The sequence below is a fragment of the Streptomyces sp. NPDC059851 genome (assembly GCF_042732005.1).
In the GTDB taxonomy this organism is placed as follows: domain Bacteria; phylum Actinomycetota; class Actinomycetes; order Streptomycetales; family Streptomycetaceae; genus Streptomyces.
In genome coordinates, this window is sequence record NZ_JBHWJJ010000034.1 from 10,830 (window position 1) to 68,294 (window position 57,465).

At 72.8% G+C, this 57,465-nt stretch carries 52 protein-coding genes (1 of these 52 cut by a window edge); 41 read left to right on the plus strand and 11 right to left on the minus strand.

Going from position 1 to position 57,465, the window contains the following annotated elements:
• Positions 1-274 precede the first annotated feature (274 nt).
• The 9 genes from ACFV7Q_RS14705 (at position 275) to ACFV7Q_RS14745 (ending at position 11,283) form a co-directional block, all read left to right on the plus strand.
• Complete coding sequence (locus ACFV7Q_RS14705) at positions 275-1,012, plus strand: thioesterase II family protein (protein ID WP_385428338.1); 738 nt, start codon at positions 275-277, stop codon at positions 1,010-1,012.
• Between the two features lie 253 nt (positions 1,013-1,265).
• Complete coding sequence (locus tag ACFV7Q_RS14710; protein ID WP_385428340.1) at positions 1,266-3,281, plus strand: AMP-binding protein; 2,016 nt, start codon at positions 1,266-1,268, stop codon at positions 3,279-3,281.
• Complete coding sequence (locus ACFV7Q_RS14715) at positions 3,274-4,914, plus strand: FAD-dependent oxidoreductase (protein WP_385428342.1); 1,641 nt, start codon at positions 3,274-3,276, stop codon at positions 4,912-4,914. Before ACFV7Q_RS14710 ends, ACFV7Q_RS14715 begins: the two co-directional genes overlap by 8 nt.
• Positions 4,915-5,117: 203 nt before the next feature.
• The gene (locus ACFV7Q_RS14720; RefSeq protein ID WP_385428343.1) at positions 5,118-6,071 is read left to right on the plus strand and encodes an SRPBCC family protein; all 954 of its coding nucleotides are present in this window, start codon (positions 5,118-5,120) and stop codon (positions 6,069-6,071) included.
• Positions 6,068-7,855 carry an acyl-CoA dehydrogenase gene (locus ACFV7Q_RS14725; protein WP_385428345.1) on the plus strand — a complete coding sequence of 596 codons (1,788 nt, stop codon included), beginning with the start codon at positions 6,068-6,070 and terminating at the stop codon, positions 7,853-7,855. The genes ACFV7Q_RS14720 and ACFV7Q_RS14725 overlap by 4 nt, the downstream gene beginning before the upstream one ends.
• Before the next feature lie 15 nt (positions 7,856-7,870).
• The gene (locus tag ACFV7Q_RS14730; protein ID WP_385428347.1) at positions 7,871-8,716 is read left to right on the plus strand and encodes a 4'-phosphopantetheinyl transferase family protein; all 846 of its coding nucleotides are present in this window, start codon (positions 7,871-7,873) and stop codon (positions 8,714-8,716) included.
• A 154-nt stretch (positions 8,717-8,870) separates the two neighbouring features.
• Positions 8,871-9,719, plus strand: a complete 849-nt coding sequence (locus ACFV7Q_RS14735) for an NAD(P)H-binding protein (RefSeq protein WP_385428349.1) — start codon at positions 8,871-8,873, stop codon at positions 9,717-9,719.
• On the plus strand, positions 9,716-10,789 hold the full coding sequence (locus ACFV7Q_RS14740; RefSeq protein ID WP_385428350.1) for an alcohol dehydrogenase catalytic domain-containing protein: 1,074 nt from the start codon (positions 9,716-9,718) through the stop codon (positions 10,787-10,789). The genes ACFV7Q_RS14735 and ACFV7Q_RS14740 overlap by 4 nt, the downstream gene beginning before the upstream one ends.
• A 38-nt stretch (positions 10,790-10,827) precedes the next feature.
• A complete protein-coding gene (locus tag ACFV7Q_RS14745; RefSeq protein WP_385428352.1) occupies positions 10,828-11,283 on the plus strand; it encodes an ester cyclase in 456 nt (151 codons plus the stop codon).
• 72 nt (positions 11,284-11,355) lie between these two features.
• On the opposite strand, the gene ACFV7Q_RS14750 is transcribed toward ACFV7Q_RS14745, so the two are convergent.
• Complete coding sequence (locus ACFV7Q_RS14750; RefSeq protein ID WP_385428354.1) at positions 11,356-11,811, minus strand: nuclear transport factor 2 family protein; 456 nt, start codon at positions 11,809-11,811, stop codon at positions 11,356-11,358.
• Between the two features lie 208 nt (positions 11,812-12,019).
• Here ACFV7Q_RS14750 and ACFV7Q_RS14755 point away from each other — a divergent pair, with 208 nt between their 5' ends.
• The 14 genes from ACFV7Q_RS14755 to ACFV7Q_RS14820 all read left to right on the plus strand — a co-directional run bounded on the left by ACFV7Q_RS14755 (position 12,020) and on the right by ACFV7Q_RS14820 (position 24,834).
• Positions 12,020-12,982, plus strand: coding sequence for an aromatase/cyclase (locus tag ACFV7Q_RS14755; protein WP_385428355.1), 963 nt, complete (start codon positions 12,020-12,022; stop codon positions 12,980-12,982).
• Between the two features lie 322 nt (positions 12,983-13,304).
• A complete protein-coding gene (locus ACFV7Q_RS14760) occupies positions 13,305-14,570 on the plus strand; it encodes a beta-ketoacyl-[acyl-carrier-protein] synthase family protein (RefSeq protein ID WP_385428357.1) in 1,266 nt (421 codons plus the stop codon).
• Positions 14,567-15,832 (plus strand): ketosynthase chain-length factor, encoded by a 1,266-nt coding sequence (locus ACFV7Q_RS14765; RefSeq protein WP_385428359.1) that lies wholly within the window; start codon positions 14,567-14,569, stop codon positions 15,830-15,832. The genes ACFV7Q_RS14760 and ACFV7Q_RS14765 overlap by 4 nt, the downstream gene beginning before the upstream one ends.
• 86 nt (positions 15,833-15,918) lie before the next feature.
• A complete protein-coding gene (locus tag ACFV7Q_RS14770; RefSeq protein WP_385428360.1) occupies positions 15,919-16,182 on the plus strand; it encodes an acyl carrier protein in 264 nt (87 codons plus the stop codon).
• A gap of 242 nt (positions 16,183-16,424) precedes the next feature.
• Positions 16,425-18,044, plus strand: coding sequence for an AMP-binding protein (locus tag ACFV7Q_RS14775; protein ID WP_385428362.1), 1,620 nt, complete (start codon positions 16,425-16,427; stop codon positions 18,042-18,044).
• Position 18,045: 1 nt separating this feature from the next.
• The gene (locus tag ACFV7Q_RS14780) at positions 18,046-18,309 is read left to right on the plus strand and encodes an acyl carrier protein (RefSeq protein ID WP_385428364.1); all 264 of its coding nucleotides are present in this window, start codon (positions 18,046-18,048) and stop codon (positions 18,307-18,309) included.
• 2 nt (positions 18,310-18,311) lie between these two features.
• A complete protein-coding gene (locus ACFV7Q_RS14785; protein ID WP_385428366.1) occupies positions 18,312-19,355 on the plus strand; it encodes an anthranilate phosphoribosyltransferase in 1,044 nt (347 codons plus the stop codon).
• On the plus strand, positions 19,348-20,238 hold the full coding sequence (gene trpA / locus ACFV7Q_RS14790; protein WP_385428368.1) for a tryptophan synthase subunit alpha: 891 nt from the start codon (positions 19,348-19,350) through the stop codon (positions 20,236-20,238). The genes ACFV7Q_RS14785 and trpA overlap by 8 nt, the downstream gene beginning before the upstream one ends.
• The gene (locus tag ACFV7Q_RS14795) at positions 20,235-20,609 is read left to right on the plus strand and encodes an ectoine synthase (RefSeq protein WP_385428370.1); all 375 of its coding nucleotides are present in this window, start codon (positions 20,235-20,237) and stop codon (positions 20,607-20,609) included. Before trpA ends, ACFV7Q_RS14795 begins: the two co-directional genes overlap by 4 nt.
• Positions 20,609-21,748, plus strand: coding sequence for an acyl-CoA dehydrogenase family protein (locus ACFV7Q_RS14800; RefSeq protein ID WP_385428371.1), 1,140 nt, complete (start codon positions 20,609-20,611; stop codon positions 21,746-21,748). Before ACFV7Q_RS14795 ends, ACFV7Q_RS14800 begins: the two co-directional genes overlap by 1 nt.
• 33 nt (positions 21,749-21,781) lie before the next feature.
• Positions 21,782-22,489, plus strand: coding sequence for a transglutaminase family protein (locus tag ACFV7Q_RS14805; RefSeq protein WP_385428373.1), 708 nt, complete (start codon positions 21,782-21,784; stop codon positions 22,487-22,489).
• Positions 22,489-23,157, plus strand: a complete 669-nt coding sequence (locus tag ACFV7Q_RS14810; protein ID WP_385428375.1) for an N-(5'-phosphoribosyl)anthranilate isomerase — start codon at positions 22,489-22,491, stop codon at positions 23,155-23,157. Before ACFV7Q_RS14805 ends, ACFV7Q_RS14810 begins: the two co-directional genes overlap by 1 nt.
• Positions 23,154-23,843 carry an indole-3-glycerol-phosphate synthase gene (locus ACFV7Q_RS14815; protein WP_385428377.1) on the plus strand — a complete coding sequence of 230 codons (690 nt, stop codon included), beginning with the start codon at positions 23,154-23,156 and terminating at the stop codon, positions 23,841-23,843. The genes ACFV7Q_RS14810 and ACFV7Q_RS14815 overlap by 4 nt, the downstream gene beginning before the upstream one ends.
• Positions 23,844-23,973: 130 nt before the next feature.
• Positions 23,974-24,834, plus strand: a complete 861-nt coding sequence (locus tag ACFV7Q_RS14820; RefSeq protein WP_385428378.1) for a class I SAM-dependent methyltransferase — start codon at positions 23,974-23,976, stop codon at positions 24,832-24,834.
• Positions 24,835-25,950: 1,116 nt separating this feature from the next.
• Here the strand turns inward: ACFV7Q_RS14820 and ACFV7Q_RS14825 are convergent.
• Together ACFV7Q_RS14825 and ACFV7Q_RS14830 are read right to left on the minus strand one after the other, a co-directional pair.
• Positions 25,951-26,718: an SDR family NAD(P)-dependent oxidoreductase gene (locus ACFV7Q_RS14825; RefSeq protein ID WP_385428424.1), complete on the minus strand. Its 768-nt coding sequence runs from the start codon at positions 26,716-26,718 to the stop codon at positions 25,951-25,953.
• Positions 26,719-26,723: 5 nt separating this feature from the next.
• Positions 26,724-27,749 carry a serine hydrolase domain-containing protein gene (locus tag ACFV7Q_RS14830; RefSeq protein ID WP_385428380.1) on the minus strand — a complete coding sequence of 342 codons (1,026 nt, stop codon included), beginning with the start codon at positions 27,747-27,749 and terminating at the stop codon, positions 26,724-26,726.
• 238 nt (positions 27,750-27,987) lie between these two features.
• Between ACFV7Q_RS14830 and ACFV7Q_RS14835 the strand changes: the two genes are divergently transcribed.
• Both ACFV7Q_RS14835 and ACFV7Q_RS14840 read left to right on the plus strand, forming a co-directional pair.
• Entirely contained in the window at positions 27,988-28,407 is a 420-nt protein-coding gene (locus tag ACFV7Q_RS14835) for a nuclear transport factor 2 family protein (protein ID WP_385428381.1), read from the plus strand.
• A gap of 103 nt (positions 28,408-28,510) precedes the next feature.
• Positions 28,511-29,461 carry an MBL fold metallo-hydrolase gene (locus ACFV7Q_RS14840; RefSeq protein ID WP_385428382.1) on the plus strand — a complete coding sequence of 317 codons (951 nt, stop codon included), beginning with the start codon at positions 28,511-28,513 and terminating at the stop codon, positions 29,459-29,461.
• Between the two features lie 105 nt (positions 29,462-29,566).
• On the opposite strand, the gene ACFV7Q_RS14845 is transcribed toward ACFV7Q_RS14840, so the two are convergent.
• Entirely contained in the window at positions 29,567-30,625 is a 1,059-nt protein-coding gene (locus ACFV7Q_RS14845; protein ID WP_385428384.1) for a Gfo/Idh/MocA family protein, read from the minus strand.
• A 193-nt stretch (positions 30,626-30,818) separates the two neighbouring features.
• Here ACFV7Q_RS14845 and ACFV7Q_RS14850 point away from each other — a divergent pair, with 193 nt between their 5' ends.
• The gene (locus tag ACFV7Q_RS14850) at positions 30,819-32,288 is read left to right on the plus strand and encodes an NDP-hexose 2,3-dehydratase family protein (protein WP_385428386.1); all 1,470 of its coding nucleotides are present in this window, start codon (positions 30,819-30,821) and stop codon (positions 32,286-32,288) included.
• On the opposite strand, the gene ACFV7Q_RS14855 is transcribed toward ACFV7Q_RS14850, so the two are convergent.
• The gene (locus tag ACFV7Q_RS14855; RefSeq protein WP_385428388.1) at positions 32,279-32,962 is read right to left on the minus strand and encodes a dTDP-4-dehydrorhamnose 3,5-epimerase family protein; all 684 of its coding nucleotides are present in this window, start codon (positions 32,960-32,962) and stop codon (positions 32,279-32,281) included. The genes ACFV7Q_RS14850 and ACFV7Q_RS14855 overlap by 10 nt on opposite strands.
• Positions 32,963-33,164: 202 nt before the next feature.
• On the opposite strand from ACFV7Q_RS14855, the gene ACFV7Q_RS14860 reads away from it, so the two are divergent.
• Positions 33,165-34,823, plus strand: coding sequence for an FAD-binding protein (locus ACFV7Q_RS14860; protein ID WP_385428389.1), 1,659 nt, complete (start codon positions 33,165-33,167; stop codon positions 34,821-34,823).
• On the plus strand, positions 34,820-36,142 hold the full coding sequence (locus ACFV7Q_RS14865) for an activator-dependent family glycosyltransferase (RefSeq protein WP_385428391.1): 1,323 nt from the start codon (positions 34,820-34,822) through the stop codon (positions 36,140-36,142). The genes ACFV7Q_RS14860 and ACFV7Q_RS14865 overlap by 4 nt, the downstream gene beginning before the upstream one ends.
• On the opposite strand, the gene ACFV7Q_RS14870 is transcribed toward ACFV7Q_RS14865, so the two are convergent.
• A complete protein-coding gene (locus tag ACFV7Q_RS14870) occupies positions 36,091-36,861 on the minus strand; it encodes an SDR family NAD(P)-dependent oxidoreductase (protein WP_385428393.1) in 771 nt (256 codons plus the stop codon). The genes ACFV7Q_RS14865 and ACFV7Q_RS14870 overlap by 52 nt on opposite strands.
• Positions 36,862-37,048: 187 nt before the next feature.
• Here ACFV7Q_RS14870 and ACFV7Q_RS14875 point away from each other — a divergent pair, with 187 nt between their 5' ends.
• The 3 genes from ACFV7Q_RS14875 to ACFV7Q_RS14885 are packed head-to-tail and all read left to right on the plus strand — an operon-like array spanning position 37,049 to position 39,863.
• A complete protein-coding gene (locus ACFV7Q_RS14875) occupies positions 37,049-38,536 on the plus strand; it encodes an MFS transporter (protein ID WP_385428395.1) in 1,488 nt (495 codons plus the stop codon).
• Positions 38,537-38,554: 18 nt separating this feature from the next.
• Positions 38,555-39,532, plus strand: coding sequence for a DMT family transporter (locus tag ACFV7Q_RS14880; protein WP_385428397.1), 978 nt, complete (start codon positions 38,555-38,557; stop codon positions 39,530-39,532).
• Positions 39,533-39,572: 40 nt separating this feature from the next.
• Entirely contained in the window at positions 39,573-39,863 is a 291-nt protein-coding gene (locus ACFV7Q_RS14885; protein ID WP_385428398.1) for an antibiotic biosynthesis monooxygenase family protein, read from the plus strand.
• Positions 39,864-40,018: 155 nt separating this feature from the next.
• Here the strand turns inward: ACFV7Q_RS14885 and ACFV7Q_RS14890 are convergent, their stop codons facing one another.
• Entirely contained in the window at positions 40,019-41,140 is a 1,122-nt protein-coding gene (locus ACFV7Q_RS14890) for a P450-derived glycosyltransferase activator (protein ID WP_385428400.1), read from the minus strand.
• Positions 41,141-41,328: 188 nt separating this feature from the next.
• Here ACFV7Q_RS14890 and ACFV7Q_RS14895 point away from each other — a divergent pair, with 188 nt between their 5' ends.
• Genes ACFV7Q_RS14895 through ACFV7Q_RS14925 form a run of 7 tightly spaced genes read left to right on the plus strand, consistent with a single transcriptional unit; the run spans position 41,329 to position 50,686 of the window.
• Complete coding sequence (locus ACFV7Q_RS14895; protein WP_385428401.1) at positions 41,329-42,345, plus strand: thiamine pyrophosphate-dependent dehydrogenase E1 component subunit alpha; 1,017 nt, start codon at positions 41,329-41,331, stop codon at positions 42,343-42,345.
• A 12-nt stretch (positions 42,346-42,357) separates the two neighbouring features.
• Positions 42,358-43,395 (plus strand): alpha-ketoacid dehydrogenase subunit beta, encoded by a 1,038-nt coding sequence (locus tag ACFV7Q_RS14900; protein ID WP_385428403.1) that lies wholly within the window; start codon positions 42,358-42,360, stop codon positions 43,393-43,395.
• Positions 43,396-43,426: 31 nt separating this feature from the next.
• The gene (locus ACFV7Q_RS14905; RefSeq protein ID WP_385428404.1) at positions 43,427-44,443 is read left to right on the plus strand and encodes an ATP-binding cassette domain-containing protein; all 1,017 of its coding nucleotides are present in this window, start codon (positions 43,427-43,429) and stop codon (positions 44,441-44,443) included.
• The gene (locus ACFV7Q_RS14910) at positions 44,440-45,267 is read left to right on the plus strand and encodes an ABC transporter permease (RefSeq protein ID WP_385428406.1); all 828 of its coding nucleotides are present in this window, start codon (positions 44,440-44,442) and stop codon (positions 45,265-45,267) included. Before ACFV7Q_RS14905 ends, ACFV7Q_RS14910 begins: the two co-directional genes overlap by 4 nt.
• Positions 45,268-45,307: 40 nt before the next feature.
• Complete coding sequence (locus tag ACFV7Q_RS14915) at positions 45,308-46,402, plus strand: alpha/beta hydrolase (protein ID WP_385428407.1); 1,095 nt, start codon at positions 45,308-45,310, stop codon at positions 46,400-46,402.
• 31 nt (positions 46,403-46,433) lie between these two features.
• Positions 46,434-49,406, plus strand: a complete 2,973-nt coding sequence (locus ACFV7Q_RS14920) for a DEAD/DEAH box helicase (protein WP_385428408.1) — start codon at positions 46,434-46,436, stop codon at positions 49,404-49,406.
• Complete coding sequence (locus ACFV7Q_RS14925) at positions 49,403-50,686, plus strand: SWIM zinc finger family protein (RefSeq protein ID WP_385428409.1); 1,284 nt, start codon at positions 49,403-49,405, stop codon at positions 50,684-50,686. The genes ACFV7Q_RS14920 and ACFV7Q_RS14925 overlap by 4 nt, the downstream gene beginning before the upstream one ends.
• A gap of 64 nt (positions 50,687-50,750) precedes the next feature.
• Here ACFV7Q_RS14925 and ACFV7Q_RS14930 read toward each other — a convergent pair whose 3' ends face one another.
• From ACFV7Q_RS14930 to ACFV7Q_RS14945, 4 genes are all read right to left on the minus strand, one after another.
• Positions 50,751-52,424 (minus strand): PDR/VanB family oxidoreductase, encoded by a 1,674-nt coding sequence (locus ACFV7Q_RS14930; protein ID WP_385428410.1) that lies wholly within the window; start codon positions 52,422-52,424, stop codon positions 50,751-50,753.
• A gap of 180 nt (positions 52,425-52,604) precedes the next feature.
• The gene (locus ACFV7Q_RS14935) at positions 52,605-53,474 is read right to left on the minus strand and encodes an NmrA/HSCARG family protein (RefSeq protein WP_385428412.1); all 870 of its coding nucleotides are present in this window, start codon (positions 53,472-53,474) and stop codon (positions 52,605-52,607) included.
• Positions 53,475-53,508: 34 nt separating this feature from the next.
• Positions 53,509-54,348, minus strand: coding sequence for an NAD(P)H-binding protein (locus ACFV7Q_RS14940; protein WP_385428414.1), 840 nt, complete (start codon positions 54,346-54,348; stop codon positions 53,509-53,511).
• A gap of 2 nt (positions 54,349-54,350) precedes the next feature.
• Positions 54,351-54,785, minus strand: a complete 435-nt coding sequence (locus ACFV7Q_RS14945; RefSeq protein WP_385428416.1) for a SnoaL/DnrD family polyketide biosynthesis methyl ester cyclase — start codon at positions 54,783-54,785, stop codon at positions 54,351-54,353.
• 255 nt (positions 54,786-55,040) lie between these two features.
• Here ACFV7Q_RS14945 and fabG point away from each other — a divergent pair, with 255 nt between their 5' ends.
• The 3 genes from fabG to ACFV7Q_RS14960 form a co-directional block, all read left to right on the plus strand.
• Positions 55,041-55,826: a 3-oxoacyl-ACP reductase FabG gene (fabG, locus tag ACFV7Q_RS14950; RefSeq protein WP_385428418.1), complete on the plus strand. Its 786-nt coding sequence runs from the start codon at positions 55,041-55,043 to the stop codon at positions 55,824-55,826.
• Between the two features lie 20 nt (positions 55,827-55,846).
• The gene (locus ACFV7Q_RS14955) at positions 55,847-56,800 is read left to right on the plus strand and encodes an aromatase/cyclase (RefSeq protein ID WP_385428420.1); all 954 of its coding nucleotides are present in this window, start codon (positions 55,847-55,849) and stop codon (positions 56,798-56,800) included.
• 320 nt (positions 56,801-57,120) lie between these two features.
• Positions 57,121-57,465, plus strand: the 5' portion of a protein-coding gene (locus ACFV7Q_RS14960; protein ID WP_385428422.1) for a hypothetical protein. The gene runs 12 nt beyond the window's last position; 345 of the gene's 357 nt are visible here — the first part of the coding sequence; it begins with the start codon at positions 57,121-57,123; its stop codon lies off the right edge, out of view.

The window sequence follows — 57,465 nt, forward strand, 5'->3', positions numbered from 1 at the left end:
ACTCTTCTTGGTGGTTTGGGCCCGGGGGGTTGGTGGGGGGCGCGGCCCCCGGTGGGTTAACCTTGTCCTACGTGCCGGCGCAAACCCCCCCCCGGGGGGGGGGCGGGCCCCGCGCCCCCCCGCCCCCCGCCACCGCACCACCGCACCCACCGCACCCAACGGAACAACCACACCCACCGCACCACCGCAATGACCCGGCCCCACCGCACCGTCGAACACCTCACGAACACCAACGGCCAGGCCGGGAAAAACAATGCAGCAGGAAGGACCAACCATGGCACGGGAGAACGGCGTGCGGCTGCTGTGCTTCGCCCACGCAGGAGCCGGGACCTCGGCGTTCCACCGCTGGAACACCCTGCTGGGCTCCGCCGCCACCCCCGAGCCCCAGCTGCTCCCCGGCCGGGACGCACGACGCCGCGAACCCCGGGTGACCACCCGACACGCCCTCCTCGCCGACTTCCACCACCTCTTCGCACAGCAGCCACCCGCACCGTACGTCCTGTACGGGCACAGCCTCGGCGGCCTGATCGCCTACACCCTCACCCGCGCCCTGCACACGGCCGGCCTGCCGCTGCCCGCACTACTGGCGGTCGGCGCCTGCCCACCACCCGGCGAATCCGGCCACCTCATCTCCAGCGCCGAAGCCCCCGACCACGAACTGGTGCGGGTGCTGGAGAAATTCCAGGCGGCACCCGACGACACCGAGCCCGGCGACCTGTGGCACCGCCTCGTCCTCCCGGTGCTCCGCGACGACCTGCGACTTGCCGCCGACCTGCGCACCGCCGCCCAGGACCCGGCCACCGGCGGGCCGGTTCCAGTACCCCTGCTCGCCGTCGGCGGCAGTCAGGACGCACTGGTGCCCACCGAGACGCTGCGCGGCTGGAGCACCTGGACCGACAGCCGCTTCATCCACCGCACCCTGCCCGGCGGCCACTTCTTCGTACGCGACGGCGAACTCCCCCGACTCCTCGGCCGGGCCTGCCGGATCGTGGCACGCGCCGGCGGCCGGTGAAGCGACCCGCCAGCTGACCGGGCCGCCCGCGGTGGGGGCCCCGGACCGCGTACGCGAGACGTCCCGCTGCCCGGACCGGCAGGCGGGCAGCAGCCAGAACGCTGCGCCCGGTCTGCGGCGCTGTTCGAGCCCCCTTCGAAGTCGCTTCGAGCACGGGTGCGCAGGGTGGTGGACGACCCAGCCGCCGTCGACGCCAGGACACCCCGGGGAAACCGCCTGCCCGCCCGGCAGCACCCCGACAGTGAGGACAGCCGTGCCCGACTTCACCTACCCCGAACTGCCGCTGGACGCCCTGCTGCGCCGGGCAGCCGTCCGAGACCCCGGCGGCTGCGCCGTCCGCGCACCCGGCGGGGCGGTCACCTTTGCCGAGCTCGACGACCGGGCCGACCGCATCGCGACCTACCTGGAGCACCGGCTCGGCCGCCGGGGCGCCCGGGTCGGCATCGCCAACGTCCTCGACGCCGGCTTCGCCGCCGCCTACTACGGCACCGTCCGCAGCGGCAACACCGTCGTTCTCCTCAACCCCCTGATCACGGTGCAGGGCCTGGTCCACGTCTGCTGCGCGGCCCGCGTCGAGGTGGCGCTGGTGCCGAGGACGACGGCCGGGCTACTGGGAGCGGCCCGCGAACAACTGCCCGCACTCACCGAGATCGTCGTGACCGACGCCCCTGACGAGGTGGTCCCTGCGGACACCGTGCCGCTGGCCGCCGCCCTGCACCGCACGCCCGCCGCCACCCGCCGCCCGGCCGGCCCGGCCGGCGACCGCGTCAACCTGGACGCCGACGCCTGCATCCAATTCACGACGGGCACCACCGGCCGCCCCCGGGGCGTCCGGCTCAGCCACCGCAACCTGGTCGCCAACGCAGCCCAGACCGCCCACGCCCACGGCCTGGGCAGCGACAGCACCACCCTCAACCACCTGCCGCTCTACCACGTCATGCACCTCAACTCGGCCGTCTACGCGGGCGCCCACCAGGTGCTGTGCCCCGACCCGGACCCCCTGGCCGCCCTCCGCCTGGCCGCCCGCACCGGCACCACCCACTTCTACGGACTGCCGGCCCGACTGCACCAGCTCGCCGCCACCGTACGACCCCCGGACACCAACCCGCCGGCCCCGGCGAACCCGCCCGACCGGCCGCACGGCCTGCGCTTGACCGCCGTACTGTCCGGCGGCAGCGCGCTCTCCCCGGCCGCCACCCGGGACCTACACAACTGGCTCGGCGTCCCCGTCGTCCAGGGCTACGGCATGGCCGAACTCTCCCCCCTGACCCACAGCCAGGACTTCCGCCACCCGGTGCCCGGCTCGGTCGGCACACCGGTCGCCGGCACCGACTGCCGGATCGTCGACCTCACCACCCGGGCCCCCACCAGCGCCCACACCACCGGCGAGGTCCAGGTGCGCGGCCCCCAACTGATGACCGGCTACCTGGACGAGGACGACACCGCCCCGGTCGACCCGCAGGGCTGGTTCTCCACCGGTGACATCGGCTACCTCAACCAGGACGGGGTGCTGTTCCTGGTGGACCGGATCGGCGACGTCTTCAAACACGACAACGAACTGGTCTCCCCGACCGCCATCGAGCGGATCTTGACCCAAGACCCCCGAGTCGCCGAATGCGTGGTCGTGGACTGGCCCGACCCCGTCCACGGATCCGTCACCTGGGCCGGCATCGTACCCGCTGGAGCCACCCCGACGGCCCCGCCCGGCCCCTGCACATCCGACCTGCCCGCACTGCTCGACTCGATCGTCACCCACGCCAACCAGCGGCTCGCACCCTTCGAGCAGATCCGCCGGGTCGAAGCCCTCGACGCCGTTCCCCGCACCCCCGTCGGCAAGCCCGCACGCCAGGCCCTGCGCCGCACCCTGCACGCCCGGGCGGCGGCCGAGTCCGCCACCGCCCCCTCCACCCACCCGAACCAGCCCACCCCCACCACCCGAGGAGCGACCACCATGGTGACCTTCGTCAACAAGCTGACCGTGCACGGCGACATCAACGCGTTCCTGGCCGCCAAGGACCGGATCACCACCTACATGAGCGCCCAGCCCGGCCACGTCGCCCACCGCACCCTGCACTCGCTCACCGAACCCCACGTGTTCCTCGAAGTCGCCGACTGGGAAAACCCCGACGCCCACCAGGCCGCCGTCCGCAGCGACGGCTTCCGCGCCCTGGTCGGTGCACTGGCCGCGCACGCCACGCCCGAACCCGGCCTGTACGAGACCCTCCCCGAGGGTGCCCGGCTGGAGTCGGCCACCACCGCCGATGCCTGAGCAGGCCCGGGTCCTGGTCGTCGGCGCCGGCCCGGTGGGCCTGACCACCGCCCACGAACTGGCCCGACGGGGCCTGACGGTACGGCTGGTCGACGCCGCCACCGGCCCCGCCCGCACCAGCCGCGCCGTGGCCGTCCACCCACGCACCCTGGAAACCTTCGACCAGATGGGCATCGCCGCGCCCATGGTCCGAGCCGGCCGACGCAACCAGGCGTTCACCATGTTCGCAGCAGGACGCAGACGACTCCGGCTGGAAGCCGACTACCACACGATGCCCACCCGCTACCCGTACACGGTCGTCATCGAACAGACCCGCACCGAAGAACTGCTGCGCCAAGCAGTGGCCCGGCTCGGCGTCACCATCGAATGGGGGATCCGGCTCACCGGCCTGGAACAGGACCAGCACGGCGTACGGGCCCGGCTGGAACACGCCGACGGCAGCCCCGAGGAGTACGACGTCCCCTGGCTGGTCGGCTGCGACGGCGGGCACAGCACGGTCCGCAAGCAGCTGCGGCTGCCACTGATCGGCGAGTCCAGCGACACCTGGGAGCTGGCCGACGCGCCCGTCACCACCGACCTGGCACCGGACAGCATCTACTGGATGCACACCGGCCGGCAGGCGCTGATGATGGTGCCCTACGCCCGGACGGGCCACTGGCGGCTGCTGGACACCGCGCCCACCGACGATGCTGCCGGCCACGATGTGGCGAGCCGGTTCGCAGCGAAACTCGGCGCCGGCCTGGGCCAGCCGGTGGAAGTGGGCGCACCACAGTGGACGTCCCGCTTCACCTTCCAACAGCGGATGGTCCCGCGGATGCAACAGGGCCGCTGTTTCGTGGCCGGTGACGCCGCACACGTGCACAGCCCGGCCTCCGGGCAGGGCATGAACACCGGTATCCAGGAGGCCTACAACCTGGCCTGGAAACTCGCCCAGGTCGACCGGGGCTGGGCCGGGCCCGAACTCCTGGCCACCTACAGCCTCGAACGCGTCCCCATCGGAAAGGCGCTCCTGGCCAGCACCCGTACCGCCACGTTCCTCGTGCAGTTCAAGAACACGATGGCCGGGGTGATGCTGCCGACGGTCCTGGACGTGGTGCGCAAGGTACCGCCGCTGCGGCGGGCCGTCCAACGCAAGGTGCTGGGCGGAATGTCCGGGCTGCACGTGGCCTACCCGGACAGCCCACTGACCAGCCCGGACCCGACGGCGGGCCGACGCCCGGGCACGGCAACCCGGACACCGCCCGGGAGCCGGGCCGCGGCGGCGGCCGCCCGGCACGCCGGAGATCCGGGAGCGGACGGGCTGAGGGCCGAACTCCGCGACCCGCGCTGGTCCCTGCTGCACGCATCCGGCGGACCGGACCCGGCCCGGGCCGTGGAGGCTGCGGCCGCGGCAGCCACCGCACACGGCGGCTGGTTGTCCGTCCGCACCGTCGGCGGGGCGACGGGCGATCCGGGCCCGCTCGCCGATCCGCACGGGCGGCTGCGCCAGGAGCTCGGGCTCGTGCCGGGCGGCTGGGTACTGATCCGGCCGGACGGGTACGTCGCCGCGCGGGGCCCCGCCTTCGGCTCCGCCGCCCTGCGGCGGGCGCTGGCCCCGCTGGGCACGCCCCACCAGGCTCCAACGCACGCATAGCCCCCTGCGCCCCCGCCCCCACCCGCCCCCGCCCCCACCCGGCCCCCACCCGGCCCCGGCCCCACTCGCCCGCGCGGACCCGACCCGCCCGCCACGGCCCCGCACCGGGCCCGCCGGGCTCCGGCCGCAGTCGAGGACCGTTCGAGAGGTTCTCCGGCTGCTGCGGTGAACCTCGGAGCAAGCGTCGAGGGAGGGCGGAGCCGATGGTGGGTGAACGAGTGCACCGCAGGACGTACTCGGTGGACGTGGCCGCGCCGGCCGGCGTGGTCTACGGACTGATCGCGGACACCACCCAGTGGCCGCTGTTCCTGACGTCGACCATCCACGTCGAACGGCTGGACTTCGACGGGGTCCGGGACCGGTTCCACACCTGGGCCGAAGTCAACGGCAGCGTGAAGTCCTGGCTGTCCCACCGCACCCTGGACGCCGGGGCCCGCCGCATCGACTTCCACCAGGAGGCGCCCGCCGGCCCAGCCCCGTCCCTCGGCGGACGCTGGACCGTCGAGGCGACCGCACCCGACCGCTCCCGGCTCGTCCTGGACCACGAACTCACCGTCGCCGACACCCGCCCCGAGGACACCGCCCGCATGCTGCAGGCCACCGACACCACCAGCACGACCGAGCTGGACCGGCTCAAGGCCACCGCCGAACGCTGGGACCGACTGGACGCCCTCCTGCTGTCCTTCGAAGAGTCCGTACACGTCAAGGGCCCGGCCGAACTCGTCTACGACTTCCTGTGCGGCATCGCCGACTGGCCCGGCCGCGTCCCGCACGTGCTACGCGCCGAGGTCACCGAGGAACAGCCCGGCGTGCAGGTCGTCCGCACCGAGACCCGGTCCGCCGGCGGCCCCGTACGGACCGCCGAAACGGTCCGGATCTGCTTCCCCCACGCCTTCCGGATCGTCTCCAAGGAGACCACGCCCGGCGAGCCGCTCCAAGCACACACCACCGAGTGGTCGGTACTTCCCGACGAGAACGACGTCACCGTCTGCGCCCAGCACCAAGTCCTGCTCCACGAAGACCCCCGCACCCGCACCGGCACTGCCGCGGCCCGCGCCCACGTACGCGACCTGCTCGGCGGGCAGAGCAACACCGTCTTGAACCTCGCCAAGCGCCACGCGGAAACCGCCATCCGCACCCTACGGACCGGGAGTTGACCACCACCGCCACGGCCCTCACCGAGCGTTCCGACAACAACGGTGCCCCCACCGCCACCCCCACCGGCGACGCAACGACCCCCGCGGCCGCACGGCACCGCGCAGCCCGGCTCGAGGCACTCCTCGGCGACCCCCAGGACCCCACCAACCCGCACGGGATCGCCGCCCTGTGCGCCGCCGACGCCCGCGGCGAACCCCCGGAACCGACCGAGGCCCTACTCACCGAGACCGGCCTCGCCGCCGAATTCGTGCCGGCCGAGTCCGGCGGCCGCCTCACCCGCGCCGACCTCCTCGCCACCGCGCTGCGCCCCCTGTTCCGCCGCGACCTCGCCCTCGGCTTCGGCTTCGGCATCACCTCGCTGTTCGCCACCGCCCCCGTCTGGGCCGCGGGCAGCGCACGGCAACGCGAGCAGGCCGCCGCCCTGCTGCTGGGCGGCGGCCGGGCGGCCATCGTGCACCACGAACTCGCCCACGCCAACGCCATCCTGCGCGGCGAACTGGTCGCCACCCCCCACCCCGCCGGCTGGACCCTCAACGGCCGCAAGGACGTCATCATGAACGCCTCCCGAGCCGGCGCCTGGGTCGTCTACGCACGCACCGCACCCGAACGCGGCCCGCGCAGCCACTCCGTCCTCCTCCTGCAGCCCGACGAGCTGCCCCCCACCACAGTCCACAAGCTGCCCCGGGTGCCCACCCCCGGCATGCGCGGCGGACTCTTCTCCGGCCTGGAATTCACGCACTGCCCCGTCCCACCCGACGCCCTCGTCGGCCGCCCCGGCGAAGGCGTCACCCTCGCCCTGCGCACCTTCCAGGTCAACCGCTGCCTCATCCCCGGCATGGCCGTCGCAGCCGCCGACACCGTGCTGCGCTCAGCCGTGCACGCCGTGTCCACCGGCCGGACCGGACCGGTGGCCCGCCGCTGGCACAAGCCGCTCGCCGGAGTCTTCGCCGACCTGCTCGCCTGCGACAGCATGGCCACCGTCGCGCTCCGCGCGCTCAGCCTGCTGCCCGAACGCGCCCACGTCCTCGCCGCGGCCGTCAAATACGTGGTCCCCGACCTGCTGCGGGAGAACCTCGAAGAACTCGCCACCGTCCTCGGCGCACACGGCTACGAACACGGCAGCCCCCAGTACGGGTCCTTGGACAAGCTGGTGCGCGACCTACCCGTCGCCGGCCTCGGCCACGCCGGCACGGCCGCCTGCCACGCCGTCATCGTCCCCCAACTGCGACCCCTCGCCGAACACTCCTGGTTCACGGCCGAGGAACCGCCACCCCAGCTGTTCCGCACCACCACCGACCTCCCCACCCTCGACTACCGGCTGCTCGGCATCGCCGGCGGCGAAGACTTCCTGTCCGCCTCCCTCATCGGATCGGCCGCACGACTGGCCGCCACCCGCAGCGCCGCCCACCACCAGATCACCGTCCTCGCCGACCTCGCCGCAGCGTTCACCGACGAACTGCGGGCACTGCGCTCCAGGTGCGCGGCCCTGCCCCCCGACCGGGCCGCCACCCTCGACCCGACCGCCGTGATCCTCAGCGACCGGTACGCCCTGCTCCAGGCCGCGGCCGCGGTCCTCGGCACCTGGGAGGGCCAGGACGGCACGGACGCCTTCCTCACCGATCCCGCCTGGGCGGTCCTGGCACTGTCACGACTGGCCGCGAGGCTGGGCATCACCCCACCCGAACTACCCCGCACCTGCGTGACGCAGGTACTGGACGAACTCGTCCGCCGCTACCACACCGGCCGCAGCTGCGACCTCGACGGCAGCACACTGACCCCCTGAGGAGGACACCCGATCGTGCCGCACCCGCCCGCAGCCGACCGGAAGACGCTCCCACCGCCCGTGCACGTCCCCGGACCCGGCCCCGGCCGGCCCTGGCAGACGGTACGCACCCACCTCGAACGGGACGGCAGCGCCACCGTCGTCGCCACCTGGGGCGAATGGCTGACCGCGGCGCTCGCCGACGCCGGGCTGCGCCCGCTGCTCGGCCGCGACTGGCAACGCTACCGCCGCACCGGGGACGCGGCGGCCCGCTACCGCTTCATCACCTCCCGCATGATCGTCAAATACACGGCCGCCGCGGTCCTCAGAACGGATCCGACCGTCCTCGACCTCGCCTACAAGATCGGCGGAAGACCGTTCATCCGCGGCTTCGACCAGATCGACGTCAGCCTGAGCCACACCGACGACCTGATCGCGGTCGGCGTCAGCCGCACCGGCCGGATCGGCGTCGACGCCGAACCCACCGGCCGCACCATGTCCTTCGAACTGCTCCAAGGACACATGTGCACCCCCGCCGAGCGAGCCGAACTGGAACGCATGCCCCGAAACCGGCAGGACTCGGAACTGCTGCGGCTGTGGACCCTGAAAGAGGCCTACACCAAAGCCCTCGGACAGGGAATGCGGCTCGGCTTCACCGAGTTCGGCTTCGGCCTGGAAAGCGGCGCCCTGACCGCTCCCGACGGCTCCCCGGCCTCCCGCGGCGAATGGGCCTTCGCCACCCACCCGGTGCTCGGCGGCCGCTACCTGGTGAGCACCGCCCGCCACGACACCGGCCTGGACACCGCCCGGGACACCACCGTCCACACCATGCTCGACCAGGGGTTCACCGACGCGGTCGAGGAGGGCCTGGCAGCCAGTTGAGCCGACCCACCCGGGCCGCGCCCCGGTGCAAGGCGCCCTCGAAGCGCCCTCTAAGGCCCCTCCACCGGCGCGCCCGAGGCTGGGCAGCACTACCGAGCGAGAGCCCCCGGGACAACCGGGCCGAACAGGGCGGAGCTGGCACGTGACAATCTTGGTGACTGGAGCGACGGGGGCCGTGGGCCGGCCTGTGGTCGCTCAGCTCGTCGCGGCGGGCGAGTCGGTGCGCGCGGTGACCCGGAACCCGGCCACCGCGGGCCTGCCGGAGCCCGTCGAGGTCTTCCAGGGCGACATGGAAAAACCCGAGAGCCTGCGCGCGGCCTTCGCCGGAGTGGACCGCCTCTACCTCTTCCCGCTGCCCGAGACCGCCCCCCAAGTCGTCGCCCTGGCCAAGGAAGCCGGCGTCCGCCGGATCGTGGTCCTCTCCTCCGCCTCGGTCCTCGACACCTCCGGCGACAACCACAGCGGTGACCACCACCGGGCCGTCGAACGCGCCGTGGAGGACTCCGGCATCGAGTGGACCTTCATCCGCCCCGACGAGTTCGCCACGAACGTGCTGTGGAAGTGGGGCCACTCCATCCGCACCGAGGGCGTCGCACGCGCCCCCTACGGCAACGCGCCGCGGGTGCTGATCCACGAGTGCGACGTCGCGGCCGTGGCCGTGACCGCCCTCCTCGAAGACGGGCACGCCGGCCGGGCCTACACCCTCACCGGCCCGCAGGCCATCACCCAGGCCGAGCAGGTCCGGCAGATCGCCCGGGCCGTCGGCCGCCCGGTCACCTTCGAGGAGATCACCCCCGACCAAGCCCGCAAGGACATGGGCCGGGCCATGCCCGCGCCGGTGGTCGAAATGGTCCTGCGCTACCTCGCCGACGCGGTCACCAACCCGCCCGTCCCGGTCGACACCGTCGAGGAAGTCACCGGCCGGCCCGCGCTGACCTTCGCCCGCTGGGCCGCCGACCACGCCGCCGACTTCGCCCCCCAGCCGACGGAGAGCGCAGCATGAGCCTGGACTCCGTCGAGCACCCCGCATCCGGCACCGCTGACGGCACGCCCCGCGCCGGCGCCAACACGCTGGTGCGGATGACCGGCAGCGGCGAACCCGAGGCCCGGATCCACACCGCCGAAGGCCCCCGGCCCACCCCGGGCAAGGGCAAGGTCCTGATCGAGGTGGAGGCGGCCGGCGTGTCCTACGCCGAGGTGCAAATGCTCCAACACCTCCATCCGTTCCCGCCCAAGTTCCCCTTCGTCCCCGGCTACGACCTGGTCGGGCGGATCGTCGAGGTCGGCCCCGGCGTCACCGGCTGGAAGAGCGGCGACCGGGTCGCCGCCATGCCCCGCCAAGGCGCCTGGCAGCGCTTCGTCGAACTGCCCACCACGACCCTGGCCGCCGCCCCCGACGAGCTGGACGCGGCCGTGGCCGTGGCCCTGATCACCAACGGGGTCACCGCCTACCAAATGCTGCACCGCTCCACCCACCTGCGGCCGGGCCAGACCGTCCTGGTCCACGGGGCCAGCGGCGGCGTCGGCGCCCTCCTCACCCAGCTCGCCGTCCACCACGGCCTGCGGGTCATCGGCACCGCCTCGCCCGCCAAACACGACACCGTGCGCGACCTCGGCGCGGAGCCGCTCGACTACCGCACCCCCGACATCGTCGCAGCCGTACGCGCACTCGCCCCGCAGGGCGTCCAGGCCGTCTTCGACCACATCGGCGGCCGCGGCCTCGACGCCGCCTGGACGATGCTCGCCCCCGCCGGCACCCTGGTCTCCTTCGACTCCTCCGTGGCGGGCTACCGCCCCGGACAATGGTTCCGGCCGCACGTCCCAGCCCTGCGCCGCACCGTGGCCCGCTACTTCGCCCGGCTCCTCGGCCTCACCGGGGGCCGCCGGATGAGCATGTACTACGTCAAGCCCGGCCCCAACTTCACCACCGACTACGCCGAGCTGTGCAGGCTCGCCGCGGCCGGTGTCCTGACCCCCCGCATCGCCGGCCGCCACCGGCTGGCCGGGGCCGCCACCGCCGTGCGCGCCCTGCTGGACGGCAGCAGCGTCGGCAAGCACGTCCTGCTCCCCTGAGCCATCCCACTCCCCACCAGACGAGGGAAATTCCCACCATGACCGCAACGGCGAACGAGCGTCCCACCGGCCAGAGCGTGCAGGAACGCAACAAGGAGATCGCACTCGCCTGTGCCGCCGCCTGGAACCGCTGGGAGCTGGACGGCATCCTCAAGCACTGGGCCCCCGACATCAAACACTTCTCCGAGGACCGCCCGGTCGACACCCAGCAGATGATCGGCGCCATGCAAGGAGGCCTCGCCGCCTTCCCCGACCTCCACCTGGACGTCAAGAGCATCGTCGCCGAGGGCGACCGCGTCATCCTGCGCATCACGGTGACCGCCACCCACCTCGGCCAGTTCCTCGGCAAGGCCCCCACCGGCAAGAAGGTCAGCTGGTTCATGCTCGAAGAACTCCGCTTCAACGACGCCGGCCAGATCATCGAGCACTACGACGTCTTCAACTACCTGCCGATGCTGAAGGAACTGGAGTTCGTCCCCGCCGACGTCCTGTGAGCACGACCGGGCCCCCGCGGGAACCCTTCGATTCCCGCGGGGGCCCGTCGTCGGCCGACGCCGCCCGCCCCGTTAGGCCAGGTCGTCCCGGGTGACCGTACGGGCCGACACCAGCAGCCCGCCGCCCTCACCCCGCACCAGCACGTCCTCGCAGACGCACACCCGGTGCACCCGGGACCCGCCGCCGATCTCGGAGGCGTAGACGACGGCGTACGAGCGGACGGCCACGGCGCCGTCCGGGCGGGGCCGGACGTCCAACATGCCCATGAAGTGCCGGTGCCGCTGCCCGGCCGCGGCGAGCTCCGCACGGCTGCGGGTCGTCGCCGCGACCAGGCCGGCCCGGCCCCGCACCGGCTCCGGCAGCGTCGGCACGGCGAACGTCGCGTCCCCGGTGAAGGTCTCAGCCCAGCGCTCCGCCTCACCGAGGTCGAGGAGCTGCATCTGGTGCGCGTAGAACTGTTGCACCTCGGCGTGGAGCCCGGCGTTCCAGGCGGTGGTCCCGGGCGCGAGGTCGGGCACGGTCGTCATAGAGGTCTCCCTTTCGTTCCTTGGTCGCCCCCATGCTGTGCGCCGCAGGTCGCACCCCCTTCGAGGATCCCTCGACCGCCGGCCCCCGCCCCGACGACCAAAAAAAAAGGGGTGAGGGGGCTCGCGACCCTCCAGCCGCCTTCCGCCCGCCCTCCAGCGGGCCGGGACACCGTCGGACCACCGCAGAGCCGAGCAGTGAAGGGTGGGAATGGTGTTCGCTGAACAGGTGCACCGTACGTCGCACGAGGTGGAGATCGCCGCACCCGCGGGGGTCGTCTACGGGATCATCGCGGACACGCAGAAGTGGCCGCTGTACTTCCCGCCGAACGTTCACGTCGAGCGCCTCGAAGGCGACGGGCAGCACGAACGCCTGCGCATGTGGGCGACCGCCAACAACACGGTGAAGACCTGGACCTCGCGCCGCGAACTCGACCCCGGCCGCCGCCGCATCGAATTCCGCCAGGAGATCCCGGCCGCTCCACTGACCGGCATGGGCGGCACCTGGATCGTCGAAGAGCTCGGCCCGACCTCCACCCGCCTGACCCTGCTCCACGACTTCACCGTGGCCGACGACCGCGCCGAAGACGTCGAATGGGTGCTGCGCGCCACCGACACCAACAGCGAGTCGGAACTGGGCCGTCTCAAGACGCTCGCCGAGCGCTGGACCGAGCTGGACGACCTCGTGCTGTCCTTCGAGGACTCGGTACACGTCGAAGGCCCGGCGGAGCTCGTCTACGACTTCCTGTACCGGGTGGGTGACTGGCCCGAACGGGTCCCGCACGTGGACCGCCTGGACCTGGTCGAGGAGACGCCGGGCATCCAGGTCATGTCGATGGACACCCGCACGGCCGACGGCTCGGTCCACACCACCGAATCGGTCCGCGTGTGCTTCCCCGAGACCGAACGCATCGTGTACAAGCAGACCGCGACCCCGGCCCTGATGGCCGCCCACACCGGCCAATGGTCCCTCAGGCGCCACGGCACCGGTGTGACCGTCACCTCGCAGCACAGCGTCGTGCTGCGGTCGGAGAACATCGAGCGGATCCTCGGACCGGACGCGGACGTCGCCGCGGCCCGCCGCTACGTCCGCCAGGCCCTCGGCCGGAACTCCGGCGCCACCCTCAACCTCGCCAAGCAGTTCGCGGAGACCGCCGCCCCGGCCGCCCGCTGACACCCCCCACGGCACCCCGCCGGCCCTGCCGGCGGGGTGCCCCCGTTCGACGGGGGCGGGCAGACGCAAGCCCCCAGCCCCCGACCCCCGGCCCGAACCCCTTCCCGGCCCGCCCATACGTGTGCGTCACCAGCGAACCCCCGAACAGAACGTGCCGGTCACGGCCACACCCCGCCCGTCCGGTGGGGGACAGGCACTGGTTCGAGCGGTTCTCCAGGAAGGTCGGCGAGGCTCGAAACCACGTGCGGTGGTTGCGTCGCGCGCGCGGCGGCGATCCGCGCTGTCGCCGTGACCCTTGGAGGACAACTGTGAAGGAAAGCCGATGAGACGGGTCGTGATCACCGGAATCGGAGTGGTCGCACCCGGCGGCGTGGGCACCAAGGAGTTCTGGTCGGTGCTCACCTCCGGCCGTACCGCCACCCGGGGCATCACCCTGTTCGACCCGGCGCAGTTCCGTTCGCGTATCGCCGCGGAGGCGGACTTCGACCCCGCCGCTCAGGGCTTCACCCCCGCCGAGGCCGCACGACTGGACCGGGCCACCCAGTTCGCCCTGGTCAGCACCCGTGAAGCCCTGGCCGACAGCGGACTGACCGCAGAACTGGACCCGCTGCGCACCGGTGTCACCCTGGGCAGCGCGGTCGGCTGCACCACCGGCCTCGACGTCGAGTACGCGCAGGTCAGCCGCAACGGCGCGGACTGGGTACTGGACCACACCCGGGCCGTCCCCCATCTCTTCGACTACTTCGTGCCCAGCTCGATGGCGGCCGAGGTCGCCCGCCTGGCCGGCGCCCAGGGCCCGGTGTCGCTGGTCTCCACCGGCTGCACCTCGGGCCTGGACTCCGTCGGCCACGCGGTGGAACTGATCCGCGAAGGCAGCGCCGACGTCATGATCACGGGCGCCACCGAAGCACCGATCTCCCCGATCACCGTGGCCTGCTTCGACGCGATCAAGGCCACCAGCCCGCGCAACGACGAGCCGGAAACGGCCTCACGGCCCTTCGACCGCACCCGCAACGGGTTCGTGCTCGGTGAGGGCTCGGCCGTCCTCGTCGTCGAGGAACTGGAACACGCCCGCCGCCGCGGAGCGCAGGTCTACGCCGAAATATCGGGCTTCGCCAGCCGCAGCAACGCCTACCACATGACCGGTCTACGGACGGACGGCGTGGAGATGGCCGAAGCCATCACCGCCGCCCTCGACGAGGCCCGACTCAACCCCGACGCCGTCGACTACATCAACGCCCACGGCTCGGGCACCAAACAGAACGACCGCCACGAGACGGCGGCGTTCAAACGCAGCCTCGGCCAGCACGCCTACGAGGTGCCGGTCAGCTCCATCAAGTCGATGATCGGCCACTCCCTCGGGGCGATCGGCTCCCTGGAAGTGGCCGCCAGCGCCCTGGCCATCACGCACAACACCGTGCCGCCCACGGCCAACCTGCACGAAGCCGACCCCGCGTGCGACCTGGACTACACCCCGCTCGTGGCCCGCGAGCAGCAGACCGACACGGTGCTCACCGTGGGCAGTGGTTTCGGCGGGTTCCAAAGCGCCATGATCCTGACCCGTCCCCACCTGGGAGCGACCGCATGACCACCACGTCCACCCTCGACCGCACCCGCGAGGACGGCCCCGGCACGACCCGCCGCCCGCAGGCCGTGGTCACCGGCATCGGCGTCGCCGCCCCCAACGGGTTCGGCGCCCGCGCCTGGTGGGACGCCGTACTGCGGGGCGAGAACGGCATCGGTCCGCTGACCCGCTTCGACGCCCGCGGCTATCCGGCCCGGCTCGCGGGCGAGGTACCCGGATTCGTCCCCGAGGACCACGTGCGCAGCCGACTGATGGCCCAGACCGACCAGGTGACCCGGCTGTCCCTGGCGGTCGCCCAGGAAGCACTGGACGACGCCGGGGTCGACCCGGCCGAACTCCCCGCCTACGCGGCCGGGGTCGTCACCGCCAGCTCCGCCGGCGGCTTCGAATTCGGCCAGCGCGAGCTCCAGGCCCTGTGGAGCCAGGGCGGCCAGTACGTCAGCGCCTACCAGTCCTTCGCCTGGTTCTACGCCGTCAACACCGGCCAGATCTCCATCCTGCACGGGCTGCGGGGCGCCAGCGGGGTGCTGGTGACCGAACAGGCGGGCGGACTCGACGCCGTCGCCCAAGCCCGCCGCCAGCTACGCAAAGGGTCCTCGCTCGTCATCACCGGCGGCGTCGACTCCGCCCTGTGCCCGTGGGGCTGGGTCGCACACGTCGCCGAGGGACGCATGAGCCCCGGCGAGGACCCGGACCGCGCCTTCCTCCCCTTCTCCGAGGACGCCAGCGGCTACGTACCGGGGGAGGGCGGCGCCCTGATGGTGCTGGAGGACGCCGAGGCCGCCCGGGCCCGCGGGGCCCGGGCGTACGGGTCGGTCACCGGCTACGCCGCGACCTTCGACCCGTCCCCCCACCCCGACGGCCGTCGGCTCGGCGCCGCGGCCGAACTCGCCCTCGCCGACGCCGGGGTGCGGCCCGACCAGGTCGACGTCGTCTTCGCCGACGCCGCCGGCGAACGGCAGGCCGACCGTGCCGAGGCACGGGCGATCTGCGAGCTGTTCGGTGAACGGGCCGTGCCCGTCACCGCACCCAAGAGCATGACCGGCCGGCTCTCCGCCGGAGGGTCCTCCCTCGACCTGGCCGCGGCGCTGTTCTCGCTGCGCGACCAGGTGATCCCGCCCACCACCGGTACCGACCGCCCGGCCCGGGACTGCCCCGTGGACCTGGTCACCGCCACCCCGCGCACCGGCGTGGAGCTGCGGACGGCGCTGGTGCTGGCACGTGGCCGGGGCGGTTTCAACGCCGCCGCCGTGGTCAGCGCCTAAAACCACGCCGGCGCCACCCCCGGCCGTACCGAAGCACACCACCACGGACAACCACACGTCCGCACAGAAGAAACACGAGGTATGACGTGACCCGGTTCGAACTCACCGATCTGACCGCCCTGCTGCGCCAGTCCGCCGGCGAGGACGAGGGCGTGGACCTGGACGGCGACATCCAGGACGTCCCGTTCGCCGAACTCGGCTACGACTCGCTGGCCATGCTCCAGACCACGGGCCTCGTCGAGCGGGAATGGCAGGTGCTCCTGGACGAGGAAGCCGTCTCCGAGGCCGAGACCCCCCGCCAGTACCTGGAACTCATCAACCGGGCGCTGTCCGAGCGCACCGCCGCCTGAGCCCCGGCCGGCCCCCGGCGACCACCGGTCGGGGACCACCGGGCACGGCCGTCCGCCCACCGGGCCGCGGCCGTGAGGCGACGAGCGGGCGGCCCCCAACGGGGCCGCCCGCTCGGCCGTGGGGTGCCCAACGACCCCCGAGACCGGCCGCCCCGGGAGTTCAGCAGCGCTCCATCCGGCCTCAAGACCGCAAAACCACCATCGGATGCAAACGACCAGTGCATGAACAAGGGGGAGGGGCTGTGGGCAGCAGCACGGACACGGTGCCGGACACCTCGCAGGCCACACAGGCCGCTCGGGCGGCTCCCCCCACCCCGGGCGTGCCGGGCGGACCCGCACCGGACCACCACGGCCTGGTCGACGGATTCCTCGCCCACGCCCGCCGGGACCCGCATGCGACGGCCCTGGTCTGGCGCGACGAGGAGATCGACTACGGGACCCTGCTGCGCCGCGCGCAAGCACGGCGTGCCCGCCTCGACCGGCTGACCGGCGACTCCCCGGTCGGCGTCCCCGCCGTGAAATCGCCCGACACCATCGCGCTGGTCCTCGCCTGTCTGCTGGAGCGCCGGCCGGTCCTGCTGCCCTCGGCCACCCTCGGCGCCGACGCCCTGGAACGCCTGTACGACGAGGCCGGCGTCCGCGAGGTGCTGGATCCGGCGGCACCCGCCACCCCGGACCAGCACACGCACCAGGACGCGGACGTGGACGCCGGCGACGCACCGGACCACGCGCACACCGGCCCGTGGAACCCGCCCGCACCCCCCGGCGGGCAACCCGCCCTGCTCCTGACCACCTCCGGCTCCACCGGACTCCCCAAGATCGTGCCGCTGGGCGTGGAAGCCGTCGACGCGTTCGTCCACTGGGCCGCCGACGCCTTCGGCATCGGCCCCGGCTCCACCGTCCTCAACTACGCGCCGCTCAACTTCGACCTGTGCCTGCTCGACCTCTGGGCCACCCTCGCCCACGGCGGCAAGGTCGTCCTCGTCGACCCCGACCAGGCACTGAGCGGCCCCCGCCTACTGGCCCTGCTCGACCGCCACCGGGCGGAAGTCGTCCAGGGCGTGCCCATGTTCTACCGGCTGATCACCGACGCCGCCCAGGACACCGGGTCGGTCCTGCCGTCCGTACGCCACGCCGTCTTCACCGGCGACGCCCTGCCCGGGCCGGTCCTCGCCCGGCTGCCGCACCTGATGCCCGCCGCCCGGCTGTACAACGTCTACGGGTGCACCGAAACCAACGACAGCTTCTGGTACGAGGTGACCGACGCCCGCACCGAGGCCGGCACCCCGCTGCCGCTCGGCCGCCCACTGGCCGGCGTCGACCACTTCCTCGCCGACGGCGACGGGCGCGTCCTGGAAGGACCGGGCACCGGCGAACTCCTCGTCTCCACCCCCTTCCAAACCGACGGCTACCTCGGAGCGGCCGCCTCCGCGCACGTCTTCGCACCCCATCCATCGGGCACGGGAGGGCGCCGGTACTTCCGCAGCGGCGACCTCGTGCGGCGACACCCGGACGGCTCCCTCACCCTCGAAGGGCGCACCGACCACCAGGTCAAGGTCCGCGGGGTCCGGGTCAACGCCCAGGAGGTGGAAAGCGTCCTGCTCGCCCACCCCGACGTCACCGAGGCGGCCGTCCTCGCCCTGCCCGACCCCGTCGCCGGACGCCTGCTGCACGCCGTCGTACGGCGCACCACCGGCTCCGGCCTCAACACCCTGACACTGCGCGGCCACCTGGCCCGCCGGCTGCCGCGCGCGGCCGTCCCCTCGACTCTGCGGATCACCGACGATCCGCTCCCCAGGACCTCGACCGGCAAGGTCGACCGCGACCTCGCCGCCAAGGCCCATTTCACCAAGGAGAACTGACATGACCCACGCCCCGGCCGTCAAGGCGTTCATCATCGAGGAGTTCCTGCCCGACGTGCCCGCCGGCGAACTGGCCGACGACCACGACCTCCTGGAGAACGGCATCGTCGACAGCCTCGGGCTGCTCAAGGTGATCGCCTGGCTGGAGGACCGCTACGGCATCGACGCCGACACCGTCGACCTCGACCCGGAGTCCTTCACCACGGTCACGGCGATCGCCGCGTTCATCGAGCAGTCCGCGCCCAAGACCGCGGGGGCCGCGTAGCCATGCACGAGGCCGTCGTCTCGCTCATCGGCCGCGACCGCCCCGTGGAACTGCCGGTGTGGCGGTCGTTCTGGGACCGGCTGCACGCCGGTGACCTGCTCCGGGGTGAAGCCGCGGCCCTCCTTGCCTCACTGTCCACACAGATGCCCGACCGCATCACCCTGCACGGGCTGCTGGAGTCCTTGGACGAGCGCCGGCCGCCGCGCCCCGCCGGAGCCTTCGCCGGCGCCGTCAACATCGTCGGCACCGGCGGCGGCCCGGCCACCTTCAACATCTCCACGGCGGCGGCCTTCGTCGCCGCGGCCATGGGCGTCCCCGTCGTCAAGACCGGCTCCCGCGCCCACACGAGCCGCTTCGGCTCCCTCGACCTGCTCGCCCGGCTCGGCATCACGCCGACCACCTCGTACGCGCACACCCAAGACGTCCTGGAGCGTTGCGGCATCGCCTTCGCCGGGTTCTTCGTCTACCCACAGGAGGTCACCCTCCTCGCCCGGGCAGTGGTGCCGCTGGACCTACGCCGGCTGGGCTCCTTCGTCAACACGCTCGGGCCCTTCCTCGCCGACATACCGGTCAGCGCACAGGTGACCGGCGTGTCCCGGCCCCGACACCTCGAAGGGCTGCGGCACGCCGCCGAGCACGTCTCACGCACCACCGGCCGGTCCGTCTGGCTGGCCGCCAACGACGCCGGCGCCGATGAACTGCTCGGATTCACCACCAACCGGGTCCGGGCCTACACAGACGGCACCGACCACGAGTTCGTGCTGACCCCCGGCACGCTCGGGCTCGGCACCGGCCATCTGGCCGACCTCGCCGTCCCCGAAGGCGGCGTGGACCGGGGCGCCGAACTGTTCCTCGACGTACTCGCCGGCCGGTGCGGCCCGACCGTCCGCGAGACGGTCTGCCTCAACGCCGCGGCGCTCGCCGTGGCCGGCCGGCTGACCGGCGACTGGCACCAGGCGCTGGCCGCCGCCCACACCGTACTGCAGGACGGCTCGGCCCTCTCCCGGCTCGAACGACTGCGCTCCTTGGACGCCGCGCATGCCTGACACCCTGACCGGCACGACCCCCCGCCCCGACGCCCGCCCCGACGCCCGCCCCGACGCCCGCCCCGGCTTCTTCGCCGGGCGGAGCCCCGGACAGCCGGGACTGGCCGTGTTCGCCAACGCCGGCGACCCGCCCCTGGCCGCACTACCGGAACTCGCCGCGATGCTCGACGAGAACGGCGTCGACTGCCTCGAACTCGCCGTCCCCTTCCCCGGATCCGCCACCGACGGGCCGGTCATCCGCCGCTCCGCCGACCGCGCCCTGGCCGGCGGCACCACCCTGCACTCCGTCCTCGACGCGGTGGCCGCCATCCGGCCGGGCCTCGGCCGACTGCGCATCGCCCTACTCGCGGACTGGAGCCACAGCGTCAAGGGCACCGACCTGGGGGACTTCGCCCGGACCGTCGCCGACGCGGGCTGCGACGCGCTACTGCTGCACGGACTGCCGCCCCGACTGCGCGCCGCCCACTACGCGGCGGCGCGCGACGCCGGCCTACCACTCGTCACCACCTGCTACGCGGTCTCCGACCCGCAGACCGTCTCCGAGGCCGCCCGGCACGCCTCCGCCTACGTCTACCTGGTCGCCCACTACGGCCGCACCGGCACGACCACGGCGGCCGACCCGGACCGCCTGGCCGCCGCACTCACCCTGCTGCGCGCCCGGACCACGGCCCCCGTCGCGGTCGGCTTCGGCATCCGCACCAGGGCCGACATCGCCGCGCTGGAAGACCTCGGCGCGGACGCGGCGGTCGTCGGCAGCGCCGGCGTCGCCCGCATCGAACAGGCCCTCACCGAAGGACACGACCCCGTCGAAGAGTTCGCCTCCTTCGTACGGGAGCTGCTCCACCCGTTCCCCGGCCACCCCACGAAAGGAAACCCCACATGATCGTCCGCAAGCTCGACGACGTACGCTGCGTCGACTGGGGCAACGGCATCAGCCGCCGCTTCCTCACCGCCTCCGACGGCCTCGGCTACACCGTCACCGACACCATCGTCCGGGCCGGCACCAAGTCCCGCCTGGAATACCGCCGCCACCTGGAGGCCTGCTACTGCATCGAGGGCAGCGGCGAGGTCGTGGACACCGCCGGAGACTCCCACCCCATCACCCCCGGCACCCTCTACGCCCTCGACCAGCACGACGCGCACTGGCTGATCGCCAGCCCGCACGAAGACCTCCGCCTGGTCTGCATGTTCACCCCCGCCCTGCGCGGCGACGAGGTCCACAACCTCGACTCTCCCGAGTTCTCCCAGTACTGATGACCACGTGGACCGATGACCAGCAGCGGCTGCGCGAAGGCCTGCAGCCGCTGCTGCGCAAGATCAGCGAAGGACACGTCGAACGCGACGCCGCAGCGGTCTTCCCCCGGGAACAGTGGGACCTGCTGCGCGCCACGGGAATCCTCGGCCTGCCCTTCGAAGAACGCTGGGGAGGCCTCGGCCAGGACCTGCTGACCACCGTCCACGTCCTGGAAGGCCTCGGACAGGGCTGCCGCGACGCCGGCCTGAACTTCTCCGTGACCAGCCACATCGTCAGCACCGGAGTCCCGCTGCACCGGTTCGGCTCACCCCAGCTGAAAGAACGCCACCTACCCCGCCTGTGCTCCGGGGAAGCCATCGGCGCACACGCCATCAGCGAGCCCGACAGCGGCTCGGACGCCCTGGCCATGCACACCCGGGCGGTCCGCGACGGCGACGGCTTCGTCCTGAACGGCAGCAAAGCCTTCGTCAGCAACGGCCCCGTCGCCGACCTGATCACCGTCTACGCCCGCACCAGCGACCGCCCGGGCCCGCTGAGCATCACCGCATTCCTCGTCGACCGCGACACCCCCGGCCTGACGGTCGGCAAGCCGATCCCCAAGATGGGGCTGCGCACCTCGCCGCTGAGCGAGCTGTTCTTCGACGACTGCCGCATCCCCGCCTCCCAGGTCCTCGGCCGCACGGGCGGCGGCTTCCTCGTCCTGGACCACGTGATGCGCTGGGAGATCCTCTGCTCCTTCGCCGTCACGGCGGGCGAAATGCGCGACCGCGTCCAACGGTGCACCGAGTACGCCCGCACCCGCACCCAGTTCGGCAAGCCGATCGGCTCCTACCAGGCCGTCTCCCACAAGATCGTGGACATGGAGATCGGCGTGGAGACCGCCCGCCACTGGCTGTACTCCGCCGCTCGCAAGCTCGCCGCCGGCGAGAACGCCACCAAGGACGTGGCCATCGCCAAACTCGTCACCAGCGAGGCCAACCTCGCCTCAGCGCTCGCCGCCGTGCAGATCTTCGGCGGCAACGGCTACATGGCCGAATACGGCATCGAGAAGGAACTGCGCAACTCGATCGGCGGAACCATCTACTCCGGGACCTCCGAAATCCAGCGCAACCGCATCGCCTCGCTGCTCGGCCTCTGACCCCCACCCCGACAGAAAACGGATCACGCCACCATGAACGCCCCGTCCGGACCCGCAGCCCCGGCCACCGAGGCCCTGGCCGCAACCGAGTTCATCGACCACGACAGCCCCGAGGTCCGCGCCTTCGTCCGCGACGCCGTCCCGGCGACCGCCACCACCCCCACCGAGCAGGCGGTGGCCCTGTACTACGCCGTCCGCGACGGCATCCGCTACGAGGTGTACGGAGCGGACCTGTCCCGCCAGGGACTGCGCGCCAGCCAGGTGGTGACCACCGGCTCCGGCATGTGCCTCCACAAGTCGGTGCTGTACGCCGCCGCCCTGCGCTCGCTGGGGATCCCCGCCCGCCTCGTCCTCGCCGACGTGCGCAACCACCTCGCCTCCGACCGGCTCAAGCAGCTGATCGGCGGCGACGTCTTCCACCAGCACGGCCTGACCTCCGTACACCTCCAGGACCGCTGGGTGAAGGCGACCCCGGTCTTCAACCGGACGCTGTGCCGGCTGTACCGGATGGCCCCCCTGGAGTTCGACGGCACGGCCGACAGCCTCCTGCACCCCTTCGACGAGCAGGGACGGCAGCAGATGGAGTTCCTGCGCCTCCACGGCGAGTTCGACGACCTGCCCTACGAGTGGGTCATCGCCGACCTGCGGGCCGCCCACCCGGGACTGTTCCAGGGCGAGGACCCCCGGTTCGCCGACGGCTCCCTCGTCCGGGACGCCCACGCCACGGCGCCGACGGCCTAGTGTTCGTCAAGGTCTGCGGTGCCACCACCGCCGAAGAGGTCCGGGCCGTCGCAGAGGCCGGCGCGGACCTCCTCGGCCTGTGGCACGGCATCCCCGACGGCCGCGCGGACCTGCCCGCCGGGCAGCTGGCCGAGCTGGCCGCCGAGGCCCGGGCCACCGGCCGACTGCGGCCCGTACTGGTCACCTTCGCCTCCGACCCCGCAGCCCTCGCCCGGACCGCCACCGCCGCCGGCACCGACTGGATCCAGCTCCACGGATACCAGCGGCCCGCCCTGGTCCGCGCCCTGCGCACGGAACTCCCCGACCGGGTGCGCATCGTCAAGGTGCTGCACGTCCGCAGCGGCTCCTGCCCGGAAGCGAGCCTGATCGCAGCCTACGAACGGGCCGGCACCGACCTGTTCCTGCTGGACGCGGCCACCGCCGACGGGCGGGTCGGCAGCACCGCGCACACCCTCGACGACCACACGGCGGCCGCCCTGGCCGACCGGATGGAACGCTCCTTCCTCCTCGCGGGCGGCCTGCGCCCGGACAACCGGAACCGGTTCGGCGCGACCCTCGCGCACCCCGGATTCCTCGGCATCGACGTGGACTCCGCCGCCCGGGGCGACGCCGGCCTGCTCGACGGAGCGCGGACGGCGGACCTGGTCCGCGCCTGGAAGACACCATGACCACGACCTTCACCGAAGCGCTCACCTCCGCCGACCGCCCCCTGATCATGGAGGTCAAACGGCAGGACGCCGACGGCAACGACCTGCTGGGCAGCCGCTCCGTCGCCGAGGTCGTCGCCCGCTACGAGGAAGCGGGCGCACCCTGCATCTCGGTCGTCACCGGACACTGGTTCGGCGGCACCGAGGAACTCCTCGCCGAGGTCGCCGCGCTCACCGACCTGCCCCTGCTGCGCAAGGACTTCGTCACCAGCCGCAGCCAACTCGCCCGCACCCGCGACCTCGGCGCCTCGGCGGTCCTGCTGACCGCGAAACTGCTGCCGGCGGGTGCCCTGGCCCGGCTGGCCGGACACGCCCTTGAACTCGGCCTGACCCCCTTCGTGGAGATCGCCGACGAGACGGAAGCCACCGCAGTACCGCCCGGACCCCACTGCGTGGTCGCCGTCAACAACAAGGACATCACCACCCGCGAACGGCTCCCCGGGGACCTGGACCGCAGCGCCGACCTGCTGCCCGCCGTCCTACGGACCGGCACCCACTGCGCGGTGAGCGCCAGCGGCATCACCGACCCCGTCCGGGCCGCCCGGCTGCTGGACGCCGGATTCCAGGGCCTGCTCATCGGCACCGGCCTGCTGCGCGCGCCCAGCCCGACGGCATGGTGCGCCCAGCTGGACGAGGCCCGCGCCTGAGCCCCGGCGGCATCGACCCCGCCTCGACGAACGCTCCAGTACGCCCCGGGGCGCGGTCCGCAGGATGGGGCCAGCAGTGGCTCCCCCCGCCCGTGGGCGCCCACCCGAACACGACCACCCGGAGTTGAACGTGGACAGCGCGCTGTACAAGACGAAAGTCACCGATGCCTTCAACGAGGCCGCGGCCACCTACGACCGGCTGGGCGTGGAGTTCTTCACGCCGATGGGCCGGAGGCTGGTGGAACTGGCCGCTCCACGGCCGGGCCAGCGGCTCCTGGACGTCGGCTGCGGCCTCGGCGCCACCCTGCTGCCCGCGGCCGCGCAGATCGGCCCGGAGGGCACCGCACTGGGCATCGACATCGCGGAAGCGATGATCGAGGAAGCCGCCCGGGAGGCCGACCGCCAGGGGATCCGCAACGTCGACCTGTGCGTGATGGACGGCGAACACCCCGACCTGCCGCCCCGTTCCTTCGACCTGGTGCTCGGCAGCTACAGCGTGATCTTCCTGCCCGACGCCCGGGCGGCGCTCGCCCGCTACGCCGGGCTGCTGCGCGACGGCGGCCGGATCGCCTTCACCAGCCCCGTCTTCACCCGCGACACCTTCCCCTTCCTGCCCCCGATGTTCACCGAGCTGATCCCGATGTCCCTGCTGGAGCACCTGCCGGCGGCCTGGCACCCGGAGCAGCTGCACCAGCAGCTGCACTCCTGGCTGGAGGCCCCCGCGGACCTCACGGCCGCCCTGGACAAGGCCGGCTTCACCGACGTGCAGATCACCGACGAGAACGTCCCGATGACCGCGGTGTCCGGCGAGGCCTGGGTGGACTGGTCGCACACGCAGGGCATGCGGCTGCTGTGGCAGCACCTGCCCGAGGACGAGGCCGCCGCCCTGCGCGCGCGGCTCATCACCGCCCTCGACGCCCTGCGCGAGAACGGCGGCCCCGTCCACATCGACGTCCCCGTCCGCTACGTGACGGCCACCGTGGCCCGCTGACAACCCGTACGGGGAAGTCAGCCAGCAGGGGTGCGTTCGGGCCCGCGCCTGGCCCCTACGGGTGTCCCGAACGGTGTGGTGCCCTGGTCGCCCGCGTTCGCTCCGCGTCCGGCGGCACGGACCAGGCCCGCGGCCCGCGCTCCGCGGCCCGCGGCCCCGGGGATGCGGGGGCGGGCTTCCCCCGCTCTGGGGTGCCCGGACCGGCCTGAACGGTCCGGGCCCCCACCACATCGCTCCGGTGCGCTGGGGGGCGGTGCCGTCCGTCGCCCGATCGGCTGCCCCGGGGCGCGTCGCCCGATCGCGACGCGCGCGGCATCGTGCCGGGACATCGTGCGGCACGCAGTGAGCAGCGGCTCGCGCCAGGACTCATGAGGTTCTCGATCCCGATCACGGCCACGCCGCACCGGCGTGGCCCGTGCAGCAGGCGCGGTGGCCGCGTGGCGGACCCGGGCGCCGCGGTCGTCGGCCGGCCCGCTGAGGTCGATGCGGTCGGCCCACTCCTGGCCCCGGTGCCGGAACCCGACCGTGGCGGCGAGCCCGTACCGGCCGTGATCGGCGTCGGCCAGGTCCGCCAGCGGGGCGGGCAGCTCGATCGACACGTCGCCGTCGGGGGCGCCGCGGATCGTCCCGTTCCCGCACCGCTTCCCCGACTCGCCCTCCGCCGCGAGGAACCGCACCCGGCCTCCCACCGCCGGCGCCACTGCGCCGGCGGTCCACTGCGCGGCGTCGAGAGGGTGCCGGACGTTCAGCCGCCGACCGCCGACCGCCGACCGCCGACCGCCGACCGCCGACCGCCGACCGCCGACCGTCGCGCACCGTGCACGTGCAGGCGGCGGGACCGGGCGAACCACCCCTGCCCGCTGCGGTAGCCGCCCGGCCCCCCTTGGCCCCCTCCACCCCCGACCGGCTTCGCAGGCCGCTGCACCAGCACCCCCGCCCGCTGGCAGGGACCGGGCGTGCGCGAGCCGGCAGCGGCGCGCCGGGAGGGCCCCGTCGTAGCGGCCGGCGATGACGAGGCGGCCCGCCCGGTCGACGCGCCCACTGGTCGGGGCCGGCGCGTACGGCACCGCGCCCGGCCGGGAGGTCCCGGCCGGGCGCGGTACGTGGTCGACGGCGTCAGGCCACCGACAGGGCGCCGTCCACGGCGAGGACGGTGCCGTTGGCGTACGCCGCTTCGGGGCGTGCCAGCTGCACGATCCACCAGGCGATGTCCTCGGGGCGGCCCACCCGGCCGGACGGGATCCGCTCGGCCATTTCCTCCAGGAAGCCCCGGTAGGCCTCCTCGGGCATTCCGGCCCGGACGCCGACGCCGGTGTCCACGACACCGGGCGCGATGCCCACGGAGCGGATGCCGCGCGGTGCGAGTTCCACCGCCCAGGTACGGGTGAGGAAGTCCAGCGCGACCTTGGCCATGCCGTAGACGGAGTTCTCCGGCCAGGCCCGGCGGCCGAGCGAACCGGCCGAACTGACGTTGATGACCACGCCCTTGGTCTCCTCCAGGGCGTCCAGGGCGGCCTGGGTGAGGAATACCGGGGCCAGCAGGTTCGTGCCGAGCTGGGCCCGGACCGCGTCCCGTTCCAGGTGGTCGAGGGTGGCGAACCCGGTGACGGCCGCGTTGTTGACCAGCACGTCGAGCCGGCCGAACTCCTCAAGTGCCCGCTCCACGATCAGCCGGGGCGCGTCCTGGTCGTGGACGTCCACGGCCAGCGTCCGGATCCGCTCGTGGCCGGCCGCGGTCTCCTTCAGCCTCGCCTCGGTCCGGCCGACGACCAGTACCTGGGCGCCGTCCTCGGCGAACGTGCGGGCGGTGGCCGCACCGATCCCGGTGCCGCCGCCGGTGACGATGACGCCCTTGCCGTGGGAATGCGTCGCCTGCGCCATCATCGGCCTCAGGAGCACAGGGCGACGTTGACGCCGCGGATGACGGCTTCCTCGGCCTCCGGGCCGAAGTCCTTGTCGCCGATGGTGAACGACAGCTGGACGCGGGCCGACAGGTCGCGGGTGGTGGCCGCGAGGGTGGCGTAGCCGGGGATGCCGGCGCCGTGGCCCCACAGGTCGAGGTCGGCGTCGTTCTGCAGCTTCATGATGCCGAGGCCGTAGCCGATGCCCATCGGGAGGTTCTCGATCATCTCCGGGGGCAGTGGCGTGGTCATCTCGGTGAACTCCGGCTCGTTCAGCAGCTTCCCGCTGAACAGGGCCGAGAAGAAGGTGTCCAGGTCGCGGGTGGTGGAGATGATCTCGCCCGCGCAACCGGCCTCGGAGGGGTTCATCAGCGTGACGTCCACCGTCTTGCCGCCGATCTCCATGTAGCCGCGGGCGTGCGGGCCGGGGATGTTCGGGTCGTCGCCCGGCAGCACCGTCTCCGTCAGCTCCAGCGGCTCCAGCACCCGCTCGGTGATCTCGGTGCGGTAGGAGCGGCCGGTGACCTTCTCGATGAGCAGGCCGATGATGAAGTAGTTGGTGTTGCAGTACGCGAACTTGGAGCCGGGCTCGAACTCCAGCGGCTTGGCCGCGGCGATCGCGATCAGGTCGGTCGGCTCGTAGTGCTTGTAGCGGTCGCGCAGGAACCGGTCGCCCGGCTTCTGGAACGAGTCCGAGTAGTTGTACAGACCGCTGGTGTGCTGCATCAGGTTGCGGATGGTGATCTTCTCGCCGTACGGCAGCAGGCCGGGCAGGTAGCTCTCCACCGTGTTGTCGAGGACGATCTTGCCCTCGGCGACCAGCTGGAGCACCACCACCGACACGAACGGCTTGGTGATGCACGAGATCCGGAAGCGGCCGTCGGTCGGCACCGGCCGGTCGGTGCCCAGCTCGGCGATGCCCGAGGTCACGACGAACGCGTCGTCGCCCCGCGCGACCCGGAACTGGACGCCCGCCGCCCCCGCCTCGACAAGGCGGTCAGCCGCGCCCTGCACAGCCTCCTGAAGAGCCGAAACCGTCGGCCGGCCGACCGTTGTCTGCGTCATCTCGCGAAACCCCCATCGGGTAGCAGTCGTTACACGTCCGATCGAGGGTCTCCGGGCCCCGTGGAGGTACGCCGGAGCCCCGTTGGAGTCGGAGCACCATGCGGAACAGGTGACTCTTCTTTCCGCGACGGAGCGTGTATAGTCGACTCCTCTAGTCAAACTTGACCAGCATTTTTGGGGGCGTACCGTGACCCTTCCTGCCGACACCGGCTACGTTCCGACCGCCGAGGACCGCGCCTCCCTCGACGCGTGGTTCGCCACGTACGACTCCCACTGCACCGCCTGCCAGGTCGAGGACATGGCCGACATGGCCGTCTTCCCGCTCAACCTCGTCAGCGACGACTCCGCGGGCAACGGCCGATCGGCGCAGTGGAACCGGCAGCAGTTCGTCGAGACCATGAAGCACGTCATGGGGGAGGGCGTCTCCTTCACCTCCACCCGCACCCCCGTCTTCCTCTCCGCCGCGATGGCGGTGGTCTTCACCGACTGCACCATGACCGTGGCCGGCGAAACCCAGCGCATGCACTACGCGGACGTCCTCATCAGGAAGGACGGCACCTGGGCCTTCCAAACCATGATCCAGGGCGGCTGGGGCGACAACCTCTGACCCCGGGCACCCGCCCACCGGCCCCTCAGCGGACCTTCGACCGTGCTGCGAGCCGCTACGGACAGACTCGCTGCGTCCGCCGAACCGAGTGAGGAGACCGGCCGTGCCGTCACGCACCACACCCCCCGCCGTTGCCCCTGCACCGCCACCCACCCGGGCGACCGAGATCGCCGACGGCGTCCACGCCTTCGTCCAGCCACCCGGCGGATGGTGCCTGAACAATGCCGGTGTGATCGTCTCCGACGGCCACAGCGCCCTCGTCGACACCGTCGCGACCGAGTCCCGGGCCCGCACCCTGCGGGAAGCCGCGCTGCACCTGAACCCGACCGCCCCGAAGGCCGTCGTCAACAGCCACTTCCACGGCGACCACGCCTTCGGCAACTTCCTCTTCCCCGAGGCGCTGGTCATCGGCCACGAACGCACCCGGTCCGAGATGATCGCCTCGGGCCTGCACCTGACGGGCCTGTGGCCCGACGTGGACTGGGGCGCCATCGCGCTGGTGCCGCCGGCCGTCACCTACCGGGACGCCCTCACCCTGCACGTCGGATCGGTCCGCGCCGAAGTGGTGCACGTGGGCCCGCGCGCCCACACCTCCAACGACTCCGTCGTGTGGCTGCCCGAGCAGCGGGTCCTGTTCACCGGCGACCTGGTGATGGCGGGGGTGACCCCGTTCTGCCTCATGGGATCGATCGCCGGCTCCCTGACCGCCCTGGAACGGCTCCGCGCGTTCGGCGCGACCACGGTCGTGCCCGGCCACGGCCCGGTCTCCGGCCCCGAGGTCTTCGACACCGTGGAGGGCTACCTGCGGCTGGTCCAGGACCTGGCCGAGCAGGGCCGCGCCGCGGGCCTCACCCCCGTCGAGACCGCCCGGGAAGCAGACCTCGGGCCGTACGCCGACCTCCTCGACCCCGAGCGCCTGGTACCCAACCTCCACCGCGCCCGTGCGGAACTGGACGGCACCGGCGCCACGGAGGCACTGCCCATGCCCGTCATGCAGACAGCACTGCACGAGATGATCGAGTACAACGGCGGGCTCCCCTGCTGCCTCGCCTGACGACCGCGGCACGCAGGGCGACCCCTCCCGCAGACCAGCGGCGCGGGCGGCACCACCCGGCCGGCCGGCACACGCCCTGGCCGGGGCCGGCCCGCCGGGGCCGGTTCAGCGACCGGCCCCCCAGACCGCGGTACGCCGGATCCGCGCCAGCAGGTCCGCCTGGGCCAGCAGGTCCGCCTGGGCCAGCAGCCCCGCCTCGTCGCCACCGCCCGGCCGGCCGTGGACGGCGGCCGTGAACGCGGTGAGGGACGCCGCCGCCTGGTCCTCGGCCGGCAAGGTCACCGTCTCGGTGCCCGAGGCCCGTTCGACGAGGAGCTCGGGACGGTGGTCAGCGGCCGGGGTGAACGCCCGGTCCACCGTGATCCGTCCCTCACTGCCCCACACCTCGTACCGGGACCGGTAGGCGTGCTCCATACCGAAGGTCAGCTGCGCGCTGACGCCGTCGGCACGGCGCAGCAGCGCGGCACCGGAGGTCTCCACCCGCCGCCCCGGTGCGGCCGACAGCACCGCGCCGGCCACGTCGAGCTCCGTGCCGAGCAGGTGCACCGCGGCCCGTACCGGGTACAGGCCGATGTCGGCGAGGCAGCCGCCGCCCAGCTCCGGGTCGTAGCGGATGTCCCCCTCCGGGGGCGCGGGCACCGTGAACGCGGCGTGCAACGCGCGCGGCTCCCCGATCGCCCCGTCGGCCAGCAGCCGGCGCACCGCAGCATGCTGGCCGTGGTGGACGAACATCGTGTTCTCGCGCAGCACCAGCCCCAGGGCCCGGGCCCGCTCCAGCAGCGCACGGGTCCGCGCCGGGTCCGTGGTCAGCGGCTTCTCGGCCAGCACGTGCTTGCCGGCGTCCAGGGCCGCCCCGACCCATTCGGCGTGCAACGCGGCCGGCAACGGCACGTACACGGCGTCCAGCAGGGGATCGGCGAGCAGCTGCGCGTACCCGGTGACGGGCCGGGCCCCGTAGGGCGCCGCCGTGGCCGCGGCCCGGCCGGCCGACCGGCTGGCGACCGCGCAGAGTTCCACGGCGTGATGGGCGGCCATCGCGGGCAGCATCCGGCGGCGCGCGAACTCGGCGCAGCCGAGCACGCCCAGGCGCAGTACCGGACCGGCGGCCGGGCCCGTCCTGCGCGCGGGCGACGCGGCCGGGCTCCCCCCGGAGAGAACAGGCATCACGGGACTCCAGTCGTCCTGGTCGGGCTCGAACGCGCCAACGGTGGCCGGGGCGGCTCGATCTCGGCTCGATCCCGGGTCGAGAGGGGGGCGAGCGGCCTCGGTGAGGCTGCTGGCGGCCGCCGCGGCTGTCGCGGCCGCCCCGGCACGGGCCCCGCCAGGGGGTCCGGACGACCCGACGAGGGGGCGCCCCATGTTCTCCAGCACAACGGAATTCCACCGCTGGTTCGAACAGGTCTGCGCGGCGCAGACGTACGAGGTGACGAGGGTACCCGTGGACCGGCTGGACGGCTGGTCGGTGGAGAAGGAGTCCGGGAACCTGGTCCACCGCAGCGGCCGGTTCTTCTCCGTCCAAGGACTCGACGTCACGCGGTCGGGCCGCGCCGTGGACGCCTGGCAGCAGCCGATCATCGTCCAGCCGGAACAGGGCGTCCTCGGCATTTTGGTCAAGGAGTTCGACGGAGTCCCGCACTGCCTGCTCCAGGCGAAGATGGAACCGGGCAACGCCGTCCTGGTCCAGCTCTCGCCGACCGTGCAGGCCACCCGGAGCAACTACACCCGGGTGCACGGCGGCCGCCCGGTCCCCTACCTCGACTACTTCCTCACCCCCGGCCGCGGCCGGGTCCTCTCCGACGCCCTCCAGTCCGAGCAGGCGTCCTGGTTCCTCGCCAAGCGCAACCGCAACATGATCGTGCAGACCGACGAGGACGTCCCCCTCCTGGACGAGTTCTGCTGGCTGTCCTTCGACCAGATCGCCGAACTGCTGCAGACCGACGACCTGATCAACATGGACACCCGTACGGTGCTCTCCGGGGCCGTCGGCCTGCGCCGGCCCACCGGGCCCACCAGGCCCGGCGGGCCCGACCCGGATTCGTTCCAGGGCGCGCTGGCCGCCTCGTGGGAGCCGCAAGGACGACGCCTGCACGGCACCACCGAGCTGCTGCGGCACCTGGCGCTGGCCAAGGAGCTGTGCACCCTCACCCGCCGGCTCATCCCGCTGGCGTCCACCGCACGCTGGTCGATGCGCGACGGCGTCGTCGTCCACGACGAGGGCCGCCACTTCACCGTGCTCGGCGTACGGGTGGAGGCCTCCAACCGGGAGGTGTCCGGCTGGTCCCAGCCCATGTTCATGCCCAACAGCCAGGGCGTGGCGGCCTTCCTCGCGAAGCGGGTGAACGGGGTCCTGCACCTGCTGGTGCAGGCGCGCGTGGAGACCGGCGCGCTGGCCCGCGTCGAGCTGGCCCCGACCGTGCAGTGCCAGCCCGCCGACTACGGTCCCGGTGCGGCGGACGGCCGGGGCCCGGCACCCCACCTGGAATTCCTGGACACGGTGCTCTCCGCCCGGCCCGACCGGATCCGGTTCGACACCGTGCAGTCCGAGGAAGGCGGACGCTTCTACCACGCCCGGATCCGCTACGTGCTCGTCGAGACGGACGAGGACTTCCCGCTCCACGTGCCCCCGCAGTTCACCTGGATGACGGTGCGCCAGCTCATCGGCTTCGTCCGGCACGGCAGCCACCTCAACGTGGAGGCCCGCACTCTGCTCGCCCTGCTCGGCTTCCTGCCCGCCGACCGGGCCGCCGACCGGCCCGCCGGCCGGGCCGCTGCCCCGGCCGCCGTCCGCACGCGGGAGCTGGCCGCGGCGGCCCCCGCTCACCGGTAGGTGTCAGTGACCCTCACACAGTCCTCGTACCGCGGGAGCATGCCCCGCGCCCGGGCCTCGGCCAGCCCCACGGCGTGGCTGTCCCGCTCCGAAAGGGTCAGCGGCAGGTCCCCGGGCCAGGGCAGGGCAAGGACCGGGTCGAACGGGTCGAGGGACTGCTCCAGGCCCGCCCGGTAGGGGGACGACACCAGATAGGACATCACCGTGTCGTCCTCCAGCGCCAAGAACGCGTGTCCAACCCCGACCGGGAGGTAGACGGCGTGGAAGGACACCGTGTCCATCTCCACCGAATCCCACACGCCGAACGTGGGGGAGCCCAGCCGGAGATCGACCACGAAGTCCACCGCCCGGCCCCGGGCGCAGTGCACGTACTTCGCCTGCCCGGGCGGGGTCGTCGTGAAGTGCACCCCGCGCAGCACCCCCCGCGCCGACCGGTTGTGGTTGGTCTGCACGACGGGCATCGGGTGACCCACGGCCCGGGCGAACTCCTCGCCCTGGAGCGGAGAGGTGAATATCCCGCGCTCGTCATGGTGCACCCGCGGCGTGAACTCGAAGGCACCCTCGACCGCCAGCGCCCGCACGGTGATCGGGGCGGCGGCACCCGGGCCGGCGGCACCCGGGGCGACGGCATCCGGGGCGGGGGTGTCCGGGGCGGTGCGCCCGTCGGTCTTCATCTGTCCTCCTGGCAAGGCGTGTGTGGCGCGGCTACGGCCCGCCACAGTGTGGAGAACCCCTCTAGAGCCCCGGTCGACGCCGGCGCCCGCCCGGCGGCTCCACCAGTACCCGAGCCGTACTGCGGCCGGCCCGCCGAGCATCGGCGGCAGTACGCGGGCGGGGTGCGCACCCCACCGGAACAGCCACCGAGAAAGGGCAACGATGACCGTTCCCAGCCGCCGGAGCTTCGTCTCCGGCACTCTCACGGCGGGCGCCGCCGTCGGGCTCACCGCCGTCGGCATCGTCCCCGCCCACGCCCAGGACACCCCCGCCCCCGCAACCACCCCCGCGCCCGGGGGCGGCGGGTCCCTCGTCACCCCCGAAGACCCGCGGTACGCGGCCCTGTCGACGCGCGGCAGCAACAAGATGTTCACCGCCCGCCCCGACGCCTTCCAGCTCGTCACCACCACCGAGGAAGCGGTGCGCGCGGTCGGCGACGCCGTCCGCGCGGGCAAACGGATCGCGGTCCGCAGCGGAGCCCACTGCTACGAGAACGTCGCCGGCGACCCGGCCGTCCGGCTCGTCCTCGACCTCAGCGGGATGAACGCCATCACCTACGACGCCCGCCGCCGCGCCTTCATGATCGAGGCCGGCGCCCAGCTGATGGACGTGTACAAGAAGCTCTACTACGGCTGGGGCGTGACCCTGCCCGGCGGCACCAGCGCCACCGTCGGCATCGGCGGCCACATCGCGGGCGGCGGCTACGGCGCGCTGTCGCGCGCCTTCGGCCTCGCCGCGGACCACCTGTACGCCGTCGAGGTCGTCGTCGTCGACGCGGCCGGCCGGGCCCGGGCCGTCGTCGCGACCCGGGAGCGCAACGATCCGCGCCGTGACCTGTGGTGGGCTCACACCGGAGGCGGCGGCGGCAACTTCGGCGTCGTCACCCGCTACTGGTTCCGCTCACCCGACGCCCCCCGCCACTGCACCGACCCGTCCCAGCTGCTGCCCCGCCCACCGGGCAACATCCTGGCCGGCATGGTCCGCTTCCCCCGCGAAGGCATGGACCGGGCATCGTTCCGCCGCCTGATCCGCAACCACGGCCGCTGGCACGAACACCACAGCGACGCCGACTCCCCGTACACCGGACTGTACGGCGGACTGGTCTTCTACGGCCGCCCCGAAACCGGCGACCTAGGCCCGGCGGCCAACGGCTACGCCTACATGGACGGCACCCGGCCCCACGCCGAGCGCCTGCTGCGGGACTACCTGCACGCCCTCGCCGACGGCGTCGGCGGATCCCCGCAGATCTCCGACATCAACAGCCAGCCCTGGCTCACCGCGACCGAGTACCTGGCCGGAGCCCAGGACAGCGACATCGGCCGCCACAAGCTCAAGTCGGCCTACCTGCGCCGCGGCCACAACGACGCCCAGGCCGACGTCCTCTACACCTACCTCAACAGCACCGGCAACCGGCACGACTTCGCCAACGTGACCTTCCAGTCCTACGGCGGCCGGATCAACACCGTCGCCGACGGCGCCACCGCCTCCCCGCACCGCGACTCGATCCTCTACGCGATCTACATGAACACCTGGCAGGACCCCGACGCCGACCCCGCCGCCGTCGACTGGCTGCGCCGGCTGTACCGCGACGTGTTCGCGACGACCGGCGGCGTCCCGGTACCGGGCCGCGACAGCGACGGCTGCTACATCAACTACCCCGACATCGACATGGCCGACCCGAAGTGGAACACCTCCGGCGTGCCCTGGCACCGCCTCTACTACAAGGACGCCTACCCGCGGCTCCAGCGGATCAAGGCCACCTGGGACCCCCGCAACGTCTTCCACCACACGCTGTCCGTCCGGGCGGAGCACCTACGATGAAGGTGCTGTTCGTCTCCTTCCCGCACAACACCCACTACTTCTCGATGGTTCCGCTGGCGTCCGCGCTGCGGACCGCGGGCCACGAGGTCCGGGTGGCGAGCCACCCCGACCTGACCGACCAGATCACCGCGGCCGGCCTGACCGCCGTACCCGTCGGCATCACCGACTGGTACTTCAACGACCCGTGGGCACCCGAACTCCTCGGCCACATCCTCGAAGAGGGTTCCGGACTCGTGCAGGGCTTCGACTTCACCGGCGAAGACCGCTCCCCATGGACCCACGAGTCGCTCCTCGCCCTGGAAGCCGTCGCGGTGCCCGCCCTGTACGCCTCGGTGAGCAACGACCCGATGCTCGACGACCTCGTCGCCTACGCCCGACACTGGCGCCCCGACCTGGTCGTCTGGGAACAGCACACCTTCGCCGGCCCGATCGTCGCCCGCGCCGTGGGAGCCGCGCACGCCCGCCTCCTGCACGGCATGGACATCACCGTCCGGGCCCGGCAGGAGTTCCTCCGGCTGAACGCGACACTACCGCCGGGCACCACCCAGGACCCCACCGCGGAATGGCTGGGCCGGGTGATGGACCGCTACGCACCCGGACTCGGCTTCGACGAGGAAATGGTCACCGGCCAGTGGACCGTGGACATCACCCCGCCCAGCTCCCGCTTCGACCTCGGCCTGCCCACCGTCGGCGTGCGCTACGTCCCGCACAACGGCGCCTCCGTGGTGCCGCACTGGCTCCGGGCCCCGGCCGACCGGCCCCGGGTCTGCCTCACCCTGGGGGTCTCCGGCGAGATCGACCACGCCTCCTTCTCCTTCGCCTCGGTGCTCGACGCGCTCGCCGACGTGGACGCCGAGATCGTCGCCACACTCGGCGCACAAGCCCGCGAAGAGCTCCCCACGACTCCCGACAACGCCCGCCTGGTGGACTTCGTCCCCCTCAACGACCTGCTGCCGACCTGCTCGGCGGTCGTCCACCACGGCGGCATCGGCACCCGCTCCACCGCCGAACTCCACGGCGTGCCCCAGATCGTGCTCCCCTACGGCTGGGACACGCTCGCCAAAGCCCGCCGGGTGGAGGAACTGGGCTACGGGCTGTGCCTGCCCGCCCACGAGCTGACCGTGGACGGGCTGCGCACCGCGGTCCTGCGACTGCTGGAGGAACCCTCCTTCACCGAGGCGGCGGCGAAGGTACGCGCCGAGGTCCTCGCCGAGCCGACACCGAACGACATCGTGCCGGTCCTGGAGCGGCTGACGGCATCGGCCCGTCAAACGACCGAAGCGGCGCCGTCGACCGCCACCACCGTGCCGCTGGTGTAGCCCGCCCCGGGCCGTGCCAGCCGGACGATCCACCACGCCACGTCCTCGGGCCGACCCACCCGGCCCGAGGGCGTGCGGGCGGCCGCCTCCGCCTGGTGACGGGCGATGTCCCCGGCACTCCAGCCCATGCGCTCGCCGATCCCCGTGTCCGTCTCGCCCGGCGCGACCCCGACCGCACGGACACCGTGCGGCGCGAGCTCCACCGCCCAGGTGCGGACCAGGAAGTCCAGCGCGACCTTGGTGGCCCCGTACACCGACAGGCCGGGGAACGCCCGGCGGCCCAGCGTGGCCGCGGTGCTCACGCACACCACCGTGCCGCCGGCGGCCGCCAGGGCGGGCAACGCCGCCTGCGTCAAGAACAGCGGTGCGAGAAGGTTCGTCTCCAACTGGGTCCGCGCGTGCCCGCGGGTGAGGGACCCGACCGGCTCGGGCAGCACGGCCGCGGCGTTGTGCACGAGCACGTCGATCCGGCCGGAGGACCCCACCGCCGCGGCCACGATGCGCTCCGCGGCGTCCGGTGCCGTGACGTCGGCCGTCAGGGGCCGGATACCGACGTGCCCGGCGGCCGTCTCCGCCAGGGTCCCGGCGGTGCGCCCCACGACCAGGACCTCGGCCCCGTCGGCGGCGAAGGCCCGCGCCGTCGCCCGCCCGATGCCCGTACCGCCCCCGGTGACGACGACCGTGCGCCGTGCCGCACCACTGCTGGGTGAACGTGTCATACCCGCGGACGCTAGCCACCCGTACTCGAAGGCCGCTCTAGCGCCCGTTGGGAAGGTGTCCGGGCCGAAAAGCACCGCCCGGACCGCACCCTCCCGCGCGTTCGGACCCCCGGGAGCCCCGGCGCCCGTCCCACCCACGCTCCGCCGATTCCGGGCGGCCCCCGTCGAATCCTTCAGGAGGCAAGGCATGTCCGTGCACACGTCCGAACTTACGGCGCCCCGGCCGGCGCCGGCGGCACCCGCCCGCGGTGCGGTGGGCGCGGGCGTCGCCCTCGGACTGCTCGCCAGCTGCAACGCGATGGTCCTGCTCGACGAGTCGATGGTGCAGATCGCCCTGCCCGGCATGGGCCAGGGCCTCGGCCTCACCCCCGTCGGCCTCGGCTGGGTCATCAACGCCTACCTCCTGGCCTTCGGCGGACTGCTCCTGCTCGGCGGACGGATGGGCGACCTGCTGGGCCGCCGCAAGGTCTTCCTCACCGGCGTCGCCCTGTTCACGGTGGCCGCGGCACTGCGCGGGGCGGCGACCTCCCAAGAATTCCTGATCGCCGTACGGGCCCTCCAAGGCGTCGGCTCCGCCCTCGCCACCCCCAGTGCGCTGGCCCTGGTACTGAGCACCTTCGGCGAAGGAGCCCCGCGCAAGCGGGCGATCGCCGTCTACACGGCGGTCGGCGCCGCCAGCACCGCCGGCGGGCTGCTGCTCGCGGGCACGTTCTCCTCGCTCAGCTCCTGGCGCTGGATGCTGCTGCTGAACGTACCCCTCGGCCTGCTGATCCTGCTGCTGGCACCGCTGGTCGTCGAGGAGACCGAACCGAGCCGCGGCCGGTTCGACCTGGCGGGCGCGCTGGTGTCCACCCTGGGCGCCGTCTGCCTGGTCTTCGGCCTCACCCGGGCCGCCGAACACCCCTGGACGGACGTGACCGTCGCCGGTCCGGCCACCGCCGGCATAGCGCTGCTGCTCGTCTTCCTCGTCATCGAGCGGCGGGCCCAGCAGCCCATCGTGGTACTGCGGCTGTTCGACGACCGGAACCGGATCTGGGCGTACGCCGGCACCTTCGCCGTACAGGGCGCCCTGATCGGCACGGGCTTCTTCCTCGTCCAGTTCTTCCAGCAGTTCGCCGGCTACAGCCCGCTGGCCTCGGCCGTGGCCCTGACCCCGGTGGCCGCCGCGATGATCACCATGTCGGGCGCGGCGGTCTGGCTGGAGCGGCGGCTCGGGCCGCGCCCCCTGCTACTGACCGGCGCCGTGCTGCTGATCGCCTCGAACGTCTGGCTGTCCCGCCTGACCCCGGACTTCCACTACGGGGGGAGCGTGCTGCCGGCGCTCCTGCTGTTCGGTTCCGGCATGGCCTTCTGCGTCGTCCCGCCCACCATCCTCGCCACCTCCGGGCTGCACAGCGACGAAGCCGGCGCCGCCTCCAGCGTGCACAACGCGCTGCAGACGGTCGGCGCCTCGCTGGGGCTCGCGATCCTGGTGACCGTCGGCACCAACGCCGGCCGCAGCGCCGAACAGAGCCTGCCGGCCGGAGCCCCGCCCGAGGAAGCCATGGGCCACGTGTTCGTGGAGAGCATGTCAGCCAGCTTCCTCGCCGGCGCCGGCTTCGCCGCAGCCGCGTTCCTCGCCGCCTCGTTCATCCGACCTTCCGGTGCCGCCACCGCGCGCACCTCGGACTCTTGACAGACAGGAGAAACAGCCGTGCGGTTCGGTTCCGTGGCGCGCTTCGGCGTCGTCGGCCTGATGTGGGGCATCAGCTACTTCTGGATCAAAGTCGTCTTCCAAGGCCTCAACCCGGCACAGTTCAGCTTCTTCCGGATCCTGGTCGGTGCCGTCGCCATGCTCGGTGTGCTGCTGTTCAGCAGCACACGGCTGCCGCGCCGACCCGCCGTCTGGGGCCAGCTGGTGTTCATCGCCTTCCTGGCCAACGCGCTGCCCGTGCTGCTGGTCGAGCTCGTGGACGACGCCCTGGGCGCCGACGCGGGCATGGTCTCGGTGTTCAACGCGAGCGTGCCGCTGTGCGTGGTCGCGCTCTACCTGGTGCGCCGCCACACCGGCCGCATCCCGGCCACGCTGGTGGCGGGCCTGCTCGTCGGCTTCGCCGGCGTCCTGGTCCTGTACGCGCCCTGGAACGCGGGCGCCCAATGGCTCTCGGCGGCCGCGGCCGTCAACGCCGTCGCGGCGCTGGCCTACGGCTGGTCCATGCTCCTGATGGAAAAGCTGATGAAGCCGGCCGCCGAAGACGGCCAGGACATGCACCCCCTGGTGCTGGCCACCTCGCAGGCGGTCATCGGCGTGGGCTGGGCCGCGATCAACCTGCCCAACGGGGGCTTCGACCGCGCCCCGCAGTTCTCCGCGGCCGTCATCGGCGCGCTCCTCGTCCTCGGCATCCTCAACACCGGGCTGGTGTACATGTGCTTCGCCCAGCTGATCCGCGACGAGGGCGCGGCCAAGGCCTCCAGCGTGCTGTACGTCGTGCCCGTGGTCCTCACCCTCGGCATGGTGCTGCTGGAGAACTACCAGCTCACCGGCCGCGAAGTGCTGGGCATGGCGATCATCGGGGCCGGCGTGGTCCTCGCCCGGATACCACAGCACGGTGCCCCCACCCCCACCCCCGCAGGCGCCGGCGGCGTCCGCCCGGTGCGGTCCGCGGCCGAGCCGACCTCCGCAGCGCACTGACCCGGCCAGCCGGCCACCCCTCCCCAGAAAGGACCACCCCTTGATCACCTTCATCAACCGCTTCACGGTCACCGGACCGACCGAGGAGTTCGAGCGGGCCTTCGATGAGACCTCCCTGTTCTTCACCGGCCAGCCGGGGTTCATCCGCCACCGCCTGATGCGGCACACCGACGACCCCCACACGTACGCCAACCTCGCCGAATGGGAGGACGAGGAGTCCTTCCGCAAAGCCCTGCAGCAGCCCGAGTTCGCCGCCCACCGCGCGGCGCTGAAGGCGCTCAGCACCAGCGACCCGAACCTCTACGTCCCGCTGTACGAACGCGTCGCCTGAGGCCGGCGCGGACACGGCGGCACACCTGCGGGGCCCAGGACGGCGCCCCCGATCAACACGGTGGCGCCGCCGCCCGTGCCCGAACCACCGGTCCCCACCCCCTGCGCCCTCCCCGGGGCGCCAGGACGCAGGGGCGGAGGACGCAAGGGCGGAGGTCAGAACAGGACGGGAACCCTCAGCCAACCCCCCGTCACCGGCGTCCGCTGCCGCCGCACCGCGGGACCGGCCGCACGCAGCCCGGGACGGGCCGCGGCGAGCGCCGCCACCACCGTCTCGGCGACGACCCCGGCGAACGGCTCCAGCGGCACCCCGTACGGCGCGGGGACCAACAGCCGCGGGCCGGCGCCGGACGTCTGCGCCCGGTCCGGATCGAAGACGTCCGGCCGGTCGAAGACCTCCGGGTCCCGGTTGGCCGCACCGACCACGACGGCCACCTGCTCCCCGGCCGCGATCCGCTGCCCGGCCGCCTCCGTGTCCGCCGCCGCGGTGAACACGTGCACCTTCACCGGCGGATCGTGACGCAACGTCTCCGCCACCACCGCGGCCGCCCGCTCCGGCCCCCGCTCGGCGAGCAACTCCCACTGCCCCGGCCCGGCGACCAGCGCACGCAACGCCCCGGCGACGAGTTCCCGCGCGGCCCGCACCCCCACCACCGCCGGCAGCACGGCCGCCCCGCCCAGCAGCCCGCGCAGGGCGGCGACAGCGGCCAGCAGCCGGGCGGCATCCTCGTACGACGGCGGCGCCAGCGCCGCATCGAGCGCGGGCGCGGCCGCCGCACAGGCCTCGGCCAGCCGCTCACGGTCCTCCCCGGCCACACCGTGCAGGTCCGCCAGCACCTCGACGGGAACCCGGGCGGCGACCTCGGAAACCAGGTCCACCTCCCCGCGCAGCCCCGCCAAGAGCCGCTCGCAGGCCCGCCCCGCCACCGCCCGGACCCGGTCGGCGCCGGGCCGCTGCGCAGGATCCGCAGCGGGCAACCCCCGGTCCCAAGCCACGGCCACCTGCGGCTGGGCCACGGCCGCCGGCAGCGGGCCGCCGTCCGGCACCGGCAGGGCCAGCAGCTCGGCGGCGGTGGCGTACCGGGCGGCCACCCACGTACCCAGACGACTGCGCCACAGCGGCCCGGCCTCCCGATTACGGGCGTACGGCTCCCGCGGATCCGGTCCGTGGTACCCGCGCAACAGTGCGGCGTACGGATCGCCCTGCGCCCCGTACAACCAGTGGATCCCCTGCACGAGCTGGAGCCGGCGGCCCAGCTCCTTCTCCGCTACCACCATCTACGGCTCCCCTCTCCCTCGCGGGCGCGTCCGCGCCGCGGGCACGGCGCAGGCTAGGCGGCCACGGCGGAGGATCGGTCGAGCGGGAAACCCCGCCCGCCGCTCCGCTCCGGCTCCAGGAACGTTCGACCGGACGCGGGGACGATCACCACTCGGTTGTTCAGTCGAACCTGGAGGTGACGTCGGTCGTGCCGAACCCCAACACACCCGAGGACCCGGTGGCGGATCCGGCCGCGCTGCTTCGCGACATGGTGCGCATCCGCTGCATCGAAGAGGAACTGGCGGACCTCTACCGCGACGAGCAGGAGATGCGCACCCCGGTGCACTTCTCCGTAGGCCAAGAAGCCGCCGCCGTCGGGGTCTGCGCCGCCCTGCGCGAGGACGACCTCGTCTACACCGGGCACCGCAGCCACGCCGCCTACCTCGCCAAGGGCGGGGACCTCACCGGCATGGTCGCCGAACTCTACGGCAAGGAAACGGGCTGCTCACGCGGGCGCGGCGGGTCCGTGCACCTGACCGACCGGGCCGTCGGCTTCGCCGGATCGGCCGCGATCCTCGGCGAGATGATCTCCGTGGCCACCGGTGCCGCATGGGCCCTGGCCAAGCAGGGATCCTCACAGGTCGTGGTCACCTTCTTCGGGGACGGAGCGTCCGAGGAGGGCGTCTTCCACGAATCCCTCAACTTCGCCGCGGTCCACCGGATCCCCGTCGTCTTCGTCTGCGAGAACAACTCCTACTCGATCTCCTCCCCGCTCTCCGCCCGCCAGCCCGCGAACTCCGCCACCACCGGCATCACCGAGCGGGCCCGGGCGTACGGGATCACCGCCGACCGCGTCGACGGCAACGGCGTCCTCCTCGTCCACGAGGCCATGCAGCGGGCCACCGCCCACTGCCGGGCCGGCCACGGCCCCTACCTCCTGGAACTGGACACCTACCGCTGGCGCGAGCACGTCGGCCCCGGCTTCGACACCGGGATCGACCGCCCCGAGTCCGAGGTGGAGGGCTGGCTGGAACGCTGCCCGGTCCGCCGGAGCACGGCGGCACTGCGCGCCGACGTACCGGACATCGAAGAGCACGTCGCCCGCTGGGACCAGGAGTTCCGCAACGAGACCCGGCTCGCGGTCACCGCCGCCAAGGCGGCGCCCTTCCCCGATACGGACCGGCTGACCGACGGGGCCTACGGGCGCCCGACCTGCGCGAGCTGACAGGAGATCACCATGACACGGAAGCTCACGTACTGGCAGGCGATCGCCGAAGGCACCGTCCAGGCCATGGAAGCCGACCCGAGCATCATCATCGCCGGGCAGAACGTCGACGACCACAAGGGCTCCTACGGCACCACCGGCCCCGCCTTCAAACGCTTCGGCGCCCACCGGGTGATCGACACCCCCAACAGCGAGAACGCCGTCGCCGGCATCTGCATCGGCGCCGCCGACCAGGGCCTGCGCCCCCTCGTGGTGCACACCCGGGCCGACTTCATGTTCCTGGCCATGGACGCCCTGATCAACCTGGCGTCCAAGTGGCGCTACATGTACGGCGACAAGGGCGGCGTGCCGGTCGTCATGCGCGGCGTCGTCGGCCGCGGCTGGGGCCAGGGCGCCACCCACTCCCAAAGCCTGCACGCGACGTTCGGCCACTTCCCCGGCCTGTACGTCGCCGCCCCGGCCTCCCCGGCCGACGCCAAGGGCCTGCTGGCCGCCGCCCTGCAGGCCGACACCCCCGTGGTGCTGATGGAGAACCGCTCGCTCTACCCGATCGAGGGCGAGGTGCCCCAGGAACTCGCACCCGTGCCCTTCGGCGTGGGCCGCATCGCCCGCCACGGCACCGACGTGACCGTGGTGGCCGCCTCGCTGATGGTCCACGAGGCCGAGCGCGCCGCCGACCTGCTCGCCGGGCAGGGCATCAGCGTCGAGGTGGTGGACGTGCGCAGCATCCGACCGCTGGACGAGGACATCATCTGCGAGTCGGTCGCCCGGACCGGCCGCGTCGTGGTGGCCGACACGAGCTGGGCACGCTACGGCTTCTCGGCCGAGGTGGCCGCGGTGATCGCCGAACGCATCCCCGGCGAGCTGCGCGCCCCGGTCCGCAGGATCACTCCCCCCGACTGCCCCGCTCCGGTGTCCTGGCCGCTGGAGGAAGCGTTCCACCCCAACGCCGCGAAGATCGCCGAAGCCTGTCTCGACCTGGTGGGCTGGGGCGGGACCGCCGTGCCCGCGCTGACCGGGGTGGACGCCGGATTCATCGGACCGTACTGATCCGGACCCTTCCGAACGAAAGGAACCAGACGTGAAATCGAGCAAGTCGGCCGTGGTCGCCGAAGGGCTCCGCAAGAGCTATGGCACGGCTCAGGTGCTCGACGGGCTCGATCTCGTCGTACCGCAGGGAACGGTGTGCGGGCTCCTGGGGCCCAACGGTGCCGGCAAGACCACCACCGTCGGCATCCTCTCCACCCTGCTGTCCGCGGACGGCGGCCGGGCCGAGGTCGCCGGCTTCGACGTCGCCCGGCAGGCGGCCCAGGTCCGCTACCGCATCGGACTCGTCGGCCAGCACGCGGCCGTCGACGAAGTCCTCAGCGGCCGCCAGAACCTGGTGATGTTCGGCCGGCTCTACCACCTGTCCCCGGCCGTCGCCCGCCGCCGCGCCGACGAGCTGCTGGAACGCTTCCGCCTCACCGACACCGGCAGCAAGCCGGTGAAGGACTACTCGGGCGGCATGCGCCGCCGCCTGGACCTGGCGGCGAGCATGGTGCTGGCCCCGCCCGTCCTGTTCCTCGACGAGCCGACCACCGGCCTCGACCCGCGCAGCCGCAACGAGGTCTGGGACGCCGTCCGCGCCCTGGTCGACGGCGGCACCACCGTGCTGCTCACCACCCAGTACCTGGAGGAGGCCGACCAGCTCGCCGACAGCATCTCGGTGATCGACACCGGCAAGGTCATCGCCGAGGGCACCCCGGAGCAGCTCAAGGCCCGCATCGGCGGCGACCGGATCGACATCGTGGTCCGGCGCGCCGACGAGCTGAAGAACGCCGCCGCCGCCGTCGCCCGCATCGGCGAGTCGGACCCGGTCACGGACGAGGACACCCGGCAGGTCAGCGTCCAGGTCCCCGACCGCGCCACCGCCCTCGCGGACATCGTGCGCGCCCTGGACTCCGCCGGCATCGCCGCCGAGGACATCGCCCTGCGCCGGCCCACCCTCGACGAGGTGTTCTTGCACCTCACCGGGACGGACCGGTCGTCGCGCGCGCAGGCGGACACCGCCCAGGAGCCGAAGTCGAAGTCGAAGTCGGAGGACGTGAAGGTATGAGCATCACCATCCCGGAGCTCCCCACCAGCCCGCTGTCGCGGCTGCGCTGGGCGCTCGCCGACGGCTGGACCGTCACCCTGCGCGGACTGACCCACTGGACCCGCGAACCCGGCACGGTCATCAGCGGAATGCTCTTCCCCGTGATGATGGTCCTGATGTTCGGCTACTTCTTCGGTGGCGCGATGCAGGTCCCGGGCGGCGGCAACTACCGCGAGTTCCTCCTCCCCGGCATGTTCGTCATGACCATGGTCTTCGGGATGGGCGAGACGGTCGCCGCCGTCGCCGCCGACAAGAACCGCGGCGTCACCTCCCGCTTCCGCTCCATGCCGATGGCCCCCTCGGCCGTCCTCGTCGGCCGCTGCACCACCGACATGCTCAACTCGGTCCTCGGCCTCGCCGTGCTGTTCGTGGTCGGCCTCCTCATGGGCTGGGACGCGCACGGCACCGTCGGCGAGACCGTGCTCGCGGTCGGCCTGCTCCTGCTGCTGCGCTTCGCCCTGACCTGGGTGGGCATCTACCTCGGGCTGCTCATGAAGGGCCCCGAAGGCATCACCATGGTGCAAACCCTCGAATTCCCCGTCGGCTTCCTGACCAGCGCCTTCGTCGCACCGGCCACGATGCCGGGCTGGCTGGGCACCATCGCCGAGTGGAACCCGCTGTCCTCCACCGTCGCGGCCACCCGCGAACTGTTCGGGAACCCCGGCTGGGGCGGCGACTCCTGGATCGCCCAGCACGCCACCTTGATGGCCGTCGTCTGGCCCGTCGTCCTCTTCGCGGTCTTCTTCCCGCTCGCCGTCCACCGCTTCCGGCACCTGACCAGCTGACGCGGCAACGGGTCGGCCGGGCCACCGGCCGACCCTCCGCGTGCCCGCACCCCCCGCTCCGACCCTCCAGGAGAACCAGATGGCCCTGCGCCCCCGAGCCCTGGCGGCAGCCGCTGCAGCCGCCCTCGTGCTGCCCCTGCTCGGAAGCCCCGCGGCTGCCGCCCCCGCATCAGCCGCCCACTCCGGCGGGCCCGCCAGGGCGAACTGCGCGCCGTTCACCTCCCAGGTGGCCGCCACCGAGGGCGCCCCCGCCGACCAGCGGATCGCCGGCACGCTGTGCACCCCGCGCGGCACCCGCGCCACCACGGTCCAACTACTGGTCCACGGAGGCACCTACGACCGGGACTACTGGACCGTGCGCGGCCGGACCGGCGGCCCCTCCTACGTGGAAGCCGCCGCCGGGGCCGGACACGCCACGCTGGCGTTCGACCGGCTGGGCACCGGCGCCAGCTCCGCCCCGCACAGCTCCCGCTTCAGCGACACCACCCACGAGCTGGTGACCCTCCAGCTCATCCGCACGCTCCGCGACCGCGGCTACCGCAAGGTCGTCCTCGTCGGCCACTCCTTCGGCGCGACGCTGGCCCGCATGCTCGTGGCCAAAAACCCCGGGGCCGTCGACGGACTCGTCCTCACCGGCGAAGGCGCCCCACCCAACCTGGCGGCGTTCGAGGAGATGTTCCACCTGTACGTGGCCGCCGGCCAGCACCCGCTGCTGGCCCGGCGCGGCCTCGACGACGGCTACCTCGCCCTGCGGACCGGAGCCAAGGCCAGCTGGTTCTACGACCCCCGGACCACCGAACCGCACGTGCTGCTACGCGACGAACTCACCACCGAACCGGGCGTCTACCCCACCGACCCGGCCTACGGCGACATCTCCCTCAACCAGCGGATCCGCGTCCCCGTCCTCGTCGTCGTCGGCCAGGGCGACAAGCTCATCTGCGGCGGCCAGGGCACCGACTGCTCCAGCCCGGCCACCCTCAAGGCCGCCGCCGCACCCCTGTACGGACCCGAAGCCCGGCTGGAAACCGTCCTCGTTCCGGCCACCGGGCACAGCCTCAATGTGCACCGCACCGCACCCACGTGGTACGCCTACGCACAGGACTGGACGAAGCGCCGCGTAGACGGCGGACGTTGACCGGACAGCCGAACCACGGGGGGCGGAACAGATGGTGTGGATGTCGCGTGAGCAGGCCGACCTGCTGGCGCAGTGCGCAGTGGTCTTCGAGCCGGGCGATCCCGCGCGTACCGGAAAGCTCGCGTTCCGGTACCCCGACGGCCCGGCCCGCCCCGGCCCCGCCGCACAGCCACCCTTCGGCGAGCCCGGCGAAGCCGACCTGATCACCGCCGACGGCGGCGCCCTCGCGGTACGCCGCCACCCGGTCCTGCGGCTGACCGTCGCCGAGGCACTGCCCGCCCTCACCCTGGCCCGCCGGCTCCACACCCGAGCGACCACCGACGCCGCCACCGACGCGACCACCGACGCCGCCACCGAAGCGACCACCGCCGACCGGACCGCCAACGACACCACCGACGTCACCCCCAGCCCGTCCGCCGCGTTCTGGGGCGCCGCCACCGCCCTCGGCCTGCACCTCGCCGCCCGCGAACGGCTACTCCCCGGCGTCTCCGCCACCGGCCACGACACCTGGCGCGCCGGCCCGCTCACCCTGGAAGACGTCCAACGCATCCGCGAACTGGCCGCCGCAGCACCGGCCGAGGCGCTCGCCGTCCCCCTGCCCGTCCCCCCGGGCGGCCCCCTGCTGCTGCCCGACGCCACCACCCTGCTCCGCTCCTTCATCGACGCGGTCGCCGACACCCTGCCACGCACCGCCGCCGCCCCCGCCGCCGCCGGCCGCCCGGCCTTCGCCGCCGCCGAACCCCAGTACGTCCCCCAGCTACGCGCCTGGGCCGAAGAGATCTCCGCCGGCCTCGACTCGGGCGTACGGCTGGCCCTGCGCCTGGACCTGGTGCCCGCCGGCGACGGCGAGCCGCCCGCCCTGCGCCTGGTACCCCAGGTGTCCAGCCTGGCCGACCCGACCCGCAGCGCCGACGCCGACGAGCTGTTCGCCTCGGCCGAGGCAGCCGGATTCGGACCGCGGGCCCAGGTCGACACCGTCCTCGCCGTACGGCGCGCCGTCAACGTCTGGCAGCCCCTTTCCCGCCTGCTGCCGGTGCCCTCCGCCCTCGACCTCTCCCACCGCGAGGTCCAGGACCTCCTCGGCGGGACCGCCGGCCGGCTCGCCGCCCACGGCGTCGAGGTGCTCTGGCCCCACAACGCCACCCGCTCCCTCACCACCCGCGCCGTCGTCGGCGGCGAGCGCACCCCGCCCACCGACATGCGCTCCTTCCTCGGCGGCGACGGCACCGTCGACCTGCGCTGGCAGCTCGACCTCGACGGGGAGCCCCTCACCGAACAGGAAATGGCCGAAATCGCCGCCACCGACCAGCCACTGGTCCTCCTGCGCGGACACTGGGTACTCATCGGCGCCGACACCGCCCGCAAGGCCCGCGAACGCGACCTCAAGCCGCTCACCGCCATCGAGGCACTCGCCGCCGCCCTCACCGGCCACACCGAAATCGGCGGCAAGCAGGTGCGGGTCGCGCCCAGCGACTGGCTCCTCGCCCTGCGCCGACGCCTGACCGAACCTGACGGCGGCACCGAACCGGTCGAGCAGCCCGCCGCACTCGCGGCCACCCTGCGCGACTACCAGCTGCGCGGCCTACGCTGGATGGACCGCCTCACCTCACTCGGCCTCGGCGGCTGCCTCGCCGACGACATGGGCCTGGGCAAGACCATCCAGCTGATCTCCTTGCACCTACTGCGCCAACAGCACCCGGACAGCGCCGGCCCCACCCTCGTGGTCTGCCCCGCCTCCCTCCTGGGCAACTGGCAGCGCGAAGTCGGCAAGTTCGCCCCCGGCACGCCCGTCCGCCGCTACCACGGCCCCGGCCGCACCCTGGACGGCGCCGACTCCGGCTTCGTCCTGACCACCTACGGCACCATGCGCCTGGACGCCGAGCGGCTCGGCGCACACCGCTGGAGCACGGTCGTCGCCGACGAGGCCCAGCACGTCAAGAACCCGCACTCCAGCACAGCGAAGGCACTGCGGCTGATCCCCGCCGACGCCAAGGTCGCCCTCACCGGCACCCCCGTCGAGAACAACCTCTCCGAACTCTGGGCCGTCCTCGACTGGACCACCCCCGGACTCCTCGGCGGCCACAGCCACTTCCGCAGCCGCTGGATCGCCGCCATCGAAGCCGAACGCGCAGAACGCGCCGAGTTCGGACCACCGCCGGGCGAGGACGGAGAATACGGCCCCACCGCACAGCGCCTGGCCGAACTGGTCCGGCCGTTCATGCTCCGCCGCAAGAAGTCCGACCCCGGCATCGCCCCCGAACTCCCGCCGAAAACCGAGACGGACCGCCCGGTCGCCCTCACCCCCGAACAGCGGACCCTCTACGAGGCCCAGGTCCGTGAGGTCATGGCGCAGATCAAGGCCACCGACGGCATCGCCCGAAGCGGCCTGGTACTCAAGCTCCTCACCGGCCTCAAACAGATCTGCAACCACCCCGCCCAGTTCCTCAAGGAGACGGAGGGCACCCGGCTGGCCGGCCGTTCCGGCAAGCTGGAACTCCTCGACGAACTCCTGGACACCATCACCTCCGAGGGCGGAGCCGCCCTGGTCTTCACCCAGTACGTCACCATGGCGCGGCTACTGGAGGCACACCTGCGCGAGCGCGGCGTCCCCACGCTGCTGCTGCACGGCGGCACCCCGGTGCCGCGCCGCGAAGAGATGGTCCGCCAGTTCCAAGACGGTCAGGTGCCCGTCTTCCTGCTCTCCCTCAAGGCCGCCGGCACCGGACTCAACCTCACCCGCGCCGACCACGTCGTCCACTACGACCGCTGGTGGAACCCCGCGGTGGAGGCCCAGGCCACCGACCGCGCCTACCGCATCGGGCAGACGCGCACCGTCCAGGTCCACCGGATGATCGCCGAAGGTACGGTCGAGGACCGCATCGCCGCCCTCCTCGAAGCGAAGAAGGGCCTGGCGGACGCCGTGCTGGGCTCCGGGGAGCAAGCACTGACGGAGCTGACCAACGACGAACTGGCCAACCTGGTCGAGCTGAGGAGTGCGGGATGAGCGGGGACGAGACGGGCGCGCGGGGCTTCCCCGCCTTCGCCGCGCGCCGGGGCAGCCGGGCGCGCGGCCAGTCCTGGTGGGGCAAGGCCTGGGCGGACGCACTGGAGGACACCTCCCTGGACGAGGACGCGCTGAAGAAGGGCCGGGCCTACGCACGGACCGGCCGACTCGGCCCCATCACCGTCAGCCCCGGGCGCATCTCCACCACCGGCTACGAGGACGACACCCCGTTCAAGACGGTGCTCACCCTGGAGGAACTCGACGAGGACGAATGGGAGCTGCTCTGGGAGAAGACCGCCGAGCGGCCGGACGTCACCGACGGGCTGCTCGCCGGCGAACTACCGCCCGACCTGCTGGAGGCCGCCGAGGACGCACGGGTCCGGCTGCTGCCCGGCTACGGCGACCTGCAGGCGGACTGCGACTGCGATGCGTTCGACCACCCCTGCACGCACGCGGCCGCGCTCTGCTACCAGGCGTCCTGGCTGCTGGACGAGGACCCGGTGCTGCTGCTCCTGCTGCGGGGGCGCAGCGCCGAGGAGGCGCAGGAAGAACTCCGGTCCGTCATGCTGATGCAGGCGATCACCGGCAGCCTCCGGGACGAGGACACCGACGGGGCGGAAGAGGAAACGCAGACCGGTTCGGAGCCCGCCGCGGCGCAGCTGCCCGAGGGCACTCCCGCCGAGGACGTCTTCGGCCGTGAGCCGGCGGCGCTGCCCGAGCTGCCGCCGCTGCCCGGGCCGGCCGTCCGGCAGGACGCCTCCTCGGCCGGGGCCGGCGTCGACCCGCTGGAGCAGCTGGTCACCGACGCGGCCGTCCGCGCCCGTGAGCTGCTCGCCTACACCCACGGTTTCACCCCCGAGCCGCCGGCCCCGCTCGACCTGTGGCGGGACTGCGTACGGATCGCGGCGACCCGCCCCGCGTCGCGGGTCCTGGCCCGCCTGCGGGAGGCCTGCGGCAGCCCGGAGCAGCTGGACCGGGCGGCCGAGGCGTGGCGGCTGGGCGGGAGCACCGGGCTGGACGTGCTGGAGGAGGCGTGGACTCCGCCGAAGCAGGACACCGCCCGGGCCCGCACCGCGCTCACCGCGGGCTGGGAGCAGAGCGAACTCCCCGAGCTGGAGGTGTGGGACAACCACTGGACGTTCGCCGGCAGCGGACTCCAGCTCCGCTACGGCCGGGACGGCCGCTGGTACCCCTACCGGCGGGTGGACGGCCGGTGGTGGCCGGCGGCCGCACCGCACCACGACCCGGTCGAGGCCCTCGCCGAACTCCTCGACGGCTGAACCGCCGGGCACCGCACACGCGGCGGGCCCGGGACGGACACGGGGTCCGTCCCGGGCCCGTACGCTACAGGTCCACCACGAGGCGGCCGCCGTGGGCCCGCGAGACGCACGGGTACATCACGTCCGTACGCCCGCGCTCGGCGGGGGAGAGCACGTGGTCGCGGTGGTCGGGGGTACCCCGCAGCACGCGCAGCTCGCAGCTGCCGCACAGGCCGTCCTCGCAGGAGGCGGCGAGTCCGGGCGCCTCCTCCCGCAGGGCGTCCAGCGCCGACTGGTCGGCCCGGACTGCCACCACCGCGCCGGTGCTTGCGAGCTCGACCTCGAACGGCAGGTTCTCGCCCGCGGCGGCATCCGTGGCGGCCGCGAACCGCTCCAGGTGCAGCGTCCCCCCGGGACAGGCGGTGTCCATCAGCTCCTCGACGGCCCGCATCAGCCCGTCCGGGCCGCAGCAGTACACCGCCGTGCCCACCGGGCCCGCCGACAGGTGCGCGCGGAGGTCGGGACGACCCGTCAGGTCACGCGCGTACACCGAGACCCGTTCCGCCCCGTACCGCTCCAGCCGCGGCAGGAACGCCATGGAGGCGCGGCTGCGGCCCACGTACAGCAGCCGCCAGGGGGTGCCCCGCCGCTCGGCCTCCTCGATCATGGGCAGGAAGGGGACGATCCCGATGCCGCCCGCGACGAACAGGAAGGCGGGGGCGTCGGCCAGCGGGAAGTGGTTGCGCGGGCCGCGGACGGCGATGCGGTCGCCCACGGACAGGCCGTGCACCTCGACCGAGCCGCCCCTGCCCTCCGGGTCCCGCAGCACCGCCACCCGGTACGCCGACCCGTCCGCGGGATCGCCGTGCAGGGAGTACTGGCGCACCTTCCCCGAGGGCAGGACGAGGTCGATGTGGGCGCCCGCCCGCCACGGCTCGGTCGCGGCCCCGGAGACGGGGGCCAGCCGCAGGCCCACGACGCCCTCGGCCAGCCGGTCGGCGGCCTCGACGGTCACCGGGACGTCCACGACCCGCACCGGGCCGCCGCCCGAACCCGAACCCGAACCCGAACCCGAACCCGAACCGGAACCGGAGGACGGGGCGGGCGAACCCGCACGGTTCTGGGCGTGCCGCAGCCCCCGACGGGTACGCCCCCACGGCTTGTACACCGAGACGACGCCCAGGAACACCAGCACACCGAAGACCGGCGGCACGGTCCAGGCGAGCAGGGTGCCCTCCGGACCGGGCCGGTAGACCCCGCCCTCGGACGCGGCCGCCTTCTCGGCGGCGGTCAGCACCAGCGGATGGGTGTACACCCAGGCGAACACCGCGATGACCAGGGAGAGGACCCACTTCACCAGCACCCACCAGTGCCGCAGCAGGCCCCACGGCGTCCCGCACCCCAGCAGCACCCCGGTGGCCCCGCAGACCACACTGACCAACGACACGGTGGTCTCGTCGAAGACGTACATCGCGTAGTACGCGCCCTCGGCCACACCGGGGTCCGAGGTGAGGTAGCCGATGAGCGCGAGCGTGGCCATCGACATGGACAGACCCATCCAGCCGACCGATGACAGGACGTGGAGGGCGAGGGTCAGCTTCCGCCCCTTGGTGCCCAGCCGGAACTCCTTCCGCCCCGCTCTGACCGGGGTTCTGGGCTGCTGCCCCTCCTTCCTGACCGCTTCCTCAGGCCTGTCGAGGGTGGATAAGGACCGGTACCGGGTCGGGGTTGCCAAGGCGGCCTCGCTTTCGTCTTGCATTTCGTGCGTTCCCTGCTGGTCGTGCGCGTCACGCACCTTCCGTTTGACCGGTGCGCCCGACGGCCTTTCCACCGTTGCGACCGCCACTGGAGTCCCGCTCGTGCGCAACGCCGACGGGGCCGGAAACCGCCCGTGCGGTTCCAGCCCCGTCCAGTGCCCGTAGCCGTTGTCGTCCGGCCGTCAGCCCGTGGGCACGTCGATGCCCTTGAGGTACGTCGCGAAGGACTGCAGACCCGGGTGCTCGGCCCGCAGCGCCTCGATGTCGGCCTGGTACCCGTAACACTGGAACCACTCGAACATCAGCGCGATATCGGGGGCGTTGGGGATGAACGGATTGTTCGCCACCGCGTCCAGCGGCAACTCCTCGAACCGGGCCGGCAGCCCCGAGCGCGCCGAGAACGCCTCCGCGACCTCCGTCGCGGTCAGGGCGTCACCGGCGAGCTCCACCGCCCGACCCACGTACGCCTCCGGCCGGTCGAACGCCTCGGCGGCGAAATGGCCGATGTCGTCGACCGCGACGAACTGCACCCGGGTGTCCGGCTTCAGCGCCAGCCGCACCACCAGCGTGCCGTCCACCAACTCCGGCCCGCGGGCGGCGAAGTTGTCCATGAAGAACGTCGGACGCAGCACCGTCAGCGGCACACCCGTACGCTCCAAGTACCGCTCGATACCCCGTTTCGAGTCGAAGTGCGGCACCCCGCTCTCCCGATCCGCACCCCCCACGGACGTGTACACCACATGGCCGATACCAGCCGCCTCCGCAGCCCGCGCGAGCGCCCGGCCCTGCCGGACCTCGCCACCCAACCCCGCCGGCGTCATGAAGTTCTGCACGGCGAACACCCCGTGGAAGCCCTCCAACGCCGACCGCAACGAAGACTCGTCGTCCAAGTCACCGCGGACCAGCTCCACGCCCAGCCCCGCCAGCGCCCGCGCCCGCTCGGAGGCCGGCTCCCGCACCAGCGCCGACACCGACCGGCCGCGGCGGACCAGCTCACGGGCCACCGCCCCACCCTGCAGACCGGTCGCACCGGTCACCAAGATCCTGCTCATCTGACCATCCCCTTCGGATTCGTATCCCGGCAGCTCAACCGAACAGGGCCGCGTTCTCCACGGCCCACCGGCGATAGGGGCGCGGCTCCCGCCCGGTGAGGTCACGCACCGCACGGGTCGGCTCGGCCCACGGCACCTCGGGACTGTGCAGGGCAGCCACGTTGGACTCGGCAGCCGGGCGGTCCCCGGTGATCCCGGTGAACACCTCCACCACCTCCTCCGGCGGCGCCACCGAAAACTCCAAGTCCCGCCCCAGCACTTCGCCCAAGATCCGCGCCTGCTCCTCGGAGGTCAGCGTCTGCGGCCCCGTGAGCAGGTACGACTTCCCCAGATGGCCGTTCTGCGTGAGCACGACCACCGCGACCGACGCGATGTCGTACTCGTCGATCGGAGCACCGGGGTTGTTCCCGATCCAACAGCGCACCGCGCCCGCCTCACGGACCGTACGGATCCACCAGGAGGTGTTCGCGTGGAACGGGCCCGGCCGCAGGAACGTCCACGGCACCCCCGACTCCTCGATCGCCACCTCGGCGGCCCGGTGCTCCTGCGCAATGCCGTGCGGCAGCGGGTGCTCGATGCCGGCGGAAGACAGCAGCACGATCCGGGAGGTGCCGGCCGCGCGGGCGGCGGCCGCCACGTTGGCCGCCTCACCACCGACATCGCCGGAGAGCACCACCAAGGCAGCACTCACCCCCTCGAAGGCCGCTGCGAGCGTCGCCGGATCGGCAGGACTGCCCGCCACCACCTCCACACCCGCGGGCAGGTCCGCCTCCTCGGGGTTACGGCTCAGCGCACGGACCGGGTGGCCCAACGCCAGCAGCTGGTCGACGGCCTCACGGCCGACCTTGCCCGTAGCTCCGGTGATCAGGAACATGCTCAGTCCCTCCACCCCTGCGGCTCCGGCCACGGCGAGCCGAGCTGCCGGTACGTGCCCTGGTAGTCCGGCCAGTCACGGTGATCGCGGATCTTGCCGTCGACGAAGCGGATCAAATGGATCTGCTCCCCGGAAAAAACCCGGCCGGTGGCGGCCATACCGACGAGATCGCCCACGTGACGGCCGTACAGGACGAGGTACGCGCGCACCCATTCACCGCGCTCCTCCAGCTGCACCTCCTCCAAGCGAGCCTCCTCGGAGAACGTCATCCGCAACCACTTCACGGCCATCGCGAACGAATCCGGACCATGCAGGTCCATGTGCTCCATCGCAGCCGGATTGAGGTAATCCGGGTGGATGTATTCCGCCACGTCCTCGGTGTTTCCCGTGTTGTACGCCTGGATCATCCGGCGCACGGCATCTATCTGACTGCTCATCGCATTCCTTCCACGAAATACGTCCTCAGCCCTCCGGGTCTTTCACAATCTTGATGGGAAAGAAGGCGTCCGGACAACCTCCGCGAAAATCCCGGAAAGGAATTCGACGGAACGTGCAGCAAACTTCGAGCACATTTCGAGCGAGGCTCCGCGGCCGCGGCCGCCAAGCCCGCCCTCAAGCGCCGCTCGGGCAACCGTCGAGCACACCGGGGGATGGTCGAACACCGCACCCATGCCCTTGACGGAGGTAGACCCATGACGACACAGACCAACACGGTGGCCCTGGTCACCGGCGGCACCAGCGGGATCGGGCTGGCCGTGGTGCGCGACCTCGCCCGCCGCGGTCACCAGGTCTTCCTCTGCGCCCGCACCGAGCAGCAGGTCAAGGAGACGGTGACGGAACTGCGCGCCGAGGGCCTGGAGGTGGACGGCGCCGTCGCCGACGTCCGCGACCCCGAGTCCGTCAAGGCGCTCGTCGCCGCCGCCGTCGAAACCTTCGGCCCGATCGGCATCCTCGTCAACAACGCCGGCCGCAGCGGCGGCGGCCCCACCGCCGACCTCACCGACGAACTGTGGGACGACGTCATCACCACCAACCTCACCAGCGTCTTCCGACTGACCCGAGAGGTCCTCAAGAACGGCGGCATGGAAGGCACCGGCCGCGGCCGGATCATCAACATCGCCTCCACCGCCGGCAAGCAGGGCGTCGTCCTCGGCGCCCCCTACTCCGCCTCCAAGCACGGCGTCGTCGGCTTCACCAAGGCCCTCGGCAACGAGCTCGCCCCCACCGGCATCACCGTGAACGCCGTCTGCCCCGGATACGTCGAAACCCCCATGGCCCAGCGCGTACGCGCCGGCTACGCCGCCGCCTACGACACGTCCGAAGAACAGATCATGCAGAAGTTCACCGCCAAGATCCCGCTCGGCCGCTACTCCACCCCGGAGGAAGTCGCCGGCCTGGTCGGCTACCTGACCACCGACACGGCTGCCTCCATCACCTCCCAGGCCCTCAACGTCTGCGGCGGCCTCGGCAACTTCTGACCCGGAAAGAGGACCCCACGATGCCCACCGGGCGCGTGCACCACACCACCCACGAGGCGACCATCGCCGCCCCCGCCGGGGTGGTCTACGGCCTCCTCGCCGACGCGGCCCGGTGGCCGCTGTACTTCCCGCCAACCGTCCACGTCGAACAACAGGAATCCGACGGCACCCGCGAGCGGCTGACCCTGTGGGCCACCACCAACGACCAGGTCACATCCTGGACATCACGGCGCGCCCTGGACGCGGGCCGCCGCCGCATCGAGTTCCACCAGGAAGCGTCCGCCGCCCCCGTCGCATCCATGGCCGGCACCTGGATCGTCGAGCCCCGCGGCACCTCCTGCCGGCTGGTCCTGCTGCACGACTTCACCGTGACCGGCGACAACGCCGGCGACACCGCCCAGGTCGAACGGGCCACCGACACCAACAGCCGGGCCGAACTCGACAACCTCAAGCAGCTCGCCGAGGGCTGGGAAAACCTCGACGACCTGGTGATGTCCTTCGAGGACTCGGTCCGCATCAACGGTCCCGCCGACCCCGTCTACTCCTTCCTGCACCGGGTACAGCACTGGCCGCAGCTCGTCCCGCACGTCACCCGGCTCGACCTGACCGAACCCGAACCGAACGTGCAGGTCATGGCCATGGACACCCTCACCGCCGACGGCAACGCGCACACCACGGAATCGGTCCGCATCTGCTTCCCCGACGCCCGGCGCATCGTCTACAAACAGACGGCGACACCCCTGCTGATGTCCGCCCACACCGGCGAGTGGACGATCACCGAGGACGCCACCGGCGTCACCGCCACCTCCCGCCACAGTGTCGTGCTGCGCGAGGAGAACATCACCCGGGTCCTCGGCCCCGAAGCCGACGTCGCCGACTGCCGCCGCTACGTCCGCGAGGCGTTGGGCCGCAACAGCTCCGCCACCCTCAACCTCGCCAAGGCGTACGCCGAGTCCCACACCGCGACGGCCTGACCCCCCACCCCCCAACCACTACGGCTGCTGCCCCGTTCCCCCGGAACGGGGCACCACCCGTAGCCCGTGCGACCGGTACGCCCCCGGGCGAAAACCACACGCCCCGCCCAACACCCACTCGGATTCCCACCGAATTCTGCTCGAAATGCAGAGCCGGAAAGCACCACCCGGGCCACAGCCCCGAATCAAGGACACACGAAGCGGGGCACGCCCTCGCGCAACGATCCACCGGCAGAACCCGAGCCAGGATTGAGCGCCCTGGCCGAACCTGAAGCGAGCGACACCGGATACCCCTGAAAGGTACTGCCGAAAGGGCCCGCATGAGCATCGCCGAAGAACGACCGCTGGCGACCGACAAAGGCCACCCACCCGCCCCGCGCACCCCCACGAACCCCCCGAGCCGCCCGCGCCCGGCACGGCCCCCCGAGCCGACCGGCTCCGCCGAGCCCGCCGAGCCCGCCGATGCGCCGGCCTCCACGACGCTCGCGATGGCCTCGATCCGAATCTCCCGCGGAAACCCCACCCCCGAGGAAACGGCCGCCGTGGCCGCCCTGCTCATGGCAGGCCTGCGCCGACTCCACGAAACCGGCCCGTCCACCACCCCCACACCCCGGCCCCGCAAGCTTCCCCACCGACCCTGGCCGACGTACCGCGCGCCGGGCTCC

Bases quoted from the DNA above. Each gene is read 5' to 3' on its own strand.
- ACFV7Q_RS14945 (WP_385428416.1), bottom strand. From the start codon at position 54,785: ATGAGCAGTCAGATAGATGCCGTGCGCCGGATGATCCAGGCGTACAAC.
- ACFV7Q_RS14780 (WP_385428364.1), top strand. From the start codon at position 18,046: ATGACCCACGCCCCGGCCGTCAAGGCGTTCATCATCGAGGAGTTCCTG.
- ACFV7Q_RS14760 (WP_385428357.1), top strand. From the start codon at position 13,305: ATGAGACGGGTCGTGATCACCGGAATCGGAGTGGTCGCACCCGGCGGC.
- ACFV7Q_RS14870 (WP_385428393.1), bottom strand. From the start codon at position 36,861: ATGACACGTTCACCCAGCAGTGGTGCGGCACGGCGCACGGTCGTCGTC.
- ACFV7Q_RS14845 (WP_385428384.1), bottom strand. From the start codon at position 30,625: ATGCCTGTTCTCTCCGGGGGGAGCCCGGCCGCGTCGCCCGCGCGCAGG.
- ACFV7Q_RS14850 (WP_385428386.1), top strand. From the start codon at position 30,819: ATGTTCTCCAGCACAACGGAATTCCACCGCTGGTTCGAACAGGTCTGC.
- ACFV7Q_RS14750 (WP_385428354.1), bottom strand. From the start codon at position 11,811: ATGACGACCGTGCCCGACCTCGCGCCCGGGACCACCGCCTGGAACGCC.
- ACFV7Q_RS14920 (WP_385428408.1), top strand. From the start codon at position 46,434: ATGGTGTGGATGTCGCGTGAGCAGGCCGACCTGCTGGCGCAGTGCGCA.
- ACFV7Q_RS14720 (WP_385428343.1), top strand. From the start codon at position 5,118: ATGGTGGGTGAACGAGTGCACCGCAGGACGTACTCGGTGGACGTGGCC.
- ACFV7Q_RS14855 (WP_385428388.1), bottom strand. From the start codon at position 32,962: ATGAAGACCGACGGGCGCACCGCCCCGGACACCCCCGCCCCGGATGCC.
- ACFV7Q_RS14900 (WP_385428403.1), top strand. From the start codon at position 42,358: ATGACACGGAAGCTCACGTACTGGCAGGCGATCGCCGAAGGCACCGTC.
- ACFV7Q_RS14765 (WP_385428359.1), top strand. From the start codon at position 14,567: ATGACCACCACGTCCACCCTCGACCGCACCCGCGAGGACGGCCCCGGC.
- ACFV7Q_RS14955 (WP_385428420.1), top strand. From the start codon at position 55,847: ATGCCCACCGGGCGCGTGCACCACACCACCCACGAGGCGACCATCGCC.
- ACFV7Q_RS14785 (WP_385428366.1), top strand. From the start codon at position 18,312: ATGCACGAGGCCGTCGTCTCGCTCATCGGCCGCGACCGCCCCGTGGAA.
- ACFV7Q_RS14940 (WP_385428414.1), bottom strand. From the start codon at position 54,348: ATGTTCCTGATCACCGGAGCTACGGGCAAGGTCGGCCGTGAGGCCGTC.
- trpA (WP_385428368.1), top strand. From the start codon at position 19,348: ATGCCTGACACCCTGACCGGCACGACCCCCCGCCCCGACGCCCGCCCC.
- ACFV7Q_RS14875 (WP_385428395.1), top strand. From the start codon at position 37,049: ATGTCCGTGCACACGTCCGAACTTACGGCGCCCCGGCCGGCGCCGGCG.
- ACFV7Q_RS14745 (WP_385428352.1), top strand. From the start codon at position 10,828: ATGACCGCAACGGCGAACGAGCGTCCCACCGGCCAGAGCGTGCAGGAA.
- ACFV7Q_RS14795 (WP_385428370.1), top strand. From the start codon at position 20,235: ATGATCGTCCGCAAGCTCGACGACGTACGCTGCGTCGACTGGGGCAAC.
- ACFV7Q_RS14890 (WP_385428400.1), bottom strand. From the start codon at position 41,140: ATGGTGGTAGCGGAGAAGGAGCTGGGCCGCCGGCTCCAGCTCGTGCAG.
- ACFV7Q_RS14825 (WP_385428424.1), bottom strand. From the start codon at position 26,718: ATGATGGCGCAGGCGACGCATTCCCACGGCAAGGGCGTCATCGTCACC.
- fabG (WP_385428418.1), top strand. From the start codon at position 55,041: ATGACGACACAGACCAACACGGTGGCCCTGGTCACCGGCGGCACCAGC.
- ACFV7Q_RS14715 (WP_385428342.1), top strand. From the start codon at position 3,274: ATGCCTGAGCAGGCCCGGGTCCTGGTCGTCGGCGCCGGCCCGGTGGGC.
- ACFV7Q_RS14865 (WP_385428391.1), top strand. From the start codon at position 34,820: ATGAAGGTGCTGTTCGTCTCCTTCCCGCACAACACCCACTACTTCTCG.
- ACFV7Q_RS14800 (WP_385428371.1), top strand. From the start codon at position 20,609: ATGACCACGTGGACCGATGACCAGCAGCGGCTGCGCGAAGGCCTGCAG.
- ACFV7Q_RS14755 (WP_385428355.1), top strand. From the start codon at position 12,020: ATGGTGTTCGCTGAACAGGTGCACCGTACGTCGCACGAGGTGGAGATC.
- ACFV7Q_RS14925 (WP_385428409.1), top strand. From the start codon at position 49,403: ATGAGCGGGGACGAGACGGGCGCGCGGGGCTTCCCCGCCTTCGCCGCG.
- ACFV7Q_RS14805 (WP_385428373.1), top strand. From the start codon at position 21,782: ATGAACGCCCCGTCCGGACCCGCAGCCCCGGCCACCGAGGCCCTGGCC.
- ACFV7Q_RS14910 (WP_385428406.1), top strand. From the start codon at position 44,440: ATGAGCATCACCATCCCGGAGCTCCCCACCAGCCCGCTGTCGCGGCTG.
- ACFV7Q_RS14935 (WP_385428412.1), bottom strand. From the start codon at position 53,474: ATGAGCAGGATCTTGGTGACCGGTGCGACCGGTCTGCAGGGTGGGGCG.
- ACFV7Q_RS14815 (WP_385428377.1), top strand. From the start codon at position 23,154: ATGACCACGACCTTCACCGAAGCGCTCACCTCCGCCGACCGCCCCCTG.
- ACFV7Q_RS14930 (WP_385428410.1), bottom strand. From the start codon at position 52,424: ATGCAAGACGAAAGCGAGGCCGCCTTGGCAACCCCGACCCGGTACCGG.
- ACFV7Q_RS14860 (WP_385428389.1), top strand. From the start codon at position 33,165: ATGACCGTTCCCAGCCGCCGGAGCTTCGTCTCCGGCACTCTCACGGCG.
- ACFV7Q_RS14705 (WP_385428338.1), top strand. From the start codon at position 275: ATGGCACGGGAGAACGGCGTGCGGCTGCTGTGCTTCGCCCACGCAGGA.
- ACFV7Q_RS14740 (WP_385428350.1), top strand. From the start codon at position 9,716: ATGAGCCTGGACTCCGTCGAGCACCCCGCATCCGGCACCGCTGACGGC.